Origin of the sequence: Devosia sp. XGJD_8 (assembly GCF_046614475.1) — a bacterium.
In the GTDB taxonomy this organism is placed as follows: domain Bacteria; phylum Pseudomonadota; class Alphaproteobacteria; order Rhizobiales; family Devosiaceae; genus Devosia.
Genome location: NZ_JBKJHF010000001.1, coordinates 565454 through 621635, shown reverse-complemented (window position 1 = coordinate 621635; position 56182 = coordinate 565454). Strand labels below are relative to the sequence as shown.

At 61.2% G+C, this 56182-nt stretch carries 52 protein-coding genes and 2 pseudogenes (1 of these 54 only partly in view); 22 read left to right on the top strand and 32 right to left on the bottom strand.

Annotated elements, in window-relative coordinates; all coding sequences use genetic code 11:
• Positions 1–40 precede the first annotated feature (40 nt).
• A complete protein-coding gene (locus ACLI1C_RS02845) occupies positions 41–412 on the top strand; it encodes a response regulator transcription factor (RefSeq protein WP_411395342.1) in 372 nt (123 codons plus the stop codon).
• 1474 nt (positions 413–1886) lie between these two features.
• Here ACLI1C_RS02845 and ACLI1C_RS02840 read toward each other — a convergent pair.
• The 5 genes from ACLI1C_RS02840 to ACLI1C_RS02820 all read right to left on the bottom strand — a co-directional run bounded on the left by ACLI1C_RS02840 (position 1887) and on the right by ACLI1C_RS02820 (position 6818).
• Complete coding sequence (locus ACLI1C_RS02840; protein WP_411395341.1) at positions 1887–2777, bottom strand: division plane positioning ATPase MipZ; 891 nt, start codon at positions 2775–2777, stop codon at positions 1887–1889.
• 270 nt (positions 2778–3047) lie between these two features.
• Positions 3048–3323 (bottom strand): DUF6894 family protein, encoded by a 276-nt coding sequence (locus ACLI1C_RS02835; protein ID WP_411395340.1) that lies wholly within the window; start codon positions 3321–3323, stop codon positions 3048–3050.
• Positions 3324–3326: 3 nt separating this feature from the next.
• Positions 3327–4070 carry a Crp/Fnr family transcriptional regulator gene (locus ACLI1C_RS02830; protein ID WP_411395339.1) on the bottom strand — a complete coding sequence of 248 codons (744 nt, stop codon included), beginning with the start codon at positions 4068–4070 and terminating at the stop codon, positions 3327–3329.
• 793 nt (positions 4071–4863) lie between these two features.
• Positions 4864–6243 carry a sensor histidine kinase gene (locus tag ACLI1C_RS02825; protein ID WP_411395338.1) on the bottom strand — a complete coding sequence of 460 codons (1380 nt, stop codon included), beginning with the start codon at positions 6241–6243 and terminating at the stop codon, positions 4864–4866.
• A gap of 305 nt (positions 6244–6548) precedes the next feature.
• On the bottom strand, positions 6549–6818 hold the full coding sequence (locus ACLI1C_RS02820) for a hypothetical protein (protein ID WP_411395336.1): 270 nt from the start codon (positions 6816–6818) through the stop codon (positions 6549–6551).
• Between the two features lie 274 nt (positions 6819–7092).
• Here ACLI1C_RS02820 and ACLI1C_RS02815 point away from each other — a divergent pair, with 274 nt between their 5' ends.
• The gene (locus ACLI1C_RS02815) at positions 7093–7299 is read left to right on the top strand and encodes a hypothetical protein (RefSeq protein ID WP_411395335.1); all 207 of its coding nucleotides are present in this window, start codon (positions 7093–7095) and stop codon (positions 7297–7299) included.
• A 144-nt stretch (positions 7300–7443) separates the two neighbouring features.
• On the opposite strand, the gene ACLI1C_RS02810 is transcribed toward ACLI1C_RS02815, so the two are convergent.
• Positions 7444–7884, bottom strand: coding sequence for a DUF305 domain-containing protein (locus ACLI1C_RS02810; RefSeq protein WP_411395334.1), 441 nt, complete (start codon positions 7882–7884; stop codon positions 7444–7446).
• A 283-nt stretch (positions 7885–8167) separates the two neighbouring features.
• On the opposite strand from ACLI1C_RS02810, the gene ACLI1C_RS02805 reads away from it, so the two are divergent.
• Both ACLI1C_RS02805 and ACLI1C_RS02800 read left to right on the top strand, forming a co-directional pair.
• Positions 8168–8512, top strand: coding sequence for a hypothetical protein (locus ACLI1C_RS02805; protein WP_411395333.1), 345 nt, complete (start codon positions 8168–8170; stop codon positions 8510–8512).
• 35 nt (positions 8513–8547) lie between these two features.
• Entirely contained in the window at positions 8548–9051 is a 504-nt protein-coding gene (locus ACLI1C_RS02800; RefSeq protein WP_411398193.1) for a DUF421 domain-containing protein, read from the top strand.
• 644 nt (positions 9052–9695) lie between these two features.
• Here the strand turns inward: ACLI1C_RS02800 and ACLI1C_RS02795 are convergent.
• Both ACLI1C_RS02795 and ACLI1C_RS02790 read right to left on the bottom strand, forming a co-directional pair.
• On the bottom strand, positions 9696–11345 hold the full coding sequence (locus ACLI1C_RS02795; RefSeq protein WP_411395332.1) for an alpha-amylase family protein: 1650 nt from the start codon (positions 11343–11345) through the stop codon (positions 9696–9698).
• A gap of 2 nt (positions 11346–11347) precedes the next feature.
• Positions 11348–12313, bottom strand: coding sequence for a TIGR03885 family FMN-dependent LLM class oxidoreductase (locus ACLI1C_RS02790; RefSeq protein WP_411395331.1), 966 nt, complete (start codon positions 12311–12313; stop codon positions 11348–11350).
• A 188-nt stretch (positions 12314–12501) separates the two neighbouring features.
• On the opposite strand from ACLI1C_RS02790, the pseudogene ACLI1C_RS02785 reads away from it, so the two are divergent.
• Positions 12502–12674: pseudogene (locus ACLI1C_RS02785) on the top strand (integrase); the annotation flags it as partial.
• A 93-nt stretch (positions 12675–12767) separates the two neighbouring features.
• Here ACLI1C_RS02785 and ACLI1C_RS02780 read toward each other — a convergent pair.
• From ACLI1C_RS02780 to ACLI1C_RS02765, 4 genes and pseudogenes are all read right to left on the bottom strand, one after another.
• Positions 12768–12887: pseudogene (locus ACLI1C_RS02780) on the bottom strand (EF-hand domain-containing protein); the annotation flags it as partial.
• 446 nt (positions 12888–13333) lie between these two features.
• Entirely contained in the window at positions 13334–14278 is a 945-nt protein-coding gene (locus ACLI1C_RS02775) for an HWE histidine kinase domain-containing protein (protein ID WP_411395330.1), read from the bottom strand.
• A gap of 1336 nt (positions 14279–15614) precedes the next feature.
• Complete coding sequence (locus ACLI1C_RS02770) at positions 15615–16118, bottom strand: SH3 domain-containing protein (RefSeq protein WP_411395329.1); 504 nt, start codon at positions 16116–16118, stop codon at positions 15615–15617.
• Between the two features lie 359 nt (positions 16119–16477).
• Complete coding sequence (locus ACLI1C_RS02765) at positions 16478–17422, bottom strand: sodium-dependent bicarbonate transport family permease (protein ID WP_411395328.1); 945 nt, start codon at positions 17420–17422, stop codon at positions 16478–16480.
• A gap of 97 nt (positions 17423–17519) precedes the next feature.
• Here ACLI1C_RS02765 and ACLI1C_RS02760 point away from each other — a divergent pair, with 97 nt between their 5' ends.
• From ACLI1C_RS02760 to ACLI1C_RS02750, 3 genes are all read left to right on the top strand, one after another.
• On the top strand, positions 17520–18410 hold the full coding sequence (locus tag ACLI1C_RS02760; protein WP_411395327.1) for a LysR family transcriptional regulator: 891 nt from the start codon (positions 17520–17522) through the stop codon (positions 18408–18410).
• 216 nt (positions 18411–18626) lie between these two features.
• Entirely contained in the window at positions 18627–19112 is a 486-nt protein-coding gene (locus ACLI1C_RS02755; RefSeq protein WP_411395326.1) for a TerB family tellurite resistance protein, read from the top strand.
• 40 nt (positions 19113–19152) lie between these two features.
• Entirely contained in the window at positions 19153–20121 is a 969-nt protein-coding gene (locus ACLI1C_RS02750; RefSeq protein ID WP_411395325.1) for a TerC family protein, read from the top strand.
• A gap of 576 nt (positions 20122–20697) precedes the next feature.
• Here the strand turns inward: ACLI1C_RS02750 and ACLI1C_RS02745 are convergent.
• Complete coding sequence (locus ACLI1C_RS02745; protein ID WP_411395324.1) at positions 20698–20931, bottom strand: hypothetical protein; 234 nt, start codon at positions 20929–20931, stop codon at positions 20698–20700.
• Between the two features lie 368 nt (positions 20932–21299).
• Positions 21300–21872 carry a TetR/AcrR family transcriptional regulator gene (locus ACLI1C_RS02740; protein ID WP_411395323.1) on the bottom strand — a complete coding sequence of 191 codons (573 nt, stop codon included), beginning with the start codon at positions 21870–21872 and terminating at the stop codon, positions 21300–21302.
• A 119-nt stretch (positions 21873–21991) separates the two neighbouring features.
• Here ACLI1C_RS02740 and ACLI1C_RS02735 point away from each other — a divergent pair, with 119 nt between their 5' ends.
• Positions 21992–22399, top strand: coding sequence for a hypothetical protein (locus tag ACLI1C_RS02735; RefSeq protein ID WP_411395322.1), 408 nt, complete (start codon positions 21992–21994; stop codon positions 22397–22399).
• A 53-nt stretch (positions 22400–22452) separates the two neighbouring features.
• Here ACLI1C_RS02735 and ACLI1C_RS02730 read toward each other — a convergent pair whose 3' ends face one another.
• Positions 22453–22962, bottom strand: coding sequence for a hypothetical protein (locus ACLI1C_RS02730; protein ID WP_411395321.1), 510 nt, complete (start codon positions 22960–22962; stop codon positions 22453–22455).
• Between the two features lie 258 nt (positions 22963–23220).
• On the opposite strand from ACLI1C_RS02730, the gene ACLI1C_RS02725 reads away from it, so the two are divergent.
• The 4 genes from ACLI1C_RS02725 to ACLI1C_RS02710 all read left to right on the top strand — a co-directional run bounded on the left by ACLI1C_RS02725 (position 23221) and on the right by ACLI1C_RS02710 (position 29181).
• Positions 23221–23511 (top strand): metal-sensing transcriptional repressor, encoded by a 291-nt coding sequence (locus tag ACLI1C_RS02725; protein WP_411395320.1) that lies wholly within the window; start codon positions 23221–23223, stop codon positions 23509–23511.
• A gap of 9 nt (positions 23512–23520) precedes the next feature.
• Positions 23521–24840 carry an MFS transporter gene (locus tag ACLI1C_RS02720; protein ID WP_411395319.1) on the top strand — a complete coding sequence of 440 codons (1320 nt, stop codon included), beginning with the start codon at positions 23521–23523 and terminating at the stop codon, positions 24838–24840.
• A 1143-nt stretch (positions 24841–25983) separates the two neighbouring features.
• The gene (locus ACLI1C_RS02715) at positions 25984–28200 is read left to right on the top strand and encodes a S8 family peptidase (RefSeq protein WP_411395318.1); all 2217 of its coding nucleotides are present in this window, start codon (positions 25984–25986) and stop codon (positions 28198–28200) included.
• A gap of 258 nt (positions 28201–28458) precedes the next feature.
• Positions 28459–29181 (top strand): hypothetical protein, encoded by a 723-nt coding sequence (locus tag ACLI1C_RS02710; RefSeq protein ID WP_411395317.1) that lies wholly within the window; start codon positions 28459–28461, stop codon positions 29179–29181.
• On the opposite strand, the gene nirK is transcribed toward ACLI1C_RS02710, so the two are convergent.
• On the bottom strand, positions 29151–30230 hold the full coding sequence (nirK, locus tag ACLI1C_RS02705; protein WP_411395316.1) for a copper-containing nitrite reductase: 1080 nt from the start codon (positions 30228–30230) through the stop codon (positions 29151–29153). The genes ACLI1C_RS02710 and nirK overlap by 31 nt on opposite strands.
• A gap of 319 nt (positions 30231–30549) precedes the next feature.
• On the opposite strand from nirK, the gene ACLI1C_RS02700 reads away from it, so the two are divergent.
• The gene (locus ACLI1C_RS02700; protein WP_411395315.1) at positions 30550–30885 is read left to right on the top strand and encodes a hypothetical protein; all 336 of its coding nucleotides are present in this window, start codon (positions 30550–30552) and stop codon (positions 30883–30885) included.
• 114 nt (positions 30886–30999) lie between these two features.
• Here the strand turns inward: ACLI1C_RS02700 and ACLI1C_RS02695 are convergent, their stop codons facing one another.
• Positions 31000–33357 carry a heavy metal translocating P-type ATPase gene (locus ACLI1C_RS02695; protein WP_411395314.1) on the bottom strand — a complete coding sequence of 786 codons (2358 nt, stop codon included), beginning with the start codon at positions 33355–33357 and terminating at the stop codon, positions 31000–31002.
• Between the two features lie 186 nt (positions 33358–33543).
• Between ACLI1C_RS02695 and ACLI1C_RS02690 the strand changes: the two genes are divergently transcribed.
• Positions 33544–33933, top strand: a complete 390-nt coding sequence (locus tag ACLI1C_RS02690; protein ID WP_411395313.1) for a c-type cytochrome — start codon at positions 33544–33546, stop codon at positions 33931–33933.
• 97 nt (positions 33934–34030) lie between these two features.
• Here ACLI1C_RS02690 and ACLI1C_RS02685 read toward each other — a convergent pair whose 3' ends face one another.
• The 3 genes from ACLI1C_RS02685 to ACLI1C_RS02675 are packed head-to-tail and all read right to left on the bottom strand — an operon-like array spanning position 34031 to position 35586.
• On the bottom strand, positions 34031–34483 hold the full coding sequence (locus ACLI1C_RS02685; protein WP_411395312.1) for a DUF305 domain-containing protein: 453 nt from the start codon (positions 34481–34483) through the stop codon (positions 34031–34033).
• Between the two features lie 46 nt (positions 34484–34529).
• Positions 34530–34889, bottom strand: coding sequence for a hypothetical protein (locus ACLI1C_RS02680; RefSeq protein WP_411395311.1), 360 nt, complete (start codon positions 34887–34889; stop codon positions 34530–34532).
• A 58-nt stretch (positions 34890–34947) separates the two neighbouring features.
• Complete coding sequence (locus ACLI1C_RS02675) at positions 34948–35586, bottom strand: TetR/AcrR family transcriptional regulator (RefSeq protein WP_411398192.1); 639 nt, start codon at positions 35584–35586, stop codon at positions 34948–34950.
• Here ACLI1C_RS02675 and ACLI1C_RS02670 point away from each other — a divergent pair.
• The gene (locus tag ACLI1C_RS02670; RefSeq protein ID WP_411395310.1) at positions 35585–36052 is read left to right on the top strand and encodes a hypothetical protein; all 468 of its coding nucleotides are present in this window, start codon (positions 35585–35587) and stop codon (positions 36050–36052) included. The genes ACLI1C_RS02675 and ACLI1C_RS02670 overlap by 2 nt on opposite strands.
• 68 nt (positions 36053–36120) lie before the next feature.
• On the opposite strand, the gene ACLI1C_RS02665 is transcribed toward ACLI1C_RS02670, so the two are convergent.
• Positions 36121–36321, bottom strand: coding sequence for a heavy-metal-associated domain-containing protein (locus tag ACLI1C_RS02665; protein WP_411395309.1), 201 nt, complete (start codon positions 36319–36321; stop codon positions 36121–36123).
• 143 nt (positions 36322–36464) lie between these two features.
• The gene (locus tag ACLI1C_RS02660) at positions 36465–37259 is read right to left on the bottom strand and encodes a L,D-transpeptidase family protein (RefSeq protein WP_411395308.1); all 795 of its coding nucleotides are present in this window, start codon (positions 37257–37259) and stop codon (positions 36465–36467) included.
• 579 nt (positions 37260–37838) lie between these two features.
• On the opposite strand from ACLI1C_RS02660, the gene ACLI1C_RS02655 reads away from it, so the two are divergent.
• Complete coding sequence (locus ACLI1C_RS02655; protein ID WP_411395307.1) at positions 37839–39113, top strand: L,D-transpeptidase family protein; 1275 nt, start codon at positions 37839–37841, stop codon at positions 39111–39113.
• Positions 39110–39370 carry a cation transporter gene (locus tag ACLI1C_RS02650; RefSeq protein ID WP_411395306.1) on the top strand — a complete coding sequence of 87 codons (261 nt, stop codon included), beginning with the start codon at positions 39110–39112 and terminating at the stop codon, positions 39368–39370. The genes ACLI1C_RS02655 and ACLI1C_RS02650 overlap by 4 nt, the downstream gene beginning before the upstream one ends.
• Positions 39371–39409: 39 nt before the next feature.
• Here the strand turns inward: ACLI1C_RS02650 and ACLI1C_RS02645 are convergent, their stop codons facing one another.
• The 7 genes from ACLI1C_RS02645 to ACLI1C_RS02615 form a co-directional block, all read right to left on the bottom strand.
• Complete coding sequence (locus tag ACLI1C_RS02645; RefSeq protein WP_411395305.1) at positions 39410–40369, bottom strand: FAD-binding oxidoreductase; 960 nt, start codon at positions 40367–40369, stop codon at positions 39410–39412.
• A gap of 2 nt (positions 40370–40371) precedes the next feature.
• On the bottom strand, positions 40372–40638 hold the full coding sequence (locus ACLI1C_RS02640; RefSeq protein WP_411395304.1) for a glutaredoxin family protein: 267 nt from the start codon (positions 40636–40638) through the stop codon (positions 40372–40374).
• A 64-nt stretch (positions 40639–40702) separates the two neighbouring features.
• A complete protein-coding gene (locus tag ACLI1C_RS02635; protein ID WP_411395303.1) occupies positions 40703–40873 on the bottom strand; it encodes a hypothetical protein in 171 nt (56 codons plus the stop codon).
• 58 nt (positions 40874–40931) lie between these two features.
• Complete coding sequence (locus ACLI1C_RS02630; RefSeq protein ID WP_411395302.1) at positions 40932–42347, bottom strand: DHA2 family efflux MFS transporter permease subunit; 1416 nt, start codon at positions 42345–42347, stop codon at positions 40932–40934.
• 259 nt (positions 42348–42606) lie between these two features.
• A complete protein-coding gene (cueR, locus tag ACLI1C_RS02625; RefSeq protein ID WP_411395301.1) occupies positions 42607–43071 on the bottom strand; it encodes a Cu(I)-responsive transcriptional regulator in 465 nt (154 codons plus the stop codon).
• Between the two features lie 263 nt (positions 43072–43334).
• A complete protein-coding gene (locus ACLI1C_RS02620) occupies positions 43335–44753 on the bottom strand; it encodes a multicopper oxidase family protein (protein ID WP_411395300.1) in 1419 nt (472 codons plus the stop codon).
• A 110-nt stretch (positions 44754–44863) separates the two neighbouring features.
• A complete protein-coding gene (locus tag ACLI1C_RS02615) occupies positions 44864–47377 on the bottom strand; it encodes a heavy metal translocating P-type ATPase (RefSeq protein ID WP_411398190.1) in 2514 nt (837 codons plus the stop codon).
• 159 nt (positions 47378–47536) lie between these two features.
• On the opposite strand from ACLI1C_RS02615, the gene ACLI1C_RS02610 reads away from it, so the two are divergent.
• Both ACLI1C_RS02610 and ACLI1C_RS02605 read left to right on the top strand, forming a co-directional pair.
• Positions 47537–47731 carry a heavy-metal-associated domain-containing protein gene (locus ACLI1C_RS02610; RefSeq protein WP_411395298.1) on the top strand — a complete coding sequence of 65 codons (195 nt, stop codon included), beginning with the start codon at positions 47537–47539 and terminating at the stop codon, positions 47729–47731.
• A gap of 13 nt (positions 47732–47744) precedes the next feature.
• Positions 47745–48143, top strand: coding sequence for a DUF305 domain-containing protein (locus ACLI1C_RS02605; protein WP_411395297.1), 399 nt, complete (start codon positions 47745–47747; stop codon positions 48141–48143).
• Between the two features lie 508 nt (positions 48144–48651).
• Here ACLI1C_RS02605 and ACLI1C_RS02600 read toward each other — a convergent pair.
• Positions 48652–50736, bottom strand: a complete 2085-nt coding sequence (locus ACLI1C_RS02600; RefSeq protein ID WP_411395296.1) for an EAL domain-containing protein — start codon at positions 50734–50736, stop codon at positions 48652–48654.
• A gap of 61 nt (positions 50737–50797) precedes the next feature.
• Between ACLI1C_RS02600 and ACLI1C_RS02595 the strand changes: the two genes are divergently transcribed.
• Complete coding sequence (locus tag ACLI1C_RS02595; protein ID WP_411395295.1) at positions 50798–51229, top strand: hypothetical protein; 432 nt, start codon at positions 50798–50800, stop codon at positions 51227–51229.
• A gap of 891 nt (positions 51230–52120) precedes the next feature.
• Positions 52121–52579 carry a PAS domain-containing protein gene (locus tag ACLI1C_RS02590; protein ID WP_411395294.1) on the top strand — a complete coding sequence of 153 codons (459 nt, stop codon included), beginning with the start codon at positions 52121–52123 and terminating at the stop codon, positions 52577–52579.
• A 1560-nt stretch (positions 52580–54139) separates the two neighbouring features.
• Here the strand turns inward: ACLI1C_RS02590 and ACLI1C_RS02585 are convergent.
• Both ACLI1C_RS02585 and ACLI1C_RS02580 read right to left on the bottom strand, forming a co-directional pair.
• Positions 54140–54892, bottom strand: a complete 753-nt coding sequence (locus ACLI1C_RS02585; protein ID WP_411395293.1) for an SDR family oxidoreductase — start codon at positions 54890–54892, stop codon at positions 54140–54142.
• A gap of 52 nt (positions 54893–54944) precedes the next feature.
• Positions 54945–56182: the 3' portion of an NAD(P)H-dependent oxidoreductase gene (locus ACLI1C_RS02580; RefSeq protein ID WP_411398189.1), read on the bottom strand. Its footprint extends 157 nt past the window's final position; 1238 of the gene's 1395 nt are visible here — the last part of the coding sequence; the start codon falls outside the window, past its right edge; its stop codon occupies positions 54945–54947.

The following is a 56182-nucleotide window of genomic DNA, read 5'->3' as shown; positions in this document are numbered from 1 at the left end:
TCGCGTTCTCCAGACCGCTGCACGATCATGTGGACGACGAATGACCAAAGTTCTGTATGTCGAAGACGAGGCTTTGCTGGCGATATCCATGGAAAGCATATTGGTGGAGTCAGGCTACATCGTAGCGCTGGCTCATGATGGTGAGGAGGGCGTTGCGCGCGCGCTGAGCTTCTTACCCCAGGTCATCGTCACCGATTTCATGATGCCCCGAATGGACGGCCCTGCCATGCTGAAGGAACTGCTGTACCGTGGTATCAAGGTGCCCGTCGTTCTCACCACAGCGGTCCCCGAAGAGGACATCACCGCCGAGGTTCGCGGCCAGATTGACATCTATCTGCCCAAACCTTTCAGCGAGCAGGACCTGATTGCAGCTGTGAACAGCCTGTCAGCTCTCTCATCTGAGCCTCATTAGCCATCAAGGGCGATAGCGGCCCGAAGAACCTGCAGCGCTCCAGCGTCCGCACCATCCATCCGGCGCCAGCCTGATTTTGCGGCGCCCGAAGATGATGAGGTGGGGCGCGGAGGACGGAATGGGCTTGCAAGCGGCCCGGACAATGGGAAGGCGGCCGCACGCAAATTGACAAAGTGCGGTAGACAGGGCCTTCAAAATCCAAACGCGATCGCGCCGTACCGCGTGTCCCTTTCTCCACCATTAGCAGGATAGCTGACCCTGTGCAGGACCTGGCGGCGGCGAAGCGCAGGCTACTGCCTCGATGCCGGGTGATCCGCCCGCCGCCATTATCGAACATTTGCCGCAAAGCCAGGGCTCTCGGCCGGAAAATTGCGCGCAACAGCGTAGCCGACCTGCCCGGCGGACAGCCTGGCCTCACCAGCCCTGCCCGCCCCATACCACGATCCTGCGGCCGCCCGCCCTTGTCACCTGCAAGCGGGCCATGGTCGATCGATGCCGGCCGACCGGAGCCCTCAAGCCCATCAGCAGGGCGGCCCAGAGCGTGTTCGATGAAGCGGGGCCCAGCTCGCCTATCGCAGCGCTGGCGGAGGTCGGATAGCTGGCCATGTCGGCCCCTCATGTGTCGAGCAAACGGTCGGGCCGCTGCTAACCATCGAAGACATCTCGCGTTTATTTTCGAACCATAGGTCTGTACTGACGTTTGAACCTCGTAGGAGGAAGAGCCATGCGAACGATCAGCGAAAAGCGCAGACGCAGGTCGATGCTGAGGTCGGTGGTCCTTTTGGTCTTCGCCGCTATTGTACTCACGCCCAAGGTTGACCAGATCACACTGCCCGATTTCGGGATGCCGTTTGTCGCTGCGGCTGTCGCCTCTGAGGCCGACTGACACCGTACATCTTCCCGCTACCATGGTTGCTGCCGTGGGATCGTTGACCCCTCCCTGCGGAAATCCGGCGAAGGGGCGCGGCGTCTGTCAAACCAATCCTGCCATCGGCCTGGACGAAGAACCGCGCTGGCAGCTTCGGTTGCCCAACCCGGGCCGTTCCCCACGGGTGGCAATGGAATCGTGGATTGCCCAGCGCGCCGGCATGGTCATCGTGCTGCCAACATAGAACTCCGGGAGGAAGACAGCTTGTTTATCGCTGTCACGAAACTCGGGCCGCCGGCAATAATGCCCGGCATGATCAGCGGCACGGTGATGCGCAGGAAGGCCTGGAACGGGCTGTCGTCAGAAGATGGCAGCCTCCCCCATGCTGGGCGAGTGCAGTAAGACCGCCATGCGGATGCCGTTTCGGCAGTCAAATTTGTCCAGCCAACCCCATTTCGCACCGCCTGCTCGAGGCAAAGCGCCGATCCGGCGAGATTGCTCCGCCCCGGGCGCACCATGGCGCCCGTCGTCGTCCGTCCACATCCATGCCCGCGAAAGCGTAAGTGGTGCCTGGAGCGGCATCCGCGCCCGATCCGGCGTCTGGCACTAGGACGCAATGACAATAGAACCATCGTTGCTCCGGGCGGTGCGTTGCATGGCTCGTGCAGCCGCACTGTCCGGCGCGACCATCGGCAGGCCGAGTGCGGCGACAAGGTCGCGATACTCCTGGCGGGCATTGACATGGGACATCGACGGCGCAGCGCCCAGCAGATGGGCTTCGAGTGGATCGAACACGGTCATTCCTATCGAAAAAAGCGATCGGAAGATCACGCGCTCAGCAATCCCATTGGCGACTCGGCAACCGAGGCGTGCCGCCACACGATCCATCGTGCCTTGCACCTGGCTGGCATTGCGCGAGCCCAGATTTGATATGCGATTGCGGACAAGAACCCAGTCAATTCCGGGCGCGCCAGTCGCGCGGCGTTCGGCGCGGGCGCGCTGCACATTGCGTGCGTACGGGCTGGTCTCGATTGGTTCGCCGCTTACCGGGTCCACACGGACGAGGACGTCCAGGTCAATCATGCTGTCATTGACAGGCGTGACCAACGTGTCCGCAATGCCGTGAGCCAGGCGTGCCAGATTGCCGTCAAAGCCGGGCGTGTCGATGACCACGTAGTCGACCTCGTCCCGCAGCCCGGCCATGCATCTGGAGAAGATGTCGCGTTCCGCGCGCTCGTTCTCGCTGACCGAGTCACCCCAGGCAGTGGAGAGATGGACATGCTTGGGCATCGGGACCCTACGGTCGGCGCCGGCCATGGTGGCGCGGCGATTGCGGACATAGCGGGTGAGGGTCTGTTGACGACTGTCCACATCGACCGTGGCAACGCGATAGCCCTGATGCAGCAGGTAAACGGCCAGGTGCAGTGCCGTGGTCGACTTGCCTGAGCCGCCCTTCTCGTTGCCCACTGCAATGATATGCGCCCCGTTCTGCTTCATCCCGGTTCTCCAAAAGTCACGACTATCCCGGAGGCCAGCAAGCCCCGGTATGGTTAACAAGTCCCTAAGCGGATCTGAACCAGGGCGATGATTACCCGCCAAATCTTGCGTCTTCCTTGTGCGCTGCCAACCCACGGCAATCACGCAAGCAGCATTCGCCAGGACGATCCGTCAGGTCCCTGTGTCCAGAGGCGCGCGAATTTCCGCGATCTTTTCCCCGAACCACAGCAAAGCGGAGCCCACCCTCCCGTCAGGCAGCGCGACAATTATTCAATCATCCGGACGGCCAGTTTGGTCCTCGCCCACCACGTCACCAGAAGGCGTCACTGTGCTGAGAGTCACCGAGAGGACTACCGGGCCATCAGCACCATCTCGAATGGCTATCGCGACGTCCCCTATGTTGGATTCTCGCAACGCATCCCGCACCATATCCGCCAACGCGCGCCGGGCCTCCTGAATGGCTGCCGCCATGTCGGGCAACTCTATCCCCACTTCGTCGATGAAGGCTCCATCCTCGTCGCGGACGTCAAAGTAATAGCGCGGCATCTTTCAGCGCGGCTCCCTCACGAGGTGGAGATAGCGATCATCGAATCCGGCAAGCGTTGAAAGCGCTGCCCAGTCGACGATTTCCAAGATACCGCGATCCCAGGAGATCAAGTGGCGCTGGCGTAACTCCTGCAGGACCCGGTTGATGTGCACTGATGAAATGCCCACGGCGTCAGCCATTGACGCCTGCGTTATGGGGAAGGCGAAACGATTGCCATCAACCATCCCCACAACCTTGAGCCTCGCATAGACCTCGCAGATGAGGTGCGATGTGCGCTGTGCTGCGGACAGTCGCCCCATACCCACCAGCCACTCTCGGTGGATGGCGCCATCAAGCAGGGTCAGCAACCAGAGCAGACGCGTCAGGTGGGGATAGCGTTCGGTGAGTTCAACCAGTCTTTCATGAGGGAACGTGATCACCGCACCGGTGGTCAGGGCGCCTACAGAATGATCCATTTCCTTGAGAAGGAAACTATGCAGATCAACGAAGTCGCCCGCTATGTGGATAGCGGTGAGCTGGCGGTTCCCGTCTGCCAGCACCCGGTACCGGCAGGTAAAGCCACTGGCCACCAGCATGCTGCGTGAAGGACGCTGCCCCTCCAGGACCAAATCCTCACCGGGCGAAAAGTCAATCACCGCATCTGCTGCGGCGGCAATGGCCGCCCGCTCTGCCGCGCCGAGTGTGTCACGTTGCAAGACCCGCCCGAAAAAGGGCTCCAGCAACTGTCTGACAGTGTCCTTGCTCATGCGGGCTCACCTTTCCAACATCGAACCTCCTGACCGTTGCTTTGGTTGCTCCGCAGCTAGACTTAATCCAGGTTAATTTCGGCCCTCACGGGGTATGATAGACGTCGGCAATGGCTACGAATTTTCGCATTGTCGACTTGAGGGCAGGACAGTCCCGCTCAGAGATCCTGGTGGAGGAGGCCCTTTCCCCAGAGGATGCAGCGCTGCAGGCTACCGGGGAGGCGCTTGTACGGAGCGGACGTCCTGGGGACCTGCGTGTCAGAGTGTATTTCAAGAAGGGCGATCAGCCCACCACCATGGTCAGGCTCTATCGAAAGGTTGAGGACAGAGATGATGCAACAGCAGTCGATCGTCCTGGAGGCTGAGGTTCGGCACGGAGGCCAAACCCATAAGGCGGCCTACTTTGTGGAAGGCGACGTGATTCATGCCCGGGTGGGCGGTCGAGTTTTGGTCGCACCTCTGGCTGGAGGAGACGCTGACGAGAGGGTGAGGTCCCTGCTTCTCGGACACCTGATCTCGGAGAGCAGAATGGCTGGGCACGCAGCGCGCTGGCGAGACCAGCTAGGTAATTGACTATTCGTTAGTTGGCGGTCCCTAAGGGCACTGCAAGAGTTGCTGGAACAGTCCCGACCGGTCTGGATCGCGTGCTACCTTTTCACCGACAAGTCCGGTGGGCGACCCGATGATGCGGACGCGACCCGGTTCCACATTCTGTAGTGATCCACTCCACGCGTGAGCAATTGCCTATGACCCGGCGCAGCCGCCTCCCTTTCGGTTGGCCGCGCATTCGAGCTCAGGCGGGTATCGAAGCGACGATACGGCAGTGAACGCCGGCGGACGTGTAGCTCAAGGACGCATGTCCATTGTATGGAGTGAACAGCGCCCGTTCAATCATGCGCGTGCCAAAGCCCGCGTGATCTGGCGGTGATACTGGCGGTCCGCCCGTCTCCGTCCAGGTCAGCACAAGGCGGCGTTCGCCGTCCACCGTCCACATCAGCGACACTCTACCGCCTGGAATTGATAGGGCACCATACTTAACGGCATTGGTCGCAAGCTCGTGCAATGCAAGGGCAAGGGTGCTCGCAAATCCTGCGGGTAGGGGCATATCCGGGCCGGCCAGATCAAAGCGGGCTGAACTATCCCCGTCGTGATGGGGGGCCAGCACCCGATCTACGAGACCCACGATTGACGGGTTGTCCCAATCCTCCTCGCTTACAGAGCCGGCGGCCGCGGCCAGCGCAACAAGTCTGCCACTCAGCGCGGCCAAACCATCCTCCGGGTGAGCGTGCCCCCGGATCGACTGCGAAGCGATGCTTTGCAGCACGGCCAGGGAGTTCTTGATGCGATGCCGAAGTTCACGGGCGATCAGTTCGGAGCGCTCCTCCGCATACTTGCGCTCCGTAATATCATAGAGGACGCCGATAACCCGCTTACCATCACTCTGCGGTACTTCCTGAGCGCGCAGGCGAACCCACTTGGGAGTGCCGTCTGGCCAGATCAGTCGCAAATCTGCTTCCATACGTTTTTCACCGCGCGCCGAGATTTCAGCGGCAAGGGTGTGAATGCGCTCAAGTTCGCCTGGCGCGAAATGCGCCTTAAACTCCGCCACACTGGGTCTCGCGTCGGGCGGAAAGCCGCACAGCATGTTGAGTTTTGGGGAATGCGTGACGGTTCCGGCGACGACATCCACTTCCCACACAGCCATGTCTCCAGCGTCGAGGGCCAGTCTGAGACGCGCTTCGCTTTCCGCTACCTGGTCCTCGCCTAGCTTCTGTTCGGTGACATCCTGGATAGTGCCCGTATAGGCGACGCATCGAGCATCAGAACTGGAGCCATCAAAGGTCGCCTGCCCGTAAGCCAGAACCCATCGGACCTCTGCAGCGTCGGCACGCACCAGGCGATACCGGTAGGGTTCTGAAGCGCGGATGGCCGGATCCATTGCGCGCTGTGACATTGACCAGGTGCGAGGGAGGTCATCAGGATGCGTCACGCCGCGCGCCATGTCCAAGGTAACATCACCGTCCGGGTCAAACCCGCAGATGAGTTTGGCGCGGCGCGAATAGACCATTTCGCCGGTGACCAGATTCCAGTCCCACAGCCCTATGCGAGCCGCTTCCGTTGCAATGGCAAGCCGTCGCTGGACCGTGCTGAGATCCCAAGAGTGCTGCTCCATGTTACCTCGACAATCCGGCGACTACGACGCTGCCGCAGTATAGGCAAATCGTAGAACTGAACCACCCTAAACGAAGCCAGCCACCCGGTCGGGCCCGAGATGTGGTTCACTATACTCGCTAGAGTGTCTCTCGAAATGTTGGGGCTGATTGCTGCAACAAGTCACAAGAGCGAAATCGGTTTCGGACGCCTGCCAGCTGCCCGCCTGGGCGCGTCATCCATTGGTCAAGTTCCTCCTCAGATGGACGCCTAGAAGCACTCCGAAGCCAGGACATAGACCATTCTTCGGCCTTGTGTTGGCAGGCATCAGTTCATCCCGCCTATGAGAACGATCGCCACACCGACGGCCGCAATGGCTGCCAGGTAGATGGTCACACCGTTCGGAGCCACGCGCGGCGGCTGCCCAATCTGAGCTTGGGCTTCGATAGCGCGCTCGGTGCGGGTCGGTGGATCTCCGGCTGCTTCAGCGTCGGTACCCAAGGGAACCGCAGCAGGATCGGGAAACGCCACCTTCTCGCCCGTTGCGCCGCTGTCGATAGTATTTCTAATCTGATCGGTGGTCGGCACTTGGGTCATCGCCATCTCCTTCACGAGGAAATGGCTGTGGTGTACTAGTCGTTCCCGGACGCCTTAGGCCTTACCGACGAGCCTTACTTCCGCATTTATGGCCGAAGCAAACATAAGTGCCCACCGATGACCGACGACTCCACCTCACGCTCGGCGGCGAAATGACTGGTGAGAACTTGGTCCCTATATCGAAGCCGCCGCCGCAGGGAAATGTTCGGTCAGCAAGGAACGCGAGCTTGCTGAGAATGTTGGCACGGACGACAACGTTAACCAGAATGCCACCATGACCGACGACGACCTCACCCCCGACGAACTGAAGACCCTCGCGCGCTTCCAGTCTCCAACGCAACCCCTCGATATAGACCCGCAGGTCTTCGCAAAGCTGCTGTCGATGGCCCTGATCGAGCAGAAAGAAGGCGGTCCCGAATTAACGGAAGCCGGTCTTGAGCGCGTCAACAATCCGAACGTTAGTGCCCAACGCCTACGATGATCCGGCACAAGAGCGGGGTCTCAACGCCCACCAATCATCGAAGGAAACCACGGCCCCGTGGCCTTCGTGGGCCGGCCGCCCGCGCTGCTGGCGGGCTACCTGCCCTTGAAGTGTGACGGATTGCGGACAGATGGGCGTGGGATTTCATTCGATATCAGCAATGAGCTGTTTCATCTCGGCGATTTCCCGGACTTGTGCCTCAATGATTTCATTGGCCAGCTCCCTAACGCGGGGATCTTTTATATCAGCCCGAGTGCTGGTCAGAATGGCTATTGAGTGATGCGGGATCATGGCTCGCATGTAGTCCAGGTCGGTGACCGTCTCCTGGCTCCGCACAAGCCATAGCGAAGCACTAAAAATTACAAGGGCGCCTATCAAAATGGCGATATTGGCGGCCACGTTCTTGTACATGGTCCACATGAACAAAAGCATGATGAATGCCATCGTCGCGCCCATGAGCAGGGCCATCCAAAATCGCGTTTGGCTAAAAAGAACGTGTTCAATTGTGTAGGTGTTCAGATACATCAGCCCGAACATCACAATTGTCGATGTGACGATCATTGCTGCAAAGCGCGTGTATTGCATTGGAGCTCTCCGCTGTTTGCCAAGGAATGGTGGGGAATAGGTGCAACGCCATAGTTGCGCAGCAGTTGCCGGTTGCCGGTGCCTGATCGCCTTTGGGTTTTCCCAGCGCCATACGTCTCAAAAGCCGACGATTATCTTGGTTGGCGAGTATAAAATCACGCGGAGTTACCGCCCACGTCTGAGGCAGTCATGCGTCGCACTGTTTGGTGACGCATCCTTATCCACCATCATCGGTTGACCTAAAGAGGCATCGCTTCCGCGATGCAAAAACAGGAGAACCAAGATGGCAGGTCAGAAAAGCGGTACAGGCGCATCCACCGAGCTCAACGATGAAAAGGTTCGGAAAGAAGACATTCTCAGCAACCGGGACAAGGCGGCGAGACGCCCTGGGCAGAGCCTGGACGGAACGGGTGTCCAGGTGGACGAATACAAGGATATCCCGACTAACCAACGGCCCAAGGGTGACGCCGAGCCCGAGACCGAGGACAAGCCCGACAAGAGTGAAGCGAAGGTCGATCGGCCGGGCTTTGACCTTGGGGGAGCAAGCGGTGACACCGAAGCAGGAAAAGGCTTGGGCCTCGATACCGATGCCAAGGAAGGCCGGAAGGACTGGGGCCTTCCTCGGTAGGGGACAGTTATGTGATTGCAGAAAAGGGAGCCTTCATGGACTGGTTGGCTATGTTCTTTCAGGACTGGTCAGGTATCGTGAGAACCTTGCTGGTTGGAGCACTCGCGTACATCACGCTTGTTCTATTTCTTAGAATTTCCGGAAAACGGACCTTATCCAAGCTCAACGCGTTCGACCTCGTGGTCACTGTTGCTTTGGGTTCGACGCTTTCGGCAATTATCCTGCAAGAATCCGTCGCCCTGGCAGAAGGGGCGGCGGCACTCGCCCTTCTCATATTCCTCCAGTTTGCGGTCACCTACTGGTCGGTCCGCTCCAAGACCTTTGCCAAGGTCTTGCGCTCTGAGCCGACATTGCTCGCCCATGCTGGTGCCTTCTGCAGTTCCGCGATGCAGCGGGAACGCATTACCGAAGAGGAAGCGTTGGCGGCCGTGCGGTCGTCCGGAGGTCGCGATGTGACTGAGATTGAAAACCTGGTTCTCGAAAGCGATGGCTCGATCAGCGCATCACTGCGTGCCAAGCCTGAAAGCGACTCTGCATAAGCTCTACCGCCTGGAACCGCATACGGTCAGTTAGGGAAAGAACAGGGGGATTCTCACTGGCGTATAGTCCTCAGCCAGCTTCCAGCCCAGTGCTCTCAACCTGCTCACAGGGCCCTGCGTTGCGAGGGTTTCACCCAACACAATCTCCGCCGCCTGTATTGGACTGCGCGCTGCCACGTGAATACAGATTGCCTTGTCCGGAACGCCGTTCGCGTCCACCGGCTGCACAGAGAAATTGTCGAGAGACTTCATGATGGGCAGTGTTCGCCGGAGAGGTTAATGCCGTGCTAACGCAGAGTTCCCGCGGCCGTTTCACGATAGTCCAACTCGGATGATGACAACTTCGTGTCAAAAGGTTGACGAAATTGGGCTAGGAACGTTAGGCTTTTTGAATGGAGGGCGCCGCACCTCAAGCCCCTTTTCACCGTATGGCGGCGTCCTCCGTAACGTTGAACGACGACTGAATCGTGGCGTGGGGACGGTCACCAAAATTTCGTTGGATGCGCCCAGCGTGGCAGTCAGTGCCATGCAATGTGTCGGGCTGATTTTTCACACTGATACATTGGCTTATAGCGGCCTGCCCCATCTGGCAGCTGCTGATGCTCGGGTCGGAACGGTACACAAGTCCTTCCAAGCTGTTCGCATCAAAGCAGCCCAAGCCATCGGTACCCATAGCCGTCCAGATGAAGCGCTATGGTGCCATCGCCTCGAACGTCTATCTCGCCCTCGCCAAGACGATCGACGAAAGAGGTTTTGTCGGGCCGGGATCCCATTTGAAAGGTGATCTGTTTTTCGCTGGAGTTGAGATTGTGGATGACCAGCGATCTGCGCTCGCCCCATTCATAGCTCATGGCGAGCACAGCTGGGTCGGCGATCGGCAGGAGGCTCCACTGGCCAAACGCGATTTCAGGCATTTCGCGCCTGTGGCGGATGAGTTGCTCCATCCAGATCAGCAACGAGTCTCCATCGCGCTCCTGATCCCTGACGTTAATAGCTGACGGCCCCCACTTCTTAGACCGTATGAGTGGACGGCAGAGCGCGTCTGAGGCCGCCTCTGAGAACCCGCCATTTTTCCGGTCAGACCACTGCATAGGCGAGCGGACGCTCATACGACCTTCGATTGCGAGGTTTTCAGCCATGCCTATCTCCTCTCCATAGAAGAGGACTGGCGCACCAGGGAGCGCGAACATCAGGCTATAGGCCATCCTCAATCGTGCCTGGTCACCGTCCAGCATGGTGGGCAGGCGCCGGCGGAGCCCGCGTCCAAATAGCTGCATGTTGGGCTTGGGTCCAAAGGCCGTGAATACCTCCTGCCGTTCAGCCTCAGTGAGCTTGTCGAGCGACCATTCGTCATGATTGCGAATGAAGTTCGCCCAAGCGCCATCCATGGGCAGTCCAGGCATGGCCCGCAGGTTATGGACGAGGGCGCCTGCGTCCTCCCGCACAAGTGCAAGGGCAAGGGCCTGATTGAGATTGAAATTTAGACACATGTGGAGTTCGTCGCCTCCACTGTCACCATAGAATTCCCGCACGGCTTCATACTCGAGATTGACCTCGCCCATGAGCAGCGCGTCCCCCCGCCTGCGGCCCAGAAAGCTTCGCAAGTTGCGCAGCCAATCATGAGGATCAAGCTCCATCGCCTGAGCTATACCCTCTGTTTCAAGCAGAAAGGGGACGGCATCGACGCGGAAGCCAGACAGACCAAGCTCCAGCCAAAAGCCGATGATCTTTAGGATTTCGTCCCGCACATCCGGGTTGGCGATGTTGAGGTCAGGCTGATGCTTGTAGAAGCGGTGCAGGTAGTACTCCCCGGTCTCTTTATCCAGCTCCCAATTGCTGGTTTCCTTGTCCGGGAAGACTAGGCTTTGCGAGGCTTCCTCCGGTATCGCTTCACGCCAGACGTACCAGTCCCGGAAGGGCGATGACTTGTCGGAGCGAGAAGCCTGAAACCATGGGTGCTCGGCGGATGTATGGTTTACAACGAGGTCCGCGATCACCCGAATGCCGCGATCGCGTGCGGTTCTGAGGAATTCGACGAAATCTCCCAGTGAGCCGTAGCGCGGATCGACTGCATAATAGTCGAGGATGTCATATCCATCGTCTCGATTGGCCGTTGGATAGAATGGCATCAGCCAGAGGCATGTGACGCCAAGTCCGGCAAGATAGTCGATGCGGTCTGTCAGCCCGCGGAAATCACCAGTACCGTCGCCGTTCCCATCGCGAAAAGTCTCCACATCAAGGCAGTAGAAGACAGCATTCTTCCACCACAGATCACCGGTCTGCGAAATGTCCATGGTCAGTGTCCCTTGAGATGCGGCAGCACCCGTTCGCCGAAAGTGTCGATAAAGGCCTGCTGCTGCTGTCCGACATGATGTAGGTAGAGGCCGTCAATATCCAGGCTCGCCAATTCGCCCAGCACGTCCACAAACCGGGACGGCTCATGAGAAATTAGCACGGAGGCATGCATGTCCTCCTTGCGGACGAAGCGGGACACCTCATCAAAGTGCTCAGGCAGCTCAAGATCCCAGCAGACTGGTGGCGAGAAAACGTTCGACCTCCATTGATCGAAAGCGATCTCGACGGCCTCCTCGGCACTGGCAGCATATGAAAGGTGCACTTGCAGATAGATTGGTTTCCCCTCACCACCACCCGTGCGGAACTCGTCTATGATCTGCTTTAGGGTGTCGTGAGGCTGGTTGATGGTGATGAGGCCGTCGGCCCAGCCGCCAGCCCAATTGGCGGTCTGGGGACTGACGGCAGCGCCAATCAAGCTCGGTGGCGCCTCAGGCCGCGTCCACAGCTTGGCGCGATCAACCCTGACAAGGCCGTGATGGGTAACCGTTTCACCCGCAAAGAGCTGACGCATAACCTTGATGCATTCGCCAAGGCGGGCATTTCGCACCGCCTTTTCGGGCCAGCGATCACCCGTGATGTGCTCGTTAGCAGCCTCTCCGGACCCCAGCGCCATCCAGAAGCGACCGGGGAACATCTGCGCCAGAGTGGCGCCCGCCTGCGCAATGATTGCTGGGTGATATCGCTGCCCCGGCGCATTCACCACGCCAAAAGGCAGCGAGGTCGCGTGCAGTGCCGCCCCCAGCCAAGACCATGCAAAGCCCGACTGCCCCTGCCGTTCACTCCACGGCGCAAAGTGATCGGAGCACATCGCAGCGTCAAACCCCGCCTTTTCCGCGCAGACGACAGCCTTGAGAAGGGTGGCAGGATCTACCTGCTCGTGGGAAGCGTGATATCCGATGATCGACATTGCGTAATGAGGCCTCCGACTGATCACTGCAGAACGGCCCAGCCTCCCCTGTGTTCCGACCAGCACGGGCCGTTTGCCAAGTACCGGCGGCTATCGTGCTTGCCGGGGGATCAAATGGGGTCGGTCGCCCCTCTGGACCAGAACAATATCGTTTCTCCTGGGGCCACCTTGGCCAAAGGAGAAGCGTTATGGGTATCGCACAGTATGATCCTGCTGCGGCAGGAAGGCCTGCCTGGAACGCCGGCAGACAGGTCGGCGCCAAGCGCGCCTAAAGGTCCGCCAGATAGGGTCGATCCGCTTCTTTCTGGACCGCGAGGGCCGAATGGACCGACCGCTCTTCAACCTTGCGATCGACAGCAAGCGGATCCATGCCGGCAAAGCGATCTTCCTTGGCCTGCTGCATTGCCGCCTGGCGGTTCGGATTGTGGCCCGTCTGCGGCCCCATCCGGACGGTCATGTACTCCTCCATGGTCACAAACCCGTCGTCGTCGGCGTCCATGACGGTGAAGACTTCATCCGCCGCCGAGGCGGCTTCCTCGGCGCTGATCACCCCGTCCTCATTGACATCGAGCATTGTGTAGCGGCCGCGGCCGGGCTGACCCATCATGCCCTGACCGTAGCCGGGTCCCGTCATCATGCCTGGACCGAAGCCATAGCCGGGCGTCGTGCCGTAACCTGGGCCGAAGCCATAGCCGACCTGCGCGAGAGCCGGGGAGCCGGCAAGCGCCGACGCCATCGAGGCGGCGGTTCCGATTGCGAAGATGCGCCTCATGTCTATCTTCCTTATGTTGATAGACTCTTCTTGCACGCGGTGCGGACGAGGTGTGTGTTGATGCAGGTCAAGACCGCGGTGGCCGAAGTTTCCCCTTCTCTGTCAGCAAGAACTGTCAGCCAGCAAACCAGCCCGTTATCGACATTGATTGACTTCAGCGAGCCGTCAGCTTTCAGGAAATCGAAAAGGCGGTCTGAATGGCAAAAAAGGGTCGGAAGTGGCCTTCGAGGCCGGTCGAGAGGCGGACACTATGACCGGACTTCCAGTGCCCATAAAAGTCCGTGGGCGCCAAATTCCATCTGCACCTCTCCCCCGACCGCACGCTCAACCATGTCCACGATGAGGGCGTGACCAAAGCCCTTCTTTTCAGGTGTGGGCACCTCCCTGGAGATGTGCTCTCGCCACTCCATCCGCCAATGTGCTGGTGAGAGACGGTCCCAGCTGACCGTCAACCGACCTGCCGGGTCGCAAAGTGCACCATATTTGAGGCTGTTGGTGGCCAGCTCATGCAATGCCATTCCGATGGTTTGAGCATGTTGCGGGCACACTTGGATGAGCGGTCCCTCAAAGGTAACGCGGCTATCCTGCGCAACGCCGATTGTATCGAACTGACCGCCGACGAGAGCGCCCAATGACACGGCAGACCAATCCTTGGAGACAAGCAGGTCATTGCTCGCGGCTAGGCCTGCAAGTCTAGAGGAGAATGTGTCTAGAAAGGACTCCGTGTCGGTGGAGCGGGCCGTATTGCGTGCGATGGCTTGCACGACAGTGAGAAGGTTTTTCGTGCGGTGGTTCAGCTCGCCCATGAGGTAGCGTGCCTGCTCTTCCGCATCTCGTTGCTCGGTGACGTCGGTATTGACCCCGGTCATACCCAGGAAGCGCCCATCCTGATCAAATCGCGGGTTGGCTTCGGTTCGCATAATCCGGAACGTACCGTCAGCTCTCTTGTAGCGTGCCTCGACGGAAAAGGGCGTGTGTTGCGCCATGGCCTGGCCGAACGGTGCGGCCAGCAGTTCTACGTCATCCGGATGGAGGGTTGAGGACCAGTCGAAGTCGTCCAGGTGGTGCGGATCAACGCCCCAAAATCGGCGCAGCGCCCTGCTTAGAAACAGGCAACGTCCTTCGGCGTCGCCCATCCAGAGCATGGCGGGCGTAGTCTCCGCAATTGCAACCGCGAGCTGGTCGTCTGTCATTCAAGCATCCGCCGCTGGGGGTGAGAAACGATGGCATCAAGGTCCTGGAGCATAGGACGGGCGCCAGGAAGTCTATTGAGTATAACTCTATCCTCGCATCCTCAGCCACCTTTCTAGCTCGGCTTTAGTCCGCTGCATGGTGGCCCCTTCCTCCGCGGAGGCCATGCCAGCATGATGTTTAAGCCAACTACCAAACAGCATCGTTGACACCATTGCAGGCTGGTCGAAGGCTCCAAGCCACCACCGAGCTCGTCTCGACGATTGCCCCAGCGGATAATCGCGGATGCATGATTGGGTGGCATGAAGATCTTCCAGTGAGCGTCGTCCCAGGACGTAGGGGGAGTCTGGTCGACCGGCTAGAACGCCAACTCACAGTGACCAACAAGACAGCGCCATCGCCGTGCAGCTTGACCGGGCGCATGATGAGTCATCGCCAACGGCTGATCAACAGTTCGGGCCGATGTCACCTGGCGCGGCAAGCGCCCTATGCGGCCACCTTTTGGGACGGTGTTAACTCCGGCCGCTTTCGACGTTCCGAAAAGACACGGCTATCGACCGAAATAGGGTCGGTAGGCGTCACGCGCCCATCGTCCGGAGCCGCAAGTGCTACCTCGAACTCGTCAGTGATGCAGGGGACAGGTTGGGCTTCTGCAGCACCTGGGTTGTCGTGAGGCGCTCTGCGACCCAGCCCTCAAGAGTAGGACTGAAAGCCACCAAGAGCCATCCCTCCTGGCGATCAAGAACTCGCAGGGCGGGCCCGCGGGGGAGCATCATGATCAGTTCACCCGAGGTGCTGTGACGAACGTTGAGCGAGGCGACATTGACAAAGCGAGGTATGTCAAGCGGCGCGGACGCAGAATGGGATTGCACTGTTATGCCGGAGGTTGCCGATTGCGCGTAGCGACATTGGCGCCGCGACCCGAGTTGCCCGGGCCCCGAACTGAAAAATACCAAACGCAATGATCCCGAACGCCACCCAGCCAACCACACTGGAGTTCTGCATCCGTTTCGCCATTTGTCCTCACTCGTTGCCCATCCATTTAGGGGCAAGCGTCTTAACATGTGGCGTACGCGGCCACCGTACACGCTGCCGAACGTTGCCGAAATCTGGTATCGAATTTGCCCCAGCGGGTCCGTCGACATCCAAGAAATAACCACGGAAGGCTTTGGCGCGTATTGCGCGAAAGAGATAGAGCTTCGCCGCTTCCAACCCGATCAGATTGTATTTCTCCCGATTTCATGTCGGCCGCAGGGCGGGCATGCAGCGCGCAAACGAATGGCCCCTTTGTTCTCCCAGACAAGGCGCTCGTCGCGATAGTCTTGGCGTGAGTGAGGTCTACTGCCCCGAGAGATATCTGCGGTTCACCCAGCCCTCGTAACCCCCGAGGCGCACCTTTTGCCAGCCAGCTGTGGCATAGGGCAGGAACGAGATATCACACTGCCGTCTGGACAGTTTGGTGAGGATGCGCGAATTCGCCGAAGGGAATGCCCTAAGGTTCAGCATGTCGCCGGGGCGAACCCCAGCCACGCAGTACATCGCCGGTGAAACCATCGAAATGTAGTGGCTATTGACCCAGCCAGCATAGTGGCCCTCTTCGATCGGACACCATGAACCCTGGCAAGCGCCGGTGACCATTACGCCGCATTGGCCGTAGCGCAGGGTGGTCACTATCTTGCTCCTCGCGCGGCCCCTTTCACGCACATTTAGAACGTCTGACGATCTCACATTAATGACGCAATGCTCCTCGCCTTGGACAACCTGGGCAGACGCAGCGCCAACCCCGCCTATCACCGATAACAGCGCCACACAAACAAATGCCAGTACCCGCAATTTGAGCATTCGAGACCTCCTCTTTCACGCCTACTACCGCAGCGAGGCTGAACTGCGCCTGAACGTCGAGATGGCTCCGAGGTAGGACGCGCGGTGCTAACAGTGACCCCCTCAGCGAACACCCTGGGACCTTAGCTTTACCTGTTATCCAGCATGAGGTGGTAGCCTGAGCGGTCCTTCGGGGGGAAACAGACGGTCTGCTTCGGCTGAGGCGAGCAAGCGGACGTAGAATTTGACTAGTTCACGCCGGGCGAGTCCTCGATCCGTGGGTCAGAAGAAAGTTCGTTACGGCCTGTCGGTCTGCCCGTGACGCGGCGCGACTGCACCCTGGACTCGATAGCACCATTCCAGCAGGATCGCCGCATGACCTAGGCCAGAAATCCTGCGACCGCGGTCAGGACAGGAATGGCGACCATAACATTGAAGGGGAAGGTTACGGCAAGGGACATGGTGAGCGGCATGCCGGGATCGACCTCGGGCAGCGCCATCCTGATGGCGGCCGGAGCCGCTATGTAGCTGGCACTGCCGGCAAGAATGGCAAGCGCAGCCGCAGAACCAGGATCAAGCCCGATTGCCATGCCGATCAGCACTCCGACCATGCCATTGGTGACGGCAAGCGCGATTGCGAGGGCGACAAGCCTTGGTGAGACGCTGCCAGTGCCAGCCAGGTGGCGCCCCGCCAACAGCCCCATGTCGAGCAGGAAAAGGCAGAGAATGCCACCAAAGGCTCCCTCGAAGACCGGGCGTACCGGTTCGAAACCTGCGGAACCTCCCACGAGACCAATGATGAACCCACCGGCCAGCAGCAGGATCGAACCATCGCGCAGCGTGTGAGAGACATGTTGACGCAATCCGGGCGCCTTACTGGATGCGCGCCGGGCCAGCCACAGGCCGACCAGGATCGCCGGCGCTTCCATGAGGGCCAGCACGGCAACCATGAACCCGGCTACCTCCAGACCTGCCGCCTCCAGCGCCGCAACACCCGTTACGAACGTGACCACCGACACCGACCCGTAATGGGCTGCGACGGCCCCGGCATGCATCCTGTCGAGCCCACCCAGCCGCCGGACGGACCAATATGCGGGAAAGGGAAGCACTAGGCTGAGCCCGAGACCCGCAAGGCCGGCCAGCAGGAGCTCCGGCGTAAAACCGTTCTCTGATACCTGCACCCCGCCTTTGAGGCCGATGGCCGCCATGAGGTAAATTGCGAGCGCCTTGCTGACCGCTTCGGGGATTTGCAGATTGCTGCGGATCAGCGCCGCGAGCAGACCGAGAGCGAAGAACAGGACGGCGGGGGACAGCAAGCTCTGCATGGAAAACCTAGGGTGGGATTTCGGTTGAGGCCGCTCTACCGCAAAGCTTTCGTTCGATAAAATTCATTGATTGAATGGAAACATTCCCTAAATTCGAATGATGTCGTCCCTCAACTTCCATCATCTGCGCTATTTCCTGGCGGTGGCCCGCGAAGGCAACCTGACCCGAGCGGCGCGCAATCTGTCTGTGTCGCAGTCTGCGCTCTCCACGCAGATCCAGATGCTGGAGGCCCGGCTGGGTCATGCACTTTTCGAACGTGTCGGGCGCCGCCTGGTGCTGACGGAGGCGGGGCGGATCGCACTCGATCATGCGCAGGCCATCTTCGACCTCGGTGAGGACCTGCTGACGACGCTGCGGGTGGGGTCCGGCCGCCGCCAGGTGCTGCGAGTGGGTGCCCTTGCCACGCTATCGCGCAATTTCCAGATCGATTTCCTGCGCCCCTGTCTCGGCCGTACGGATCTCGAGGTCGTATTGACATCGGGGAGCCTGGTTGAGCTGACGGGGATGCTGCGCCGGCTGGACCTCGATGTCGTGCTAAGCAATGCAGCACCCGGCACGGGGTATGCGGATGGTCTAGTGGCCCATCGGCTGGCGCGCCAGCCCATCAGCCTCTTTGGTTCGCCCGCGCTTGGTTGCTTTGCAACAACCCCTGCTGAGGCCCTCATGGCACATGGCGTGATCCTGCCGACCGGCGCCAGCAATATCCGCACCGAGTTCGATGCGCTCTGTGCCCGCCTCGATATCGTGCCTTCGGTCGTGGCGGAAGTGGACGACATGGCCATGCTGCGTCTGATGGCCCGCGAGGCCATCGGTCTTGCCCCGCTGCCAGCCATTGTCGTGCGCGACGAACTCGATGCCGGCAGCCTGCGCGAAGTCGTCCGGCTGCCGGGCATCGAAGAGACCTTCTATGCTCTCACATTCCAGCGACAATTCCAGAGCCCGGTTTCCGAGGAACTGATTGCCGCGGCGTCGCACTGGCTTGCCTGACAAAAAATCGGCGTTGCCCTCTTGCCGCTCTATTTTCCCATACCAATCTTGAATGGCGTGACCGGGCCCCTCTGGCGTCGGCGGCAATGGCCGCCCGCGATGTCGGATCACCTCGGCAGGGCCCGCGGGCATCTGCGTCTGGTGCCCGATCGTCGTCCAAGGTCTCCATGCGCACTCCCTCAGCCCCCTCGAGCGGCACTATGAGAGGAGTTATGCATGAGCAAAGACAGATACATTCAGAACGACGATATTTTCCTGCGCGGCGCCCGCCTAAGGGCCCGTCAGGATGCCGCTGCGCACGAGATGCATCAGGATGCTGTTCGTGCGACAGCCGAACAGTTCTTTCAGGCCCTCGTCGCTGCAGTCGCCGTGATTGCCCACGCGGATGGCCGGCTTGAACTGGCTGAGAGGCGAACGCTGGTCGAAGCTTTCATCGCCAGCACGGCGAAGAAAGGTTTCTCGGTCACCGAGCTCGCCCAGGAACTGTCAGAGTATGGCCGCGCCTATGATTACGATCCTCATACCGCCGACCAGCGGGCCCTTTCGTCCCTCTCGGCCAGCAAACTCAGCAGCGAAGAGCGCCAGTCGATCCGGCAGATCTGCCACCAGGTGATCACGGCCGATGGCCTGGTGCATCCAGTCGAACTGGGTGCACTCCACCGCGTCGAACGGGCCCTCGGCCTCGCGGGAGGCGCATTGTGAGCCTCAACGGGCTTGAACCTCTCGGCGGCGAGGCGCGCAGATGGATATTCTGACCGGCCTCTTTCTGGGCCAGCCGCTCTGGATGTGGCTGGCTTTCCTCGGCCTTGTGATTGCCCTTTTGGCCTTTGACCTGGGCGTGCTGCATCGCGATGGGCACGAAATCGACGTGCGCGAGAGCCTTTTGCTCTCAGGCTTCTATTTCGCGCTCGGCCTGGCTTTTGGTGGCTTCGTCTGGTGGCAGTTGGGCGCCCGGTCGGGCGTCGAATACCTCACTGGCTTCGTGGTCGAGAAAAGCCTCGCCATGGACAATGTCTTCGTCATCGCGATGATCTTTGGGTATTTCGCTATCCCGCGCCAGCTCCAGCATCGCGTGCTGTTCTGGGGTATTCTTGGCGTTATCGTCCTGCGGGCGATCATGATCGGCTTTGGCGCCACGCTGGTGTCCGAATTCGGCTGGGTGCTCTATATCTTTGCAGCCTTCCTCATTTTGACCGGCATCCGCATGCTGATGACAGGTCACGAGGAAACCGACCTCAGCCGAAATCCGATCTTATTGTTTATGAAGGGGCGCTTCCGCGTCACGGAAAGCCTGCACGGGGATCGCTTCTTCGTTCGCCAACTCAACCCAAAGAGCGGGCGGATGGTGCGCTACATGACGCCGCTATTTCAGGCGCTCGTCATGATCGAGATCGCCGATGTGATATTTGCCGTGGACTCGGTGCCGGCCATCTTCGCCATCACCACCGATCCATACATCGTCTACACGTCCAACATCTTCGCCATCCTCGGCCTCCGCGCGCTCTATTTTGCGCTTGCCGCCATCATCCACCGCTTTGCATATCTCAAGCAGGCGCTCGCGATCCTCCTGGTCTTCATTGGCTCGAAGATCTTCGTAGCGGACATGCTGGGTTGGGAGAAATTCCCCGCCGAGTGGTCGCTGGGTGTCACTGCGGTGATCCTGGCCAGCGGTGTTTTCTATTCGCTTTGGAAGACGGCACGGCCTCGGTAACAAACCATGGGGACGCGTTCACTCGCGTCCCCATAGCGCCCCATTTCAGATGAGGTGTATGGCTCCCGCTCCCGGCATCTGAGTGCCAAAGTGGGTTTGCTATCAGGCAACTCGAGCAAAGGAGCCATCCGCCATGCAGATTACCACCGTGGGCCTAGACCCGTCAGCTTTCAGGATATCGAAAAGGCGGCCTGAATGGCTAAAATGGGGTCGACTGCTGCCTGGCAGAGACGCGCCCCGTTCCGGTATTCCAAGTCGCCGCGACCGTCGGCTACCAGCGGACGTCAGATTTGTGGTCTGGTGCTCGGCGAAGATCGGGGCAAGGTCAACGTGAGCCTCTCCGCATGGAGAACCAAGCATCGCGAATTACGGCTTGGGGCCATTTGGATCGGCCGACGGGCAATTGGACCTGGGGATGAGTGACACGCAATTGCGAGGCGGCTGACCAAGTGAAACAGCAATGGGCCTCTGAACTGCCGCCACTTCGCGTTCCCCTTTGATTGTCCCTTTGAATATTGCGGACTCAAATCATTTCTGGCCCGGCCCGTAGCCATTGCCACGGGCACCGGTGCGGCATCAGATGACTTGCCCTTTCGGAAGCGGGCTTGGCGCATTCTCCTCCTCTGCCGCAGATGCAATTCCCAAGGAAAATGCTTCAAGAAGGGCATCGGAAATTGCGACCGCCAAAAGCGTACTCTCTGCCTCTATCTCGAATATCTGGAGCTGATGTGCGCAGGTGACCAGCGCTGAGCCTTCGCATTCAACGATGTCTTGTGCCTTTGCGAGCGCCCAAGCTGTAAGGTTTTGCATAAAAGACCTCCGCCGTTAGATCACCCTCCTTTAGATTGCCTAATCTTCGTTATTATAACCTGCCCACGACCCATAGGATTTTACGCGCTAAGCATGTACCGTGCTTCTCCCACGGCTACTCGACATCTGAAGAACATTTCCGGAAAGACACCGGAGGGCGCGGACTTGCAATTCGCTTCCCATGTCGAAAAACCTTGCTGGAACCTTCAGCTCGGCCACCAGCCAAATCCCCACGCCGAGAGCTAGGCCGCTCTCGCCCCCTGCCCTGCCGGGCGGCATGTTTCCCCCATTCCTGCCGTTCTGAGGTCTGCCTTGGATCTTGTACTGTCGGTCCGCATGCCGGCGCAACGCTCCCCCTTTGAACGTTTTCATTTCTGCGGGGCAGAGGCAACTATGCCATCCACCAAGGCATGAAATGCGCTGTCGTCAGCAAGCGAGGGCGCGTATCGCCTTGCATCGTACAGCCCCATGAGGGCTAGATAGATGCCGGTGCCCAGCCGCTGTGCAGGGGTGCGGTCATAACCCATGAGCTGAAGAATTTGAGCTAGGTAGGCAACTCGTCGATCGTCCACACGGGCGATCCGTTCGGCCACAACCGGCTCCTCCGCAGCCCACGCGCGCAGGGCTGCCTCGGCACGCGCAACGTCCACGCCCCGCTCTGAGGGGACCAACGCAGCGTCAGCCACTGCTCGCAAGCGTTCGGCCGGGTGCTCAACGGTGTCGACGGAACTGATCACCAAGCTGGTACCTTCAGTTTCCCAGAAATCTAGCAAAGCAGTCAGAAGCGCCGGGCGGTCGGCGAAATGCCAGTAAAAGGAGCCTTTGGAAGTGTTGAGCCGCCGCGCCAGCTTCTCGATCCGCACAGCGCCGATGCCGCCTTCTGCAAGTGCTGCGAGCGCCGCAACGATCCAGTCCTGCGGCCGGAACCGTCTGTTTGTCATCTCGCCACCACCCCCGAAACCGCGTCAGACCGCCACATCCATACGGTAGCGTATGGACAACTGCAAGCGCAGGTGCCAGAACATACGGAGCCGTATGGCCAAATTGCTGGGAGGCAAACATGCGCACTGAAAGAGCGGAACTGCCTTTTTCGTGGTACTTTCTTGCTGCAGCTGCAGTGTCACTGATCACCAGTGCCATCCACGTCTTGGCCGGCACCCCCGAGATAATGGCGCCGCTTCTCGCCAGCACTCTGCCGCCTGTTGTGAAAGGTGTTTTTTATGTCATGTGGCACCAAATCACTGCCTTGCTTCTGCTCGGCAGTGGCGCTTCACTTGTGGCTGCAGCACGACCAGCCTGGCGACTGCCGGTCGCCGTGTTGATTGGTGGCCAATTCGCGCTCATCTCGGTGCTGTTCCTCACCCTGGGGGCGATGTGGTTCTCTAGTCCATGGCCAATGCCGCAGTGGGTGCTCTTTGGAGCCATGACTGTGCTGCTGCTGATCGGTTACCGACGCGGCGCTGCTTGAGGCAGTAGGTCTTGGGGCCACGGCGAAGGCCGTGACCCACACGCACGTGCAGTCTACTCGCCGGCTTTCTTGTCCTGGCCGGGCGGAGAGTCTTTACCCTGGCCTTGGCCATTTTCGGAGCCACCGTCACCCGGGCCTTGGCCACTTTCGGAGCCACCGTCGTCCGCCTTCTTGACCTGGCCGGGCGCGAAGTCCTTGGCGTCGCCGTCCTGCTGACCTGGCGCTGCTTCGTTGGCCGGCCCTTCCTGCTGGCCTGGCGCAAACTCACGTGCGCTGCCGTTACTAGTATCGTCCAACTCGTTGATAGCGGTAACCAGATCGTCGGTAGACACGGATGCCACGCAGGTATCCGCAATGGTGTCCGCTTCGACCCCGCACACCTCTGCGGCCAACTCAGCCGGCAAGTCGATGGAGGAAGGCAGGTCATCAACATCGATGCCAAGTTCGGCAGCTAGTTCTGCGGATATGCTAGAGAGGTCGACGGTCACGGTTTCCGCTTGGGCAAATACGGCAGTCGAAATGGTCAAAGCAGCGGCCAAGGCGACAAGAGGGAGCTTACGCATGGTTTTTCTCCGTTTCAGAGCGGGTTCGTAGGGATGAACCTGTCCGGAGCGTCACGCTACCAAACTCCCCATGAAACGTGCCTTATGCCGGATGTCAGCGACGCGTAAGGACAGATCCGACATCTTTAGACGGCTCCTCTGATCCCGGTCGGCCGACCAGCCGCCAAGGAGGGTCCGCTCCCCGGCCTTCATTGGACGAGAGCCTCAACCTGTCTTGCAGCCTTGCACACGATCCCCCAGGGGGGATAGTGATGCCGCATGACCGATGTAGAATTGCACCCCCACCGCCACGCCACCCATCCGCAGATCGTCAAGCGCCTCAAGCGGGCTGATGGACACCTCAAATCGGTGATCGACATGATCGAAGGCGGGCGGCCCTGCCTCGACATTGCCCAGCAGTTGCACGCCGTGGAAATGGCCATCGCCCAAGCCAAGAAGACCCTGATCCACGACCATCTCGACCATTGTCTCGCCGACGCCGTGGGACCACTCACCGATGCGAACCGGGCGCGGATCGACGAGTTCCGCGACATTGCCAAATACCTCTAGGAGGCCCTGATGCTGGCCGTTCTCCGCAATCGCACCTATCGTCACCTCTTTTTGGCGCAGGTGATCGCCCTCATCGGGACGGGGCTCGCCACAGTGGCGCTTGGGCTGCTCGCCTTCAACCTGGCCGGCGACAATGCGGGTGCGGTGCTGGGCACAGCCCTCGCCATTAAGATGATTGCCTATGTCGGGGTGGCGCCCATTGCCTCGGCCTTTGCCGAGAGACTGCCGCGACGCGCCATGCTGGTTGCGCTCGACCTGGTGCGGGCCGGCGTGGCGGCGATGCTGCCCTTCGTGACCGAAATCTGGCAGGTCTATATCCTGATCTTCCTGCTGCAATCGGCCTCCGCGGCGTTTACGCCGACCTTCCAGGCGACCATTCCCGACGTCCTGCCGGATGAGCGGGACTATACCCGCGCCCTCTCGTTGTCCCGGCTGGCCTATGACCTCGAAACCGTGGTGAGCCCGCTACTGGCCGCCGCGCTCCTGACGGTCATTTCGTTCAACAGCCTGTTCGCCGGAACTGTCATCGGCTTTGCCGCATCGGCCCTGCTGGTGGTTTCGGTCGTGCTGCCCAGCCCCAAGCCGGCCGCCGCGCGTGGTACTTATGATCGTACCACCCGCGGCCTTCGTATCTATCTCAAGACACCGCGTCTTCGCGGCCTGCTGGCGCTGACCTTTGCCGTATCGGCAGCGGGAGCCATGGTCATCGTCAACACCGTGGTCCTGGTCCAAGCAGGATTTGGCTTGGACCAGCAGTGGACAGCCATCGCCCTTGCCGCCTTCGGCGCCGGATCGATGGGGGCGGCATTCGCTCTGCCGGCGCTCCTCGACCGGTTTCCCGACCGGGCGGTTATGCTGGTCGGCGCCACCCTGCTCGTTGTTGCGATGCTGCTGGGCAGCCTGCTTGTCGGCTATGCCAGCCTGCTCGTCCTGTGGGCTGTCGTTGGCATCGGGTACTCCGTGACGCAGACCCCTGCGGGGCGCCTGCTACGCCGGTCGTCCAATCCCGAGGACCGCCCGGCATTGTTCGCGGCCCACTTCGCGCTGTCACATGCGACCTGGCTGGTGACCTATCCCCTCGCCGGGTGGCTGGGCGTTGCGGCTGGATTGCCGCTGACCTTCCTCGCCATGGCCGCCATTGCCGCTGCCGGACTTCTTGCGGCCTTGTATATGTGGCCAGCCCACGATCCGATGATCGTCGAGCACAGCCATGCTGATTTGCCAGAGGGTCATGCCCACATCGCCGATGCGCGACGTGCTGGCGCCGACTATGTCCACGCCCATGATTTTGTCATCGACAACAAACATGTCTCATGGCCGACGCGGTGACAGATATCCTGGGCGACGCCCAGTGCACGCCGAAAATAAGTACAGTGGCATGACATACATACGCACTTCATGGATACTGGTACGCGCCGCCAGTTTTAAAAAACCTCCATTAGGATAAAACGGTCTTGGAAGAAATAAACGAACGCGGCATGAGACAAGGTATCGGCAACGCGTGCCTGGTATGGTCGTACTTCAAGATGATATTACGCGGTTCCCTATCATTCTCGTAAACAGATCGGGATCCGGTTTGACACTTGAATTTTCAGAAAATGTATCCCTACCGGGATCGTTTAGGATTTTGTTTGATCGGACTATCGAGCCCTGCAGGCTGGTTTGGCAGCAAGGCCGGTTTGCGGGCGTGCAATTGCTAGCTCCCGAGGAAGGGGCTTTTCCATAGATCAAGTGACAAGGGTGAACGGCTGCCTCTGGTTAGCGGATAGTGGGCGGTAGCCTTGGAGCAGCTAAGCGCGCCGGATTGCGGTTACGCAGCACCTTTGATGGATCAGGAGCAAAGTCCTTGCTTCCTATGAAAAAGTCAGCCTTTGGGGCATAGGCTGTCGAAGTTCGGCTTGGCCGGCAACACTAGACTCAGCTACCCCGGTCCAAATGACCATGGAAGAACTCACCCCTGAAGCCCTCACCCTCCTCAAGAGCCTCATAAACCGACCACATCCCGTCGAGGATGGCCCCCTGCTGCAACTCCTGTTGGCGGACCGCCTGGTAATGGGCGGGCCAAGTAAGGTTCATCTGACGGGCTCGGGGAAACGGCTGCTGGCGATGCACGCCTCGGCTGCGGAGTAGCAACAACTGCATTCTCGCCACTCTGTTTGCAGGCAGGGGGGCACCAATGCCCCCGCCTTTCGAGCTTTGACCGAAATGTGATCGGACCGATTCCTGCTAGTCCCAAATGTGATCAGCCGTGCAGTTGCCGCTGTGCTAACGGCTGGCCTGTCGCGTCCCGGGGGGCCAGAACGTGTTCAGGGCCCTTGCATGCACACTTCCCACCCCCTCCGACTGTCCCCGCTGTTCGTTGTGCTGGCACTGGCCGGCTGCTCAAGTGGCGGCTCCAGCTCGGACTCCAGCACTATTGCCAGCGTGCCGTCGCCACCGGCCCCACCGGCCAGCACTTGGGCCAACGGCGGTGTGTCCTTCGACCCGGTGCGGGCGCAGCAAATGCTCACATCTGCCGAATTCCGCGGTGCTGACGCCAACTGCGTCTATGCTGGCTGCGCCCCGTCCGGCGGCCCGGCGACCGGGCAGTCCCAGGCATTTGCCTTGCACAACCTAAACACTGCGCTGTCATCGGGGCTGACAGGCGCTGGCCAGATTGTAGCGATCGTGGATAGCGGCTTTCGGACGACACACCAGGAATTTGCCGGCAAAACCATCCACCAGTCAGGCGCCTTGCCCAGTACTGACCACGGCACACATGTCGCCTCCCTCGTCGCCGGCATTCAGGACGGTAGGGGCATGCATGGCGTGGCGCCGGGCGCGGATCTGCATCTGACCGCCATCAACCCCACCGGTGGCGCCACGCTGGACCTTGCCAATGTCACAGCTGGGACGCTGCACGCGGCGTCCCTGGGCGCGGTTGCGCAGAACAACTCCTGGGGCTTCAGCGTCTCGGCTGCCGACTTCCAGACCCATCTGCAGGCCAATCCCGGGCGGACAGTCGCACAGGGGCTCCAAGCGGTGATTGGCAATTATGGATCGGCGAACTGGCAGGCCTATCTGGATGCGCTGGACGGTTTTCAGACTGGCGGCGTGGTGGTCTGGGCGCTGTCGAATGACAATGCCATGACTTCGGGCGACGTTATGGCCGCCTTGCCTTACTTCGACCAGCGGCTGCAGGGTGCCTGGGTTGCCGCGGCCAACGGCTATTTCGAAGTCGACGGATCGGGCAGCATCACCAAGGCCATTCGCCTGTCCGCCGCCTGCGGGTTGGCCGCAAGTTTCTGCGTGGCTGGTGACGGCACCACGACTGCCGCCAATGCGACCTCCAACACAGCGTATTCCGGCGGAACCGGAACGTCCTATGTCGCGCCACAAATCGCGGGCACAGTGGCGCTTCTGGCCGAGGCCTTTCCCGACCTGACGCCGGAGGAATGGACCAAGCGGCTGCTGGCCAGCGCGGATAACAGCTGGTTCGGACGCTTAGGCGTGACGGTGAGTGGCACGGTGGATTATGGCAACGGCGTCACCCACGCCTATTCGGGCGAATGGGGCCACGGCGTCCTCGATATCGCAGCCGCATTGAGTCCCATCGGCAGCGTCTCCGTGCTGTCAGGGGACCATGTCGTCACGAGTGAGCGGGTCGGCCTGAGCGACAGTATCGTCGCGACGCCGAACAGCTTTGGCGACGGGTTGCAGATGGCGCTTTCCGGATCGGACATCGCGGTTTTTGACGCGCTCAACCGGGCTTATGCAGTGGAAGGGTCGGCCCTCGTAGCCGCCCAGTCCGCGTCCATGCTGCCCGGCCTGATGGCCTCGGTGGAGCGGCCAAGATGGGGTGCGCTGCCGTCGCACCGCTCGGTCCTGGCGACAGGTTCGGGTGAGGGGAAGACCGGAACCGGCAACCTGGCGGTTCTGAACTCGGCCAATGGACTGTTCGAGACTTCGGCCGATGCGGCACCCCACGGGGGAGTTTCAGTTTTCTCGCTGGCCCGCGGCACCATTGCGGCGACATCGGCGCAACGCGTCGGCCCGGTCGAGATCACCGCCATTGGCTTTGCCGGTCAGGGTGCTGCTGCTGCCACCAATACCGTAACCGGAACCGGGTTGAACCTGGCCACGGGTGAGCAGAGTCGCGTCAGTGTCGGCGTCAGTTATCTGGGCGAACAGGGCAGTCTACTCGGGCTGGCGGAAAACGGCGCCTTCGGCTGGGGCGATGGCAGCAGTCTTACCACCCTGCATCTCGGCCTTGATCAGCAGGTGACCTCCACATTGGGGCTGTTCGGCAGGTTTGAATATGGCAACGCCACTCCCATCGGGAGCAATAGAGGCCTCGTCACTTCGATCAGCGACATTCAATTCTCCGCATTCGAGATCGGGGCACGACTGGGGAGCGTCTGGGCGAGCCAGGACATGCTCAGCCTTTCGATTGCACAGCCGCTGCGCATCGAAGCGGGAACGATGGAGTTGCAGCTTCCCACTGGACGCACAAGCAAAGGCAGCATCGAACAACGCCAGGTCGCGGCAGACCTTGAGCCCGCCGGCCGGGAGCTCGACCTCGGCCTAGGCTATCAGGTGCCAGTTGGGTCAGGCCGGCTCCAACTTGGGCTGCAATACCGGCTGGACGCCGGCCATGTGCGAGGTGCCTCTACGATGGGCGTGGCGATGGGCTTCGGGCAAACATTCTGAGCCTTGGCTCTTAGCTTCGCGGGCATCGAAGTCGCGACATCAAAACCCGTTCCGGGAACCTTCATGCTTCAATAACGGTCGCACCACGGGGGACGTCTACTATCCGCTCAGTATAGAAAGCTGCCAGTCGGGATTCTGCCCCACCTTGCCCTTCCGCTCAGCGCCCCATTTCAGATGAGGTGGACTGCTCCCTCTCCCGGCATCTGAGTGCCAAAGTGGGTTTGCTGTCAGGCAACCCGAGCAAAGGAGCCATCCGCCATGCAGATTACCACCGTGGGCCAAGATCGGAGCAAGAGTGTTTTTCAGGTTATGCCGTTGATGCGTCTGGAGATGTTGCTGTGCGCAAACACTCCGGCGATCGCAGGTTCTGCCTTCACCAGGGCAACGCCCTGTCTGATTGGCATTGAGGCGGGCGGCACATCCCACCATTGGGCTCGAGAGCTAACAGAGGTCCGGTCAGCCCTGTTCCTGGCGGCCAACACCATCATGAACGGCCGAGGCCAACCCTCGTCTCTGCGCAGCTTCGGTGCTCGGCTGGCCCGCAAGAAGGGCCGCAAGCGCGCGCTGGTCGCCGTGGCGCGCAAACTTGCCGTGGTGCCCATGCCATGTGGACCGATGGCACCCTGTTCTGCAACGTCGAGAAGGAGGCGCTCGCCTGACGATGTGATCTCCTACCAGGAAAACCAGCTCGTCGTTGCAGCTCGTCCGGTGCGGACCAGGGAGCCGGGGCAAAGCCGCAACTGTCTGCTGCGCATCATAGCGCGTCTGAAAGCAAGGCACCCCGACCCGATCCGACCAATGCTTGTGGCAGCTCCGGCTCGCGCCGCCATGCCGACCACGAAAAGAAGCGTGACCCGGCCAGGACGAAACGCAGTGGAAGAGAAGATCGGAGCTTGGCCCCAATGCCCGATTAAAGAAGCAGACATGAACCCCAGCGGCGGGCCCTCCCATCAGTGCGCGGCGTGCTCATTGGCGGCTTGAGTTGCCGTCTCTTTTGGGGGTCCGGCCGCGTCAAAGACCTCTGGCGCGTCTGCTCCCTCGACGATGAGTCTGCCGACCAGACCGCGGGCGGCACGGGACAAAGCGTGGTCCACCAGCAAGAATTCACCAGGCACTTCGAGGGTGAGATCGACTACGGCCGCACCTCCTGGCGGCACCGAGATTGTCGAAACATCCGACATGGGAGCCGTTGAAAGCGCCCCCAGAGCATCGACCGTGTCGAAAATCTCCCCGATGACGTGGAAGCTGGATTCCTTGTTGGGGCCCCCGACGCCGAAATAGATCCTTATCGTCTCCCCGACCTTTGCCTTCAGCGCGTAGTCTCCCGTCAGCGCCTCTGCGGAGCCGTTGAACACGTAGTATTCTGGCTGCTCGTCCAGCAAACGTTCGAGGCTGCTGGTCAACTGCCCCTTGGAGCCGAAGTCCTCCGCCGTGTAGATCTCGCCCTGCATGACGTAGAATTCCTGGTCGACCGGTGGCAGTCCCATTTCTGGCTCGACGAGGATCAGTCCGTACATGCCATTGGCGATGTGCTCTGCCGCCAGTGGTGTCGCGCAGTGGTAGACATAGAGCCCCGGTTTCATCGCCAGGAACGAAAAGCTCCTGGCTTCACCAGGTGCGGCATGGGTTGCCTCGCCTCCACCGCCCGGTCCGGTTGCGGCGTGGAAATCGACATTGTGGGGCTCGGCACTGTCCGCCATATTTTGCAGGTCGATTTCGACGGTGTCGCCCACGCGGGCCCGCACGAAGGGTCCGGGCACCTTACGGTTGAAGGTCCAGTAATGGTAGGTGGCGCCATCAGCCAGGGTGCCGGTGACCTCCACTGTCTCAAGACCGACCCTGATGGTCTGGGGGCCGCGCTCACCGATGGGACCCGGCAAATCCGTTGCGGCCCTGACGATGTCGAGCGGCGCCTCCGCCGTCCCGTTTTCGACTGGATGCGCGTGCGAGCCCGCTCCAAACGTGGGTGATGTCAGGATGCCAGCGATAGTGAGTCCAGCAATGGCGTGGCGCAGGTATAAGGATGGCATGGCTGACCTTCTTTGAAGATGATCGCCTCACTAGGCTTGGGAACCGATGCGAGGTCTTTGCGCTCGCTCAAATTGACTGCCCACTCTCTGCAACGTGACCCGTTTCGCTCTTGGCCGCGGAACCCGTCTGAGTCGAGAGCGTCTACCCACACTGCTGGGGGTCCCTAGTGCACGTCTATGGACTGGCGCTAGGTCAAAATCACTACAGTTGGTGTTCCGCTGAACGCCCAGATCCCATCCAAATACGCCTTGACCTTGCCACCGTGGCCAGCCTGACAAGGTTCGGCAGTAGTTCCAGTCTGCCACAAGGTCCACGACAATGAGCAATCCCAATACAGGCTGCACCGCCTTCGCATCGACCGCTGACGGCTGCGCTTCTGGCCTCATACCCCATCCCCGCTCCACCCTCGGTCGTCAGGAGCGGTCACCCGCGACCGCGGAGCCTGCCAATCTGCTTGTCGCGTTCGCGATCTGGATCACGAAAGCGCAGACCGCTCGTTCTCGCCGGGCAGCGCTGTTAGGCCTGCTCGAGCTAGATTATGCCCGGCTGGACGAACTCGGCATCTCGCGCGACGATTTGCTCAGAGCCATGACCTCAAACGCCCAAGCCGGATCTATCCTCCACGCTGCTCGGGCCCGCAATTCGAGCAACTGATCGATCTTGGATCGTGTCGGCGAGAACCCGATCCGAGATCCCAGGGCGGATTTGGCAGCGTCCCTTCGAAGTGTAGCGCCACCCTCGCCATAGCCTTCAGCAGGAAGGGTTGTCTTATTCGATCCGCGCCGACCGCAGTCGAAGCGAATTTCCGATGACGCTGACCGAGGAAAGCGCCATGGCCGCGGCAGCGATCGCCGGAGACAAGGTCAATCCAAAGAACGGGTAGAGCACGCCGGCGGCCACCGGGACCCCCGCGGCATTATAGGCGAAGGCAAAGAACAGGTTCTGGCGGATATTGGCCATGGTTGCCTGCGACAGGGCGCGAGCCTTGACGATGCCCATCAGGTCGCCGTTGAGCAGCGTGACGCCAGCGCTTTCGATGGCGACATCGGTGCCGGTTCCCATGGCAATGCCGACATCGGCCGCGGCAAGCGCCGGGGCGTCATTCACGCCGTCTCCAGCCATCCCAACGACACCACCCTGTTCGCGCAAGCGGTTGACGACCTCGCTCTTGCGCTCCGGCAGGACGTCCGCTTCCACGGCCTCGATGCCCAGTTTGCGGGCGACGGCATCGGCGGTTACCTTGTTATCGCCCGTCATCATCACGACCTTGATACCCTGCAGTGCAAGCTCTGTCAGGGCAGCTGGGGTGGTCAGGCGAATGGGGTCGGAAATCCCGATGACTCCGGCGAGGCGCTTGTCGATCCCTACCAGGATCGCTGTAGCGCCATCGGCGCGAAGCGCATTGGCACGATCCGTCCAGGTGTCCGTGTCGATGCCCATGGATTTGAGGTATTTAGCACTACCGATGTGCAGTTGCTGCCCCTCGACCATTCCGGTGAGGCCCTTGCCGACAGGCGAGTCCACGTCCGTTGGGTCTGAGAGGGTCAGGCCGCGTTCCTTGGCCGCGTTGATAATGGCGAGGCCCAGAGGATGCTCGCTTGCCCGCTCGAGGCTCGCCGCAAGGCGGAGAAGGCTTTCCTCGCCGCCGTCGTTTGCGGGAATGATGGCCGTGACAGCCGGCTTGCCCTCGGTGAGCGTGCCGGTCTTGTCGACCACGAGGGTATCGACCTTCTCCAGCCGCTCCAGAGCCTCAGCATTCTTAATTAGAAGACCGAGCGTGGCGCCCTTACCGACGCCAACCATGATGGACATCGGCGTTGCCAGCCCGAGGGCACAGGGACACGCAATGATCAGCACCGAAACCGCTGCCACTAGACCATAGGCAAGGCGCGGCTCCGGCCCCCATATGCCCCAGGCGATGAAGGCGATGACCGCAATGCCGATGACCAGCGGCACAAACCAGCCGGACACCTGGTCGGCGAGCTTCTGGATCGGCGCTCGTGAGCGCTGGGCGGCAGCCACCATCTGGACTATCCTGGCCAGCAATGTGTCCTGGCCGATCTGCACCGCTTCCATCACCAGTCCACCGGACTGGTTGATGGTGCCACCGATCAATCGATCCCCGACTTCCTTGGTGACGGGCATGGACTCTCCGGTGACCATGGATTCGTCGAGCGCACTGCGGCCCTCTATGACCTTTCCGTCGACCGGCACCTTTTCGCCGGGCCTGACCCGCAAGCGATCGCCGACAGCGATCATTTCGATGCCGACTTCCTCATCCGATCCATCGGCGCCAATGCGCCGTGCCGTCTTCGGCGCCAGGTCCAACAAGGCCTTGATGGCCCCGGATGTCTGTTCGCGCGCCCGCAGTTCGAGCACCTGACCTAGCAGGGCCAGCGCTGTGATCACGGCAGCCGCTTCGAAATAAACTGGCACCGCCCCACCCATGCCGCGCATGTCAGCCGGGAAGATGCCAGGCAGGACAGTAGCGATGACGGAGTAGAGCCAGGCCACGCCAATGCCCATGGCGATCAGGGTGAACATGTTGAGGCTGCGGTTGACCACGGACGCGGCCCCACGCTCGAAGAACGGCCAACCGGCCCAGAGCACCACCGGCGTGGCCAGGACCAATTGAACCCAGTTCAGGTTCTGCGGCGATATGAAGGCATGGAAATTGAAGAGATGGCTGCCCATCTCCAGCAGGAACACCGGCACCGCCAATGCCGTGCCGATCCAGAAACGCCGGGTCATGTCGACCAGTTCGGCGCTTGGACCAGTCTCGGCGGTCGGCATCTCCGGCTCCAGCGTCATGCCGCAGATCGGGCAGTTACCGGGATGATCCTGGCGGATCTGGGGGTGCATCGGACAGGTATAGACCGTGCCGGGAGCCGCCGCGGGTGGCGGCGCCCCCGCCTTGACAAGGTAGGCGGCAGGGTCGGCCACGAACTTGTCGTGGCATTTGGCCGAGCAGAAATAGAATGTGTCGCCTGCATGCCTGGCGCTGAATTTGGCCGTGGCGGGATCGACCGACATACCGCAGACCGGATCCTTCACCTGGTGCCCGGCATGGGTCTTAGGCTGGGCGTGGTGATCATGATGTTGGGGCGTATCGGTGGTGCCGTTCATATCACTGTCCTCTGGTTCGATCGCCGAAGTGTGCGCCTTCCCACCGTGACAAGGTCAAGCCCTTTCGTCACTTCGTCGTCATCGGCTCAGCTGCGCTCGTCGGACCGACTTGTGGAGGGTATTCTCAGACGTTGGTACCTTGGAGTTCGGCGAATGGATTCGCGCATCCCTGGAGTCAGTTGCCCAATGAACCTCCTGCTGGCGCTGACTGTGACGATTTTTGTGGCGAGTACAGCACTGGCGCAACCGGCACAGCCTGACGGTCAGGCGCTCTACCTGGAGTATTGCGCCAGTTGCCACGGCGCCAACCTCGAGGGCCAGCCCAACTGGATGGAGCGGCTGCCGAGCGGACGATTGCCGGCGCCGCCCCATGATGAGAGGGGACATACCTGGCACCATTCCGACGAGCAACTGCTCAGGATCGTGCGCGATGGCCTGGCTGCCATAGCCCCCGGATACCAAACGGACATGCCCGCATTCCGGGGAACGCTCAGCGACCAGGAGATCGTGGCCATCCTCGACTACATTAAACAAACCTGGCCCGATCGCGAGCGGGAGGTGCAGCGGAGCCGATGATCTCCCTCGCACCTCGGCTCCATGCAAGGCGCGTCTGACCCGACCACGAGCATGGAAAGGGGCACCGAAGCGCCCCTTTGGTCTTGCCCGGTCCAGCTTACTTGGCGGCCTGTTCTTCGAGCCAGGCCAGCATCTCGGCGATTTCCGCCTCCTGAGCATCGACGACCTTCTGGGCCATTTCCTTGGCCCATTCGTCGTCGCCATGCGCCAGCTCGGCCTTGGCCATGCTGATCGCACCCTGATGGTGGGGGATCATCCCGCAGACAAAGGCCACGTCGATGTCCTCAGCCTTGGCGCCGGTCATCATATCCCGGTTCATGGCGTCCATGCCGGCCATCAAGTCGGCATGGGCCTGGTCCATGTCCGGGTCCATGGCCATTGGCATCATCGGCGCCTCGCCGCCCGATTTACAGATCTCGGGAAGGATCGAGGCGACTTCGCCGCCCATGGCGGCCATGTCGTGACCTGGCATGGCGTCCTGGGCTGACGAAGAGGCAACCGTGCCGGCCAGTAGCGCGAAGGTAAGCAGTGCAGTCTTGAAGGTGTACATTTTCATTATCCTGATTTGTGGCATCAAGGGCTTGCGCCCGACTCAATCAGGTCAATTTCGGAGGGCGGTCCACTCCTGCATTGGCCCAGCGGAGCGCGATCTCGAAGGGATGGTGCGGATAGGCGGAGAACAGCGACACGCGGGTGGAGGCGCATGGAGGCCCGGGCAAAGGGACACCGCAATGGCCCAAACCGCAGCAACTGACCTGACCCTCGTGATGCCCCTGGCAATCCTCGCCCGGGCAATGATGCGCGGCGAGCACACTGGCAGCATGCGCCTGGGTGTCCAATTGTGCGGCGTGGCCGGCATTGTGGGAAATCATGCTGAACACGACAAACATCGTCAGGGCAACGAACCGCCGGATCGTTCCCCAAGGCGCCGTCGCATTTTTGGCAGGGCTCAGCATGGTTGGCTAACTCAAGGTGGGAGCCGACGGTTCCCTCATTCGCAGGACCAGGAGTGTGTCACCGCTTCGCTGCGGAGACCAGTTTGTCGAAAGCATCGAGGATTTCTGCGCCGGACCCTTTGACGCCTGCATCGATCCATTGGCGGATTGCAGCCAGCAGCGCCCCGCTCAGCATGGCGATCATCGTAGCCCGGTGTACACCTGGCCCGACCTCTACTGCCACCACCTCTTCAAGGATCGATCGGAACTCGGTCTCTGCAAGCGCGCCCCCGCCGCCATTGAGGAGAGCGGCAAAGAGCCCGGCATGGGACTTTGCATGGCCAAGCAGGGCTTCCATGAACGCCCTCCGTTCCGCTGCGGTGGATTTGGGCAGGGACGTCAGTTCGTCCCGCCAGCGGTTGAAACCGAACTGCAGCAGATCCTCCTTGGCCTTGAAGTGCGCATAGAATGTAGTGCGCCCGACATCGGCTTCATCAATGAGGTCCTGGATCGAGAACCCGTCATATCCCCTTTCGGCGACCAGCGCGACGAAGGCCGAATAGAGGGCCTCCCTGGTCTTTCTGACGCGACGATCCATCATTTCCGAACACTCCGTCCAAAGCTGTTCCATACGGAATGTCGGCAGGTGGACAGTCATCCAGTTTAAGAACATTTGTTCGGTAACGGATAAGTTGTCCGCTATCAAGGGATCAATCATGTTCAAGACCACTCCGGCTCTCGCCTCGCTCGCAACACTGGTGGCCACCCTTCTCGCCACCGGAATTCATCATATCTTCCGGTTGGGTCCGGCGCTCATTCTGCCCACCGGGGTGGGGTTGGCGGTCCCCATCGTTCTCTGGGCACTCTACTCACGCTCAGGCAAACCCGCGTTGCTCTGGGCGTACGGCGCCTACGCCGGCCTCGTCGTGTTCTGGTTCGGCTTCCTCGACGGGTTCCTGGACCACGTCGTCAAGGCCGCCGGGCTGGAGAACATCACGTTCCTGCCCGGCAGCGAGGAGGCGGTCGTGGGGACTGCGATGCAACTCTGGTCCCAATCCGCGTCGACAGCCTTCTATGAGGGGACAGGCATCTTGAGCGCCATCCTTGCGCTCCTGACCGTCATCGCCACCGGTGTTTATGTCTATCGGGAGCTTCCCGCCCGGGCCGAGCCCCGCCAGGTTTAAGCAGACGAACAACCCAACCGTGCTGAGAATAGGGCCGCTGCGGTGTCGCAGCGGCCCTATTGGGTAGCTTAGGTTCGAAGTTGCCCGGTATAGCCGGCATCTTCGATTGCCTGGGCGAACCGCTCGACCGGCTCGTCACTCTCGATCTTCACGGCGAGCGAACCCAGATCGATGTCGACTTTGGCGGCCGCGTCGACGCTTTTCACCGCCTTCTCGACCGTGGCCACGCAGTGCGAGCAGGTCATGTCGCTGACTTGGAAATTGTACATCCGTATCCGTCCTTCTTGTTGGAATGCACCCAATCTGGAGCTTCCAACAATGGGAAGGTCAAGGACCTTTGCGTCTGTTTCGTGCTCGGCCGGCAGCTGGCAGTCAGCCCCGCCGGACCAGGCATCCCAATCAGATGCCCGACCTAGCTATTGTACCCCTGCAAGGCTGACATGGTCGAGAACGATCCGACCGGACAGTCGCCATTGGGATCGAGCGGCCCGCGACCCGCATCGGCTCGATTGAAGATGTACCGCTTCGCGCACACGTCCACTATGGGCGGCACCTGGGTGGCATCGAAGATATCGGTGCCTTCCTTGAGGTTGAGCCAGAAGGAGGAATGAGCGCTAGCAGCGTTGGCTGCCAGGTTCGTCTCGTTCATGCGAAACGGCAGCAGCTGCAGCTGGAAGGACCGGTTGGCGCCCTTGAAGGATTCGCGGGCCATGGCATAGATCTCCTTGATGCCTTCATCGGTCATGGCGTAGCACCCCACCGACTTGCAATCGCCATGGACCATCAGGTAGCTGCCATTGCGGCCCCATGCCTGGTCGTACTTGTTGGGGAAGCCAACGTTGAACGACAGGAAGTAGCTGGATTTAGGGTTCATCAGAGCAGGTGTGACATCGTAAAACCCCTCTGGCGACTGGTAGTCGCCTTCCTGGATCTTCGGCCCGAGCTCGCCCGACCATTTGCAGATTGGATAGGTCTTTAGCAGCGCGTACCGACCGGTATTGGTCCGCTTCCACACCTCCAGCTCAGAGGTCTGCTTGTAAACGCGGATCATCATCGGCTCGCCCGGGGAGGATCCAATGATCGCCATGCGGTCGACCAGCGCCTTCGGCAATGGCACGTTGTGGCGGTTGTCACCAGCGAACTGGCAACCCGTTAGGGCCGCCAAGGCCACAACGATGGAAAAGAATTGAAAGACGCGGGCAAGCATGGGCAGTCCTGCTGGGTTTCCGGCAACCATACCGGCCGAGGGTTACCCTCCGGTAACTCCCGTCCAGTTGGGTGCTACCGGGGCCCCCTGCATCATCAAGCCTAGGTGATGCAGGATCGATCCAGTCGCATTGCAGCCCAATTTAACCGTAGGTTGACGATCATCGGCTCAAATGACCGCTCAGCTGTTGGGTATCAAATGAACTTACGATTTCGTCGTGGGCTGTTACCCGTCCTGTGCGCCATGATCGCGCTGATATTGTCCGTCCACCAGGCCGGCGCCTTGGAGCATGAACACTGCGTCGGCGTCGAGACGGTTGCTCATGCGGATGCCCACGACCCGAAAGACACCGAGTATGGAGCGCATCCGATCGCTTGTTGCGCGATCGCAGTCGGTATGGCCATTTCGCATTCGGATGCAGAGGTCTTCGGCTTTCGAAAGAGCCGTTTCGCCGCCGAAGCGGCTGACTTGCTTCTATATCCCCACCTGCGTTCCAAGCTTTTCCGTCCTCCGCGCCACTCCTGATTCGTAGCCGCGCCATCCAGATCGACCAGTGTTCGGGCGACGGGTCGGCGTTCCATGTTTCTGCACGCATTGGATCGAACAATGAAAAGACGAGATTTCCTTCGGCTCCTCCCCGCCGGCGCCATCGCAACCTTGCCCATCATGCAGCCCGCCCGGGCGCAGTCACTCTGGGACATGATGAACCAAAGGCAGACCTTGACCGATGCCGAGCGGGAGGCCAACAGCGCCGCCGCCATCCAGTCAATCGACACGGTCGAGCCGATATTGTCCTACGACACGGTCAACAACCTTCATATGGCCATTGCCCAGTATGAGCCCTTCGTCGCCCGGGGCGGCTGGGAGCAGGTGCCGCAAGAGACCTATGGCGTGACCATGGGCGTTTCCCGCGACGGCGTGGTGCAGCTCAAGCGGCGCCTGCTTGCGTCTGCCGACATGCCGATGGTCGAGAACGTGGATCAGACCTTCGATGCGCCGACCGACGCAGCGCTGCGCCGTTTCCAGGCGCGTCATGGCCTTCAGGTCAATGGTCAGGTCGATGAGGCCACCTGGTACGCTCTCAATGTTCCCGCCGAGACGCGCCTGCACCAACTACGGCTCAATTTGCTGCGCGTGGAGGCCATGGCGCCGGCATTGGCGGATCGATACGTGGTGGTCAACATACCAGCGGCCTTTATCGAAGTGGTGGAAGGCGGCATGGTGCAGCGCCGACATACCGCAGTGGTCGGTCGCATCGACCGACAGACGCCGATCCTGAAGAGCCGTATCCACCAGATTAACTTCAACCCGTATTGGAACGTGCCGGTCTCGATCATTCGCCGGGATCTCATCAAGTACATGAATGAGAACCCGAATTACCTCACCGAGCAGCAGATCCGCATCTTCGATGCAGGCGGTCAGGAACTGCAGCCGACCCAGATTAACTGGCAGACCGAGGAAGCGGTGAACTACAGCTTCCGGCAGGATCCTGGCCCGCAGAACTCGATGGGCAACGTCAAGATCAACTTCCACAATCCCCACGCCGTCTATCTGCACGACACGCCGACCAAGGGTCTTTTCGGCGAGAACGCGCGCTTCTATTCGTCTGGATGCGTGCGCGTCGACCAGGTGCAGGACTTCGTCGGCTGGGTGCTGCGGGACAACGGGGACTGGGGTCCGGCTGAGATAGGCAACGTCTTCGCCACTGGCGAGCGCAAGGACGTGGAGGTCCGCAATCCCCCCGAAATTCACACCACCTACATTTCCGCCTGGGCAAACCGGAATGGCGTGGTCAGCTTCCGCGACGACGTTTACGAGTTCGATATGGCCGGCAAGGTCAGCTTCGAGGCATGACCTCAGGCAAGTTGACTTTCGCCATTGGCGGCATGCGATGTCCCGACTGCGTCACTGCGATCGAGAATGCCGTCATGCCGCTGCCGGGCGTTCTCTATGCCGGGGCATCGCTGGCCGGCGCTACGTTGACAGTACGACCTGGTCCGGGTTTCAGGCAAGCAGACTTGGTCTCTCGGGTCGTGGCCTTGGGATACACTGTGGGCGACCAGGCGGATGCGATCGCACCTTCGCCTGGACCTTGCCCCTGTCGGTGGTAGATTCCGGGAGAGAGAGGGTCGGCCGATGCATCGGCCGACCTAGAACCTGTCAGCAAGGATATCGTCGCACCCCAGGCCGCGCACCATTTCGGACATCGACGTTACGAAACCTGCCGGCCCGGCAATATGCACGGACCAGTTGCGCAGCTGGGAGATGCAGGAAGCGATCAGGGTCTGGGGCGTCGCATCCTTGTGCATGGCCCGCGTCACGATTGACCGATAGCCTAGATTGCTGTGCCTGGCGGCCAACTCAGCGAAGTAGCGATCGAGATATAGGTGCTGGGTCTCGCGAGCGAATGCGAAGACCCGCACCGCCCGCTGGTCACCGCTGGCCAATAGGCCATCCACGATCGACTTGATGGGCGCCTGACCCGTGGAGGCCGCCAGCGCAAGAAGTGGCCTGTCCTGGTCGCCGCGGAAGCAGGCGTCGCCGAAGGGACCCGCAAGCTGGATACGGTCGCCGATCGAAAGCTCAGCAACAAGAGAACTGGCCTGCCCGCCAGCCACCACTCTGATGTGGAACTCGACGTCCTGCGCCATCGGTTGGCTCGCAGGTGAATAGCTTCGGGTCACGCCGCCGGGCAGAGTGATGTTGACGTATTGCCCGGGAAGAAATGACAGCGGCTGTGACGGCCGAACCAGGAGTCGTTGGATCTGGGGCGCGATCTCGTGCCGCGCCACCACAATCGCATCGATGGCCAGCACCGGCGGCAAGGCCCCGACCGCGTCGGGCCAATACACAGTGACGTCGGAGGTCGGTACTGCCCGACAGGCCAGGACCAGGCCCTCGTTACGCTCGGGCGCTTCCAAGGCGAAGGGGGAATGCGCCAGCATCTCGACCTTGCCTTGCAGCAGCCGGGACTTGCAGGAACCGCAGCGGCCCCTTTGGCATCCATGAGGATAGGCCAGCCCCTCGCGCAACGCCGCCGCCAGGATGGTTTCACCTGGCAAGGCTATGATGGCACTAGCCGCCTGCGGAAAAAGGATGAGGTGCGCCAAGTCTACGCTCCTCGCGGCAGCGAGAGAAGATCGGCCAGCGTCGGGCGCTGGGTGGCGAAGGTGCCATAGGACACGTTGGTGCCGATGACCGTGATCGGCGCTACCCGCACGCCGGTTCGTGCCTTTGCCTCCTCGGCCACCGCTGGATCGGTCAGATCCCGTTCGGTGAAGGGGACCCCCTTTGAAGTCAGCCAGGCCTTGAGCTGGCGGCAGTCAGGGCATGTAGGTGTCGTGTAGATTTCGACATCGGGGAATTCGGTGTTGGCCATCTTGGCCTCCTATGCTTGATCCCGTAACGGGGTGCGGCTTCCAACGCTGGTCGAGTCAAGGGCGTTACCCCAGACGTCGACCGATCGGTTCTTCGCCGAGGCCAATATCGCGCCGAAGATGCGCACTGGTCGGCGCGGCCTCGGGGTGACGTGAGCGGATGGGCGCAAGCAAGCGCTGCAGCCAGTTCGGTCGTGCCAGAGGTGACCTGAGATAGAATTCGTAGTCTTCGATCATGGTGTGCTCCTTAAGGGGTCAAGGGTCGGACCGGGTTGCGCCCGGTCCGACCCGACCATCAGCCGACTGGGACTTCGCGCTGCGGCGCGGAGCCACTAACGAAGACCAGTGTCGCAGCTGCGCCGAGGAAGGCTGCCACCGCGGCACCGAAGAACGCCGTCTGGAAGCCGGGCAGCAGGGCTGCCGTTTCGGCTCCGCCATGCGGCGCGGCCGAGGCCGCCAGGGCCACCATGACGGCCAGGCCCACGGCGGATCCGACCTGGTAGGTGGTGTTGATGAGGCCCGAGGCGAGGCCGGTTTCTTCTGGCTTGGCGCCGGACATTCCGGACATGGTGGCGGGGATGTAGGCGAGAGCCATGCCGAGCGCGGCCAGTAGCGAGGCCGGCAGGACGTTGACCCAGAAGCTTCCGTCCGTGGGCAGGTTTGCGAACAGGAGCAGTGCGGCGCCCATCAGCAGCAGGCCGATGATCAGATTGGCCTTGGGGCCGAACCGGCCGATGAGGCGGCCTGAGAACCCGACCATCACCACCATGATCATCACAGTCATCGGCAGTAGGGCCAGACCGCTGGAAAGGGCGGAGAGACCCAGGATCTGCTGCAGATAGAGGTTCAGGAAGAACCAGAGCGGGATCCAGGCAGCACCGAGCAGTGCCATGACCAGATTTCCTGCGGCAAGGTTGGGTGCCTTGAAGATGGCCAGCGGCAGCAGCGGTTCGCGGCGGGCCGCCTGGATCACCAGGAAGATCACCAGCAGAATAGCGGCAACGGCGAGCAGAATAAGGATTTGCGCCGAGGCCCAACCCATGGTCTCGGCCGTGACGATGGCATAGACCAGGGTGACGAGAGCGCCGGTGACGGTGATGGCGCCAAACCAATCAACGCGGCCAATGCTTCGCGGGGACTTCCGCAAGACGGCCGGAATCAGGGCCAAGACCAGAAGACCAAGCGGCACGTTGATGAGGAAGGTCCAGGGCCAGGCGAGCCACTCGGTGATCACGCCACCGAGGAACACGCCAGCCGAGCCGCCCGCAGCAGCGGCAGCTCCCCAGAAGCCGAAGGCCTTGCCGAGTTCGGCACCATTGTGAGCGAAGAGGCGCATCACGATGGTCAGGGCTGAGGGAGCGATCAGTGCGGCACCGACCCCTTGCAGTGCCCGGCCAGCCAGCAGCAGTTCCTGGCTATTGGCGAGGCCGGCCAGCAGGGATGCGGCGGTGAGGATGACGAAGCCTGTGGTGAAGATGCGACGGGCGCCGAAGAGGTCGCTGAGACGACCGCCGAGCAGCAGCAGGCCGCCGAAGGCGATGACATAGGCGTTGAAGATCCAGCTCAGGCCGCCCGGGCTGAAGCCCAGTTGGGTCTGGATCGCCGGCAGGGCGACGCCGATGATCGAAGTATCCAGAATGACGATGAACTGGGCGGCGCAAAGCAGTGCTAGCGCCAACCACCTCTTTGGATCGGGTCTAGAGAGTTCCATTTCGAAGTTCCTTTAGGTCGTGTTCCGGACATCCGGAACATCTTGGATCGCGCTTCAAAACCGCGACTTTCTCGACGCCTAAGGCTTCCAACTCTTGTAGGGTCAAGAGCCAAAATGGAGGTATTTTCGGGAAAGGAACCTAGCCCGATGGCGGCACTGGCAACGACGGGGAGTCGTCGTCCTTCAGCCGACTTCCAGTGGAAGAAATGCAGAAGGCCGCAGTACGACTGCGGCCTTCTGGAACGACATTGGCAGGTTGCTAGCCGGCGTGCGCCCGATCCGGCGCAATGTCGGTGAGACCAAAGCGCGGTTGCCGCTTCTTCGGTTCCGGCGCTGCCGCCGAGGCGAAGCCTTCGATGATCGGGCAGTCGGGCCGCCCGTCGCCATGGCAGTTGTTCGCGAGGTGGCGCAGGGTGTCGCTCATGGCCTTGAGCGCCTTTGCCTTCTCGTCAAGGACGCGGATGTGCTCGAGGGCGATGTCCTTGACGTCTGCGCTTGCCCGGGACCGGTCCCGCCAAAGGGCCAGGAGACTGTTCATCTGATCGACCGAGAAACCGAGATCCCGCGCCTGGCTGATGAAGCGCAGAGCGTGGATTTCGTTTTCGGAGTAGACCCGGTAGCCGGACTCGGCGCGCAGCGGCGACTTTATGAGACCGATGGATTCGTAATAGCGGATCATCTTGGTGGAGACGCCGCTTGCCTTGGAGGCTTCGCCGATGTTCATGATGCCGGCTCCAGAAGGGTCGAACCAGGTGAGGAGGAAGCGCGCGACGTGCGCGCCTCGGGGGTGAAAACGGGGGATGCTGCTATGGGCGAGACGGGCCCGATATGGGCGGTTGGAAAGCGCATTTTCTGCGGTCCTTCAGCTGACTGCCGATAGTGATACTCCTTCCAACGATTGTAAGGTCAAGCACTATTCGGTCGGCGTCACTTGTGAACGCTCGCCGCAAGCCTGATGACAGTTGGGCGGCATTCCCGTTCGCGCCTCTACACGTAGACCAGTTCCGACATCATGCCGGTCGCCATGTGGTAGAGGTTGTGGCAGTGGTAGAGCCAGCGGCCCGGGTTGTCGGCTTCGAAGGCCACTGTGACCGATGCCATGGCAGGTACCAGGACCGTGTCGCGCAACGCTCCGGAAAGCGCCTGGCCGTTGATGTCGACCACCTGGAAATGATGGCCGTGCAGGTGCATGGGATGGGCCATCATCGAGTGGTTCATGAACTGGAGCTCGACCCGCTGACCAGCCGAGACTTCGAGCTTGCGCCGGGTCCCCCAGGGCTGATCGTCCAGGCTCCACAGGTATGGAGACATCGAACCACCCAACATTACCGAGTGGCGCACATCGGCGGCCCTTGAGGCGAGTGGGGTGGTCGATCGCAGGCGCGATTCCAGTGACAAGTAGATGGGGCCAGCCGCCACGTCGGCCATGCCGGCCAATTTAGGGATCTCTGCTCCGGGCGCGGCCAGGATGACGCCGGTTCTGGCGCGGTCACCCTCCCGCTGGGCGAAAACGGGGACGACCACCCCGGCGGGCACGTCCACCAGCAGGTCGATGCGCTGCGCCTGGGCCAGCGGGAAACGGCTACCGACAATCGGCTCGACCGGATTGCCATCGACCGCGATGACAGTCGCCTGGTTTTCGCCCAGTTCCAGCCAGAAGGCGGTCGAGGCGCCGCCGTTGATGATCCGGAGGCGAACCCGCCCGCTCCGCTCGGTCCTGACCACGAGCGGGTCATCAAGAGTTCTGTCATTGGCCAGATAGGCATCGAACTCAACGTCGTTGAGGTCCATCCCGCCCATAGCCATCATCGAATGATCCATCGGCGCAGGCGTGCCATGGCCGGCGCCGTGGTCCATGGTGGAACTGCCGGTCAGGCCTTCGAGGATTTCTTCTGGGGAGCGGAAGGAAAAGTCTTGCAGCAGGACGACCACTTCCTGGACGTCCGCACGGACTGCTTCAGCATCCCGCACTATGAGCGGCGCGGCCATCAAGGCCTGCTCCTGCAGGCCATGGTGGGAATGCATCCAATGCGTGCCCGGCCTGGCGGCGAAGTCGTAGCTTCGGGCTTCCCCCGCTCCGATGGCCCCGACATAGCCTGTTTCAGTGATGCCGTCGGCTTCTGGTGCGGGGACCTGCCCGTGCCAGTGGATGCTGGTCACCTCCGCCGTCCGGTTCTCTAGCGTGACGTCGAACCGTTCGCCCGCATCGAAGCGCAGTCCGTGAATGCCCCCTGCCCCAGTGAGGCCAAATACGGTCGCGGCTCGGCCGAGCACCTCGATCGTCCGGGTTTCGGCTACGAGCAACCGCCCCTCGGCCCCGAACGCGGAGGGCGGCAGTATCAGGCCGGACGCGCAGAGGGCGGCGGCCGATTTGAGGACGGTGCGGCGGGATACGGGATAGCTCATGGTCGAATACCTCGAAGGATGGGATGCCTGCCGGACCTTGTCCGGCTTGGCACGGTGGCAAGGTCAAGCCGTGAAGCTCGATGGCCGGCTGCAAGGCCGGCCACCTGTTGTCAGTTCTTTGCAGCCTTGAACGTGCGCAACCGGAGGGCATTGCCCAGCACGAAGACGCTCGAGAGAGCCATTGCGCCCGCCGCGAAGACCGGCGAGAGCAGGATGCCGTGGGACGGGTACAGCACGCCGGCGGCGACCGGAATCAACGCCGTGTTGTAGGCGAAGGCCCAGAACAGGTTCTGCCGGATGTTGCCGATGGTGGCCTTCGACAGGGCTATGGCATTCGGCACCCCCAGCAGACTGCCGGACATCAGGACGACATCCGCGGCCTCGATGGCGATGTCGGTGCCGGTCCCGATGGCGAGGCCGACATCGGCTTCCGCCAGCGCCGGGGCGTCGTTGATGCCGTCGCCGACATAGGCCACCTTGCCGTATTGGCTCCTGAGGCGGCGCACCGCGTCGACCTTGCCGTCCGGCAGCACTTCGGCAACCACCTCATCGATGCCGAGTCGGGCGGCGATCGCCTTCGCCGTGCGAGCGTTGTCGCCAGTGATCATCGCCACCTTCAGGCCGAGGTCGTGCAGGGCCTTGATCGCCGCAGGCGTGGCTTCCTTGATCGGATCGGCAACTGCGATAACCGCAGCCAGTTTCCCGTCGATTGCCGCGTACAGCGGAGACTTGCCTTCGTTGCCCAGCCGCGACGCCGTCGAGGCGAACCCGGCGACGTCATAGCCCAGCTGGGTCATGTACCGGTCGGCGCCGATCTCGACACGCTTTCCGGCCACCGTGGCATTGACGCCAAAGCCCGTGACCGACTCGAACGCCGAGACCGGGGGAAACTCGAGACCTTCCTTCTGTGCGGCATCCACGATTGCCGAGGCGATCGGGTGCTCCGACTTGGCTTCGACGGCGGCAACGAGACCGAGGACAGCGGCCCGCTCGAAGCCGATCGCCAGTTCGAGGTCGGTCAAGGCCGGCTTGCCTTCAGTCAACGTACCGGTCTTGTCGACCGCAACGACCTTGGCATCTTTGAGCAACTGCAGTGCTTCACCTTTACGGAACAGCACGCCGAGCTCGGCTCCCCGTCCCGTTCCGACCATGATCGAGGTCGGCGTGGCGAGGCCCATGGCGCAGGGGCAGGCAATGATAAGAACCGCAACGGCATTCACCAGGGCGAATGACAGCGCGGGCGATGGACCGAAGACGAACCATGCCGCGAAGGTCAGGGCAGCGACTGCAAAGACCGCGGGCACGAACCACATGGTGATCTTATCGACCACAGCCTGGATCGGCAGCTTGGAGCCCTGAGCCTCCTCGACCATGCGGATGATCTGGGCCAGCACGGTGTTGCCGCCCACAGCAGTCGCCTTGAATGCGAAGGCGCCCTTCTGGTTGATGGTGCCGCCCACCACTTCAGATCCCGAGGACTTCGAGACAGGTATCGGCTCGCCGGTGATCATGGATTCGTCGACATAGCTGTCGCCTTCGACCACTTCGCCGTCCACGGGGATGCGGTCGCCGGGGCGGACTTCAATAATGTCACCCGAGATCACGTCGTCGATCGCGAGATCGATCGCCTTGCCGTTCCTCCGCACGCGGGCCGTCTTGGCCTGCAGCCCAACCAGCCGTTTGATCGCTTCGGACGTGCGCCCCTTGGCCCGGGCCTCGAGCAGGCGCCCCAGCAGGATCAGAGTAACGATGACCGCCGCTGCCTCGAAATAAACGTTGACGGTGCCCGCAGGCAGGAAGCCGGGAGCGAACGTGGCCACCAGCGAATAGCCATAGGCCGCCAGCGAGCCGACCGCGACGAGCGAGTTCATGTCGGGCCCGAGCCGCCACAGGGCGGGCAGCCCCTTCTCGAAGAAGCGGATACCAGGAATGAACAGAACGAGCGTCGTCAGTACGAACTGGAAATACCAGCTCGCCTGCATGCCGACTGTGGAAGCGATAAGGTCATGCGCGCCCGGGATGAGGTGCGAGCCCATCTCGAGGGCGAACACCGGTGCGGTAAGGAGTGCGGCAAAGGTGAAGTCCCGCTTGAGGTCGCGCTGCTCTGTTTCCTTGCGCTCTGCGCGATCGTCGGCTTCCGTCCGCCCCGAGGCTCCGACAGCGCCGCCGACCGGCTTGGACTGGTATCCAGCATCGGCGATGGCCTTGACCAGGGATGCGACGTCGGCGTTGCCATGAATGGTGGCACGCTCCGTCGCCAGGTTCACGGAAGCGCCGGTGACGCCGTCAACGGCCTTGAGTGCACGCTCGACACGACCCACGCACGAGGCACAGGTCATGCCCTCGATGGCGAGTTCGACGGACGAGGCAGGGCTGGCCGCAAAGCTCGGCGATACGCTGTAACCGGCCTTCTCGACAGCTTCCACGAGCCTTGCACGATCCACCGTCGAAGCGGCAGTGATGCTTGCGCGCTCGGTCGCCAGATTGACCGACACCGTGCCCACGCCGGAAACTGCCTTGATGGCCTTTTCGACGCGACCCACGCATGAGGCGCAGGTCATGCCTTCAATCGGCAGGGAAATCGCCGCGGACGTCATGTCGGCAGCTCGAACAGGGGCATTCATTGCCGTCTCCTTCTCGTTCAGAATTCTTGTTCGAACGGAAGGTGGGGCTTCCAGCCGTCGGAGGGTCAAGGCACTGTTTGTTTTATTTCGGCCCTTGACCCTCCAACGGCTGGAAGCCCCATCTAGTGGTGCATGAGACCAGAAACACAGGAGATTCTCATGCAGTTGCGTATCGAAGACATGACTTGCGGCGGTTGCGCCAAGTCGGTCACCGCCGCCATCACCTCGGTTGATCCAAATGCCAAGGTGGAGGCCAATCCCGCAGCCCGCACGGTCAAGGTCGTAACGTCGGCCTCCGGAGCCCGTATCCTCAAGGTTCTTGAACAAGCCGGGTATCCGGCAACCGTCAGCTGATCGAGGCAGTCCGATGAACAAGCTCACCCCCATCTTTATTGCAGGAGCCCTGGCGATCAGCGCCGGTCTTGCCTTTGCGCAGAGTCAAATGAACACGCCCGAAACGACTTCCGGCCATGCAGGTCACAGCATGTCCACGCCGGCAACCGATGCGGACGGCGCCTCCACTTCGGCCTACCGTCTAGTCAATGACAAGATGCATGCCGAAATGGCCATCGAATTCACCGGTGATGCCGATATCGACTTCATGCAGGGGATGATCCCCCACCACCAGGGCGCCATCGACATGGCTCGCGTGGTTCTGGAGCATGGCGAGGACCCCGAGGTTCGCGAGCTGGCCGAGGAGGTCATCTCCGCTCAGGAGAGCGAGATTGCCATGATGCAGCAATGGCTCATTGCACGCGGACAGTAGAGAAGAGGGGCGGCGTGCTGGAATAGCATTGACTGCCCTTCATCCCCCTCGCCTTAACCTGCCTCGGCACCGGGGGCCTTGCCGGTGCGGCCGCCAGTGATGCCCACCATCTGCCTCAGTGGAAAAGCGGACGCTGGACCAACTCGAGGTCTTTGTCCGTCACACCCGAGCCGAGCTCTCCGTTTACCCCAAACGAAATTTCAAGGCGGAAAACACAATGAGGAAGTTGCCCCGCTCAACTCGATCCGGTCCTTCGAAGCTGCTCTGCACCTATGCCGGTTACCGCATCGCTTGGGACGAGCATGGCCATGCATGCCATAGATGAGGGCATGGGTCTGCTGCTTTGCTCTGACGTGCTGTTAGCCAATGTGTGCGCGCCGGAACGCTGCGCTATCTTCATGGTCCAAGCCTCAACGGTTTTGGCTTCAAGATATGCATGCTCGTCCGTGAACTACTTCGTCGAATGTACTCGCAACGAGGCGACGACCTTCCAGGACCGCCAGACCAATCATCTCCTCGGACAAGGAGAGATCCTGTCGAGCAATTGATCCAAAGGTTCTGGACGGTGCAACGCAAAGCCCTGGCCCAAACTAACCCCCAGCCCGGTCAGTATGGGCAGGGTCTCAAGGTATTCTATGCGCTCGGCGACAACCACCAGCCCCAGGCTTTTGCCGATCCCGCACATCGAGCGGACGACCTCACGATCAAACGGGCTGGTGGCAATGTTTTCGATAAAGGACCCGTCAATCTTGATACTGTCGACCGGAAAGCGTCGGAGGTAGGAAAAGGAGCTCATGCCCGCGCCGAAGTCATCCAGACTGACGCGGCATCCCTTATCTCTGGCCTTGCGAACGAAGCGCTCCGCGGCCTCGACATTGGTCAAGGCCGCCGTTTCCGTGATCTCGAATACCAGATGACGCAAAGAAGCGCCAAACTCTCCTGCTGACAGCTCCACGAACTCCCAAAGCAAGGGATCACTCAGCGTGTGCGCCGAAAGGTTTATGCCAAGCGTAATTTCCAGGCCGCCCTGAGGCCGATCACCGATCTGTTTCAAGGCCTTGCGGATGATGTGACGATCAAGGACAGCGGCCATGCCAAAGCGCTCGGCGGCCGGAATGAACTCGGCGGGAGAGATGAGTTTGCCAGCTTGAGACACCAGTCGGGCCAGTACCTCGATACGGCCCGTGGGTACCTCAGGCTGATCCAGGGAGCGGATCTCTTGCCCAAATAGCTGCACGCGCCCTTCGTCCATCGCCGTCGCTAGATTTGCGACGAGGCGCCCCGCGGTTAATCCAGAGCCCTGCGAGATGTCTCTTTCCAACATCCAGCGGTTTCGGCCACCCGACTTCGCCGCATAGGAGGCATCGTCGGCCCGCGCCAATGCGTCTGCCGGTTCTGTTTCTTCAGAAACAATCACGGCCACTCCGATGCTCGCCCCAAGTGGATGATGGCCTCCTACCTCGAGCTGTTTCACTTGCCTCACTGCCCCAAGTATGGTGTCCGCCGCGCTTGAGGGCTCGGCGTCTGAAAGGGCGAGGGCGACCGCGAACTCGTCGCCACCCAGGCGAGCCAAAAGCGCCTTAGGGAAAGCTTCGCGAAAGCTCGCCGCAATCTGCTTGAGTGCGGCATCTCCAGCGGCGTGGCCCTGCGAGTCGTTCAACGCCTTGAAATAATCGAGATCGATGTAGTAGAGGGCGAAAGGCTCGGACGCAGCGCAACTGATCTTTTTCGCCAGTTCCACTCCAAAGGCGGAGCGATTCAGTAGGCCAGTGAGGCTGTCCTGGCTTGCTGCCAGCGCGAGCTTTCTCTGCTCCTCAACTTCATCGGTTGTGTCACGCGTGGTGCCAACGAGCCGCCCAGACGTTCCGGACACCTCCAGGAAAATGCAGAGGGTCTCAACGTGGCGGACCGTGCCATCTCGCCGGATGATGCGATAGCTGACCTTGCTTGGGAGATGGGTGGTCAGCGGAAGGTTGTGTTCACGCTCAGCGCGCTGCTTGTCCTCCGGATGCAAGAAGCTTTGCCACGTCCCCTGTGGCACCACTCCGGCACCGGGCTCCAGACCGAAGATCTCCCTCGTTCGAGTGTCCCAGAAGCTGAGTTGCGTATCGACGTCGAAATGCCAGCTTCCCAGGCCGCTCGCCTCCAGAGCCAAGCGGTTTTGTTCGTTCGCTTGCGCCAGCTCGCCTTCAATTTTCTTTTGCCGGGTGATGTCAGTCTGTACGCCGACAGCGCGCACGGGACGCCCTTCGCTGTCCCATTCGATCACTCCCCCTCGATCAAGAACCCAGATCCAACTGCCGCCCTTGTGTCTCAGCCTCAACTCGGTTTCGATGCTGCTGATAGCACCGGACAGGTGGCCTTCGCCGCTGCGGATGGCCCGTTCCCTGTCATCAGGATGCGTGAGGTTTAGCCACAGATCACTGGTTTGGGCCAACTCGCCTTCGGCATAGCCCAACATTTCGAACCAGCTTGCCGAATAGTAGCAGTGATCCGTTCGCAGGTCCCAGTCCCACAACCCGAGCTTGGCTCGATCGATTGCATGTCGCCAGACATCTTCTTTCGGGGCTTCTGGGGGGGGCTGCTTTCCCATACGTGAACCTGACTGTCTCCGACGCTCATTGTGTAATGCATGGTCACAAGGAGTCATTAACTTGGACCATCAACCTGAGATCAGCGCGATTCTGTCGATCACGGCATCGGCGATGGCCTACGCTGCAGCCGGTCTTGCCACACCCATCTGGCATATGGAAAGTGATGGCGCTCCAAGTAAGGGGCGGCCCGAGGTCTCAAGCCCTCTGACCTTTTTTGCGCTGTTCGGCCAGGCACTCACTCCGGAACTCGACTTCTTTCCAACCGATGGTGGATATCAATTCGGAGACGGATCATGGGCCTTCCCACCGCTCGAGCCTCAGCCCGAAGTTTTCCCGCCACGGCCTGATGTGGAAAATCCAGGTCAGGATCCATTCCAGTTTCCGACGGAGCCCAATGAGGATGATCCCCGCGATGCTGGGACCGTCCCGGCTCCAGAGGATATTCCGCCGCCGTTTTACTGGTGGACAGCCAGCCATGCCGCGTCCTTGTAATCGGGCGATATCTCGGATCAGCAGATTAACCGGCGCTGACTGGCCTCCGCTCAATTCCGGCCCGAACCGATTAGCCGAGCGAAGGCACTGGGCCCGAACCCACCGCTGATCATAGTGGGGCTTCTCACATGTTTCGGTCCAAGCCGTTTGATTGTACGTTAGCAGGGGGGCAAGGGCGAGTGGGGCGCTAGGTCGCGCGCAGTGGCAGCTTCGCCGCGGTAGCCCGACAGCCATGGCCGTTTTATCGCAGCGATCTAGGAGGAGCTGACGTTTCGCCTGTTGCGCGCACCCCGGATGGAACCGACGGAAGCCGGCGAGATCTATCTCGCTCGCGTCGCACCGTTGCCCGAAGAACTCGAGCGCGCCGCGGAGGAGGTTCCGAGCGATCCAGTCCGAACCGCCTGGCCTGCTGCGCCATTCAACGTCCGTTGCCTTTGGCCAGCGGGTGATCGTTCCCCAGCTGGCAGCATTGCGGCCGCCGAAGCTCGGATTGAAGGGCTCTCGCTGACAGCAACGTCGACCTTTTGGCGAGCGGATCGACCTGCCATTCGACTCGCGCGGTGGTCGAGGTGGACTATGTCGTCTCCAAGGCTAATGGGCACCAACTATCACGTCGTGGCCGCGCCGAACTATCTGGTGGACTCACCGCCGCTTGAGCTTGGGCAGCCTTGGCCATCTCCAGCAGATTCGACCGGTCATGGCCACGGTTCGTCACCGCATTGGCGACCACGATATGGTGCTTGGTGTCCACAGCCGCCTGCAAATTATAGCCGACCACGCCGCGGTGGTCGCTCCCGGTCGCCATCGCGCGGGCATTCGGCTCTCCACCCAAACTTGTGTTATCACAGCCATAGACGGACATTAGAACCGCTTTCATCAGGTCAACTGAACATGACGATCATAAAGCACGCCCTTACGGGCCACGACATTTCTGACACACAGCTCGATCCCTCGATCCAAGCTTTGACGTTGTCCGATATTCGAACGCCCGATGCACCACTCGTCTACGTGAATCGCGGCTTTGAGAAAATGACCGGTTATGAGCGCGGGGAGGTCATCGGGCGTAATTGTCGCTTTCTTCAAGGGCCGGATACCAGCTCGGACGCTGTAGCCCAAATGAGGGCCGCAATTGCAGGTGGCGCCCCCTTGATCGTCGACGTGTTCAACTACCGGAAGAACGGCACTCCATTCTGGAACCGGCTTTCACTGACGCCGGTGAAGGATCCTTCGGGCAGAGCGACGCACTATATCGGCATCCAAAGCGACATTACTCGAATGCGTTACTTGCAAGAGCGTCTTCATTCGATCGCACTTGACTTTGCAACGGCAGAGAAGCACGTGCTCGGCTGATTTACGATTGTCCGTTCATCTCAGGCCGCACCTTGGCAAAGCCGCTCTTCTTTCGCTGTCGGATCGCAATTCCGGAGTTCGGCGCGCAGTCCAAGCCCCGACGATATCGCCTGGCGGTCGGACATGTCCGCGTTCATGCCAAGGGCGACTGGCGGCAGCTATGGTCCCGTATACTAGGGCGGGTGGGGCCCATCTTTGCGCACGGGCAGGCACTAGGGGCGGAGAAAATCTTCGGGGTGGTCGCCGTCTCGGAAGTCAATCCCTGGGCCCATTCCTGAACGGTGGCTAATTAAGCGTTTCAGCCCTTACACTCGGAGCTAAGCTGAGCGTCGCGTCGCACCCAATCGCATCGGTATGAAGCGTTTCCGCGGCCAGGTCTTCTTCAACGTGCAGCCGGCCGAGGAGTATGGACAGTGCTTCGTGGAGGTCGTCTGGGGACAGCTTTTCGAGTACAGCGAGCAGCTCTATTTCTATCGCCGTATTCACCTGCTGGCCCCGCACAACGCGCACTTGAGTGATGCGACACTAGACAGATGCAGGGCTTTAGTCGCAACCATGCATCAACGTGATGGAGGAGGTTTCCCCAGCTTTTGTGACAGAGTTTCAGCGGTATCGGCTCGCTCGTCAGCGGCCATTGAGCCCTCCCCCGTTTTCATCTGGTGATTGCCCGTCGCGGAACTGACATGATCGGCACGCCCCGGCCGATACGCCAAAGTGTTAAGCCCCGCCATGTCGCGCTTGGTTGGGGTCTTCTTCTGTCTGGCTGCAGACAGGGATTGTCGACCCCGCCCCGGCTGCAGGTGAAGCGCCACAGGAGAATGAAGGTGTGGGTGGAGCAGCACGTAAAGATTTACAATTGTCGGCAGGTTACTCTAACGAAGAAGGGGGAATCGAAACGAGATGCGCGACGGCGCTATGCCGGTCATCAGGCGGGATGCCGTGAGGGCTGACATAACGCGAGAGCTTCCATGCACGCACCAATGAGCTTGTCAGGAATGGCGGAAGGCACCGCCGCAATCGGCAGTGGCTCAAGGTCCGGCCAAGCGATCTGGCGCGGCGAGCTGATGGGGTGTTTCCGCTCGGGGATGAGCCATGCAGCGGGCGGGTGACGCAGCGCGTTATCGTTCATTCGCCGCCCGGCCGCCGGCCTTGCCGATGCCAATTCCGCCCCGTGGGCGCCGCAGTTATTGAGCATTCGCTCCAGGCCCAGGGTCTCGGCAGAGAAGTGTGCGCAACGGCGTGGCTGACCCCGCCGCGCAGACGGCCTGGCCTGCAACTGCCCGCCACGGCCTTCCAGCCCCATCGTCCCACCCCGCCCCCCCGAATGGCCGGGGATGGCGCGGCCATGGCGCCCTCGGCCCCAGGTCCGGGCCGAGGCCGACCGCTCGGGACGACACCGAACTTATCGGCGCCGATGTCGAAGATCAGAGTGCCGACCGCAACAAGGGTTTCGAACGCGCGCAGCAGGCCATTGCCCTAAAACTCGGACAGGTTCAGCGTGTCCTCGCCGCCGCCAGATGAAGGCCCCTGTGACGGTGACGAGGGCAAGAGCGACGGGGGCTATCCGCGACCGACGAAGGGCATCTGCGTAGCCATCACCGTCATGGTCAGAACGTTCGCATCGAGCGGCAAACTGGCCATGTAGCTTACGGCCCGGGCGATGTGATCGGCGTCGATGGTGGGCTCGGCAGCAGTCGAACCGTCGGCCTGCAGCACGCCCCTGGAAATGGTGGTTGTCATGTCCGTTCCAGCATTGCCAATGTCAATCTGCCCACAGGCGATGCTGAACGGACGCCCATCCAGCGCGGTTGCCTTGGTGAGACCCGTAATCGCGTGTTTGGTGGCGGCATAGGGGGACGACCAGGGCCGTGGCGTCGTCGCGGAGATCGAGCCGTTATTGATGATGCGCCCTCCCCCCGGCTTCTGTGCCTTCATGATCCGGAAAGCCGACTGCGTGCAGAAAAATGCACCGGTCAGGTTGGAATTGACCACATTGTGCCATTGCTCCGGCGTCGTTTCTTCAAGCGGCACCAAGGGGGCGTTAACTCCGGCATTGTTGACCAGAAGATCGACGCGCCCCCACCGGGCAAACACGGCTTCAAACGCGTCCTGCACCGCCTTGGCATCCGCAATGTCAGTAGGCAGGGCAAGAGTGCAGGCCCCATCCGCATCAAGCTCGGCAGCCGCCGCTTCCAGGACGTCCCGCCGCCGTCCAAACAGGGCGACCTTGAAGCCATCAGCGAGCAGAGCCCTGCTGATGGCTTTGCCAACGCCCGTCCCCGCACCGGTCACGATTGCGGTCTTGCCTGTCATTTTCACACCTCAGATTGGTATTCTGACGCGACTGCAGCTTTTCGTGCAGTCACTATCCAGGAAAGAAACTGGCGTCTTGTCGGGCGCGCAGGCGCCACAGTTCGGAATCCTTGTCGATCGCAACATCGGCAAGGCGAATTGCTGTGCCGCTGGCGACCGGGCGTACCAGACGCGTGCCAGCAGCCAGGTAGAACGGAACAGCCGAATCCGGTCCGAGAGGACCCGCAGGGACCATGCGTGCCGAGACGTTTTCGATCGAGTGGTGATGTCCACCCATCGCTAGAACCGTACCTTCCGGCAAATCGGCATCGGCATGCGCCACCAGGTCGGCGTGATGATGGGGATCCTGGGCGCCGCTGGACACCCCGCGCAAGACCATTTCAAGCACGCTGGTGGCCGCCTCCAGCCCCAGCAGGTGTCTGGGCAGATAGAGCATGGCGGTGCGACCCGATCGGCTGAGAACATGTCCCTTCTCGCGCAACATGGCCCAGGTGGCCTCGTCGTCGCAGCGCACAACGACGAAGACGCCACCGGCAAAGCTAACCTCGCCAGGCAAGCGCAGGCAGTGGAACACATCGAGCCGACGCGTGCCTGACATCAGCCCACCATCGGCCTCGGTGGCAAGGAAGTCGGCCACTTCGCCGATGGCCGCAATGGGGGCGTGCAGATCTGACCGGTCCGGCATGAGCCCGGTGGCATTGGCAACGACGGTGAGCTCGCAAAGGTCGGGCACGGCACGTTGCGGCAATGCCGACGCCGCCACCGCTCGACCGGCGGCGACCGCGGCACAGTCCCGGGACCCCAGCTGGAGCCAGCCTGCAAATTCCGGCGCTGCGATCGTCCGCCCGTTGCTTGTCAAAGTTTGCGCCGCGGGATCAAAGACGAAATCGTATTCGCTCGACTTGCCGGCGGCAATAATGTCGAGGCCAATCACTTCGGCCCAGGTGACAAGGCCGATCAGCAGACTGGGCTGATCACCGTCCACCGGCGACACAAATTTCTGGCGGCGCCTGGCCTGAAGCGCAAGCTCGGGACCAACGACGCTGTCGACTTCCTTGGAGACCAGGGCCACGTGGTGGCCTGCTTCGATGGCCATCCGGGTGTGACGGGCGCCCGCCTCGGGGTGGCCAGTGGCCTCGACAACAACCTCAATGGGCAGATCGAGCACCGTCTCGAGCCGGCTTGCCGCGATGAACTTGCCTGCATCCCAGGCCAGCCGCGCCGCCTTCGGCGTTTCGCAGATGCTGATATCGGCAGCCGCAATTCCAGCTGCGCGCATCGACGCCGCCG

What these genes read in the sequence shown, in the direction of transcription:
- ACLI1C_RS02845 (WP_411395342.1), top strand. Translation starts at nt 41, where the DNA reads ATGACCAAAGTTCTGTATGTCGAAGACGAGGCTTTGCTGGCGATATCC.
- ACLI1C_RS02840 (WP_411395341.1), bottom strand. Translation starts at nt 2,777, where the DNA reads ATGAAGCAGAACGGGGCGCATATCATTGCAGTGGGCAACGAGAAGGGC.
- ACLI1C_RS02835 (WP_411395340.1), bottom strand. Translation starts at nt 3,323, where the DNA reads ATGCCGCGCTATTACTTTGACGTCCGCGACGAGGATGGAGCCTTCATC.
- ACLI1C_RS02830 (WP_411395339.1), bottom strand. Translation starts at nt 4,070, where the DNA reads ATGAGCAAGGACACTGTCAGACAGTTGCTGGAGCCCTTTTTCGGGCGG.
- ACLI1C_RS02825 (WP_411395338.1), bottom strand. Translation starts at nt 6,243, where the DNA reads ATGGAGCAGCACTCTTGGGATCTCAGCACGGTCCAGCGACGGCTTGCC.
- ACLI1C_RS02820 (WP_411395336.1), bottom strand. Translation starts at nt 6,818, where the DNA reads ATGACCCAAGTGCCGACCACCGATCAGATTAGAAATACTATCGACAGC.
- ACLI1C_RS02815 (WP_411395335.1), top strand. Translation starts at nt 7,093, where the DNA reads ATGACCGACGACGACCTCACCCCCGACGAACTGAAGACCCTCGCGCGC.
- ACLI1C_RS02810 (WP_411395334.1), bottom strand. Translation starts at nt 7,884, where the DNA reads ATGCAATACACGCGCTTTGCAGCAATGATCGTCACATCGACAATTGTG.
- ACLI1C_RS02805 (WP_411395333.1), top strand. Translation starts at nt 8,168, where the DNA reads ATGGCAGGTCAGAAAAGCGGTACAGGCGCATCCACCGAGCTCAACGAT.
- ACLI1C_RS02800 (WP_411398193.1), top strand. Translation starts at nt 8,548, where the DNA reads ATGGACTGGTTGGCTATGTTCTTTCAGGACTGGTCAGGTATCGTGAGA.
- ACLI1C_RS02795 (WP_411395332.1), bottom strand. Translation starts at nt 11,345, where the DNA reads ATGGACATTTCGCAGACCGGTGATCTGTGGTGGAAGAATGCTGTCTTC.
- ACLI1C_RS02790 (WP_411395331.1), bottom strand. Translation starts at nt 12,313, where the DNA reads ATGTCGATCATCGGATATCACGCTTCCCACGAGCAGGTAGATCCTGCC.
- ACLI1C_RS02775 (WP_411395330.1), bottom strand. Translation starts at nt 14,278, where the DNA reads ATGACAGACGACCAGCTCGCGGTTGCAATTGCGGAGACTACGCCCGCC.
- ACLI1C_RS02770 (WP_411395329.1), bottom strand. Translation starts at nt 16,118, where the DNA reads ATGCTCAAATTGCGGGTACTGGCATTTGTTTGTGTGGCGCTGTTATCG.
- ACLI1C_RS02765 (WP_411395328.1), bottom strand. Translation starts at nt 17,422, where the DNA reads ATGCAGAGCTTGCTGTCCCCCGCCGTCCTGTTCTTCGCTCTCGGTCTG.
- ACLI1C_RS02760 (WP_411395327.1), top strand. Translation starts at nt 17,520, where the DNA reads ATGATGTCGTCCCTCAACTTCCATCATCTGCGCTATTTCCTGGCGGTG.
- ACLI1C_RS02755 (WP_411395326.1), top strand. Translation starts at nt 18,627, where the DNA reads ATGAGCAAAGACAGATACATTCAGAACGACGATATTTTCCTGCGCGGC.
- ACLI1C_RS02750 (WP_411395325.1), top strand. Translation starts at nt 19,153, where the DNA reads ATGGATATTCTGACCGGCCTCTTTCTGGGCCAGCCGCTCTGGATGTGG.
- ACLI1C_RS02745 (WP_411395324.1), bottom strand. Translation starts at nt 20,931, where the DNA reads ATGCAAAACCTTACAGCTTGGGCGCTCGCAAAGGCACAAGACATCGTT.
- ACLI1C_RS02740 (WP_411395323.1), bottom strand. Translation starts at nt 21,872, where the DNA reads ATGACAAACAGACGGTTCCGGCCGCAGGACTGGATCGTTGCGGCGCTC.
- ACLI1C_RS02735 (WP_411395322.1), top strand. Translation starts at nt 21,992, where the DNA reads ATGCGCACTGAAAGAGCGGAACTGCCTTTTTCGTGGTACTTTCTTGCT.
- ACLI1C_RS02730 (WP_411395321.1), bottom strand. Translation starts at nt 22,962, where the DNA reads ATGCGTAAGCTCCCTCTTGTCGCCTTGGCCGCTGCTTTGACCATTTCG.
- ACLI1C_RS02725 (WP_411395320.1), top strand. Translation starts at nt 23,221, where the DNA reads ATGACCGATGTAGAATTGCACCCCCACCGCCACGCCACCCATCCGCAG.
- ACLI1C_RS02720 (WP_411395319.1), top strand. Translation starts at nt 23,521, where the DNA reads ATGCTGGCCGTTCTCCGCAATCGCACCTATCGTCACCTCTTTTTGGCG.
- ACLI1C_RS02710 (WP_411395317.1), top strand. Translation starts at nt 28,459, where the DNA reads ATGCAGATTACCACCGTGGGCCAAGATCGGAGCAAGAGTGTTTTTCAG.
- nirK (WP_411395316.1), bottom strand. Translation starts at nt 30,230, where the DNA reads ATGCCATCCTTATACCTGCGCCACGCCATTGCTGGACTCACTATCGCT.
- ACLI1C_RS02700 (WP_411395315.1), top strand. Translation starts at nt 30,550, where the DNA reads ATGAGCAATCCCAATACAGGCTGCACCGCCTTCGCATCGACCGCTGAC.
- ACLI1C_RS02695 (WP_411395314.1), bottom strand. Translation starts at nt 33,357, where the DNA reads ATGAACGGCACCACCGATACGCCCCAACATCATGATCACCACGCCCAG.
- ACLI1C_RS02690 (WP_411395313.1), top strand. Translation starts at nt 33,544, where the DNA reads ATGAACCTCCTGCTGGCGCTGACTGTGACGATTTTTGTGGCGAGTACA.
- ACLI1C_RS02685 (WP_411395312.1), bottom strand. Translation starts at nt 34,483, where the DNA reads ATGTACACCTTCAAGACTGCACTGCTTACCTTCGCGCTACTGGCCGGC.
- ACLI1C_RS02680 (WP_411395311.1), bottom strand. Translation starts at nt 34,889, where the DNA reads ATGCTGAGCCCTGCCAAAAATGCGACGGCGCCTTGGGGAACGATCCGG.
- ACLI1C_RS02670 (WP_411395310.1), top strand. Translation starts at nt 35,585, where the DNA reads ATGTTCAAGACCACTCCGGCTCTCGCCTCGCTCGCAACACTGGTGGCC.
- ACLI1C_RS02675 (WP_411398192.1), bottom strand. Translation starts at nt 35,586, where the DNA reads ATGATTGATCCCTTGATAGCGGACAACTTATCCGTTACCGAACAAATG.
- ACLI1C_RS02665 (WP_411395309.1), bottom strand. Translation starts at nt 36,321, where the DNA reads ATGTACAATTTCCAAGTCAGCGACATGACCTGCTCGCACTGCGTGGCC.
- ACLI1C_RS02660 (WP_411395308.1), bottom strand. Translation starts at nt 37,259, where the DNA reads ATGCTTGCCCGCGTCTTTCAATTCTTTTCCATCGTTGTGGCCTTGGCG.
- ACLI1C_RS02655 (WP_411395307.1), top strand. Translation starts at nt 37,839, where the DNA reads ATGTTTCTGCACGCATTGGATCGAACAATGAAAAGACGAGATTTCCTT.
- ACLI1C_RS02650 (WP_411395306.1), top strand. Translation starts at nt 39,110, where the DNA reads ATGACCTCAGGCAAGTTGACTTTCGCCATTGGCGGCATGCGATGTCCC.
- ACLI1C_RS02640 (WP_411395304.1), bottom strand. Translation starts at nt 40,638, where the DNA reads ATGGCCAACACCGAATTCCCCGATGTCGAAATCTACACGACACCTACA.
- ACLI1C_RS02635 (WP_411395303.1), bottom strand. Translation starts at nt 40,873, where the DNA reads ATGATCGAAGACTACGAATTCTATCTCAGGTCACCTCTGGCACGACCG.
- ACLI1C_RS02630 (WP_411395302.1), bottom strand. Translation starts at nt 42,347, where the DNA reads ATGGAACTCTCTAGACCCGATCCAAAGAGGTGGTTGGCGCTAGCACTG.
- cueR (WP_411395301.1), bottom strand. Translation starts at nt 43,071, where the DNA reads ATGAACATCGGCGAAGCCTCCAAGGCAAGCGGCGTCTCCACCAAGATG.
- ACLI1C_RS02620 (WP_411395300.1), bottom strand. Translation starts at nt 44,753, where the DNA reads ATGAGCTATCCCGTATCCCGCCGCACCGTCCTCAAATCGGCCGCCGCC.
- ACLI1C_RS02615 (WP_411398190.1), bottom strand. Translation starts at nt 47,377, where the DNA reads ATGAATGCCCCTGTTCGAGCTGCCGACATGACGTCCGCGGCGATTTCC.
- ACLI1C_RS02610 (WP_411395298.1), top strand. Translation starts at nt 47,537, where the DNA reads ATGCAGTTGCGTATCGAAGACATGACTTGCGGCGGTTGCGCCAAGTCG.
- ACLI1C_RS02605 (WP_411395297.1), top strand. Translation starts at nt 47,745, where the DNA reads ATGAACAAGCTCACCCCCATCTTTATTGCAGGAGCCCTGGCGATCAGC.
- ACLI1C_RS02600 (WP_411395296.1), bottom strand. Translation starts at nt 50,736, where the DNA reads ATGGGAAAGCAGCCCCCCCCAGAAGCCCCGAAAGAAGATGTCTGGCGA.
- ACLI1C_RS02590 (WP_411395294.1), top strand. Translation starts at nt 52,121, where the DNA reads ATGACGATCATAAAGCACGCCCTTACGGGCCACGACATTTCTGACACA.
- ACLI1C_RS02585 (WP_411395293.1), bottom strand. Translation starts at nt 54,892, where the DNA reads ATGACAGGCAAGACCGCAATCGTGACCGGTGCGGGGACGGGCGTTGGC.